The 56733-nt window shown below is 65.9% G+C and carries 48 protein-coding genes, 1 tRNA gene and 2 pseudogenes (2 of these 51 only partly in view); 22 read left to right on the top strand and 29 right to left on the bottom strand.

Going from position 1 to position 56733, the window contains the following annotated elements; all coding sequences use genetic code 11:
- From yccS to ACSFA7_RS26090, 7 genes are all read left to right on the top strand, one after another.
- Nucleotides 1–1435, top strand: partial view of a YccS family putative transporter gene (gene yccS, locus ACSFA7_RS26060; protein ID WP_435502031.1) — the 3' portion only. It extends 776 nt beyond the left edge of the window; 1435 of the gene's 2211 nt are visible here — the last part of the coding sequence; its start codon lies off the left edge, out of view; the stop codon is at nt 1433–1435.
- 76 nt (nt 1436–1511) lie between these two features.
- Entirely contained in the window at nt 1512–1877 is a 366-nt protein-coding gene (locus tag ACSFA7_RS26065) for a hypothetical protein (protein WP_435502032.1), read from the top strand.
- Nucleotides 1878–2031: 154 nt separating this feature from the next.
- Nucleotides 2032–2730 carry a Bax inhibitor-1/YccA family protein gene (locus ACSFA7_RS26070; RefSeq protein ID WP_206175240.1) on the top strand — a complete coding sequence of 233 codons (699 nt, stop codon included), beginning with the start codon at nt 2032–2034 and terminating at the stop codon, nt 2728–2730.
- Nucleotides 2731–2751: 21 nt separating this feature from the next.
- A complete protein-coding gene (locus ACSFA7_RS26075) occupies nt 2752–3297 on the top strand; it encodes an Rrf2 family transcriptional regulator (RefSeq protein ID WP_435502033.1) in 546 nt (181 codons plus the stop codon).
- A gap of 275 nt (nt 3298–3572) precedes the next feature.
- On the top strand, nt 3573–4715 hold the full coding sequence (locus ACSFA7_RS26080; protein WP_435502034.1) for an efflux RND transporter periplasmic adaptor subunit: 1143 nt from the start codon (nt 3573–3575) through the stop codon (nt 4713–4715).
- 21 nt (nt 4716–4736) lie between these two features.
- On the top strand, nt 4737–7862 hold the full coding sequence (locus ACSFA7_RS26085; protein WP_435502127.1) for an efflux RND transporter permease subunit: 3126 nt from the start codon (nt 4737–4739) through the stop codon (nt 7860–7862).
- 101 nt (nt 7863–7963) lie between these two features.
- Complete coding sequence (locus ACSFA7_RS26090) at nt 7964–8314, top strand: hypothetical protein (protein WP_435502035.1); 351 nt, start codon at nt 7964–7966, stop codon at nt 8312–8314.
- A gap of 4 nt (nt 8315–8318) precedes the next feature.
- Here the strand turns inward: ACSFA7_RS26090 and ACSFA7_RS26095 are convergent, their stop codons facing one another.
- Entirely contained in the window at nt 8319–9221 is a 903-nt protein-coding gene (locus ACSFA7_RS26095; protein WP_435502036.1) for a DMT family transporter, read from the bottom strand.
- A 111-nt stretch (nt 9222–9332) separates the two neighbouring features.
- Between ACSFA7_RS26095 and ACSFA7_RS26100 the strand changes: the two genes are divergently transcribed.
- Nucleotides 9333–9776 (top strand): Lrp/AsnC family transcriptional regulator, encoded by a 444-nt coding sequence (locus tag ACSFA7_RS26100; RefSeq protein ID WP_206175245.1) that lies wholly within the window; start codon nt 9333–9335, stop codon nt 9774–9776.
- 4 nt (nt 9777–9780) lie between these two features.
- Here ACSFA7_RS26100 and ACSFA7_RS26105 read toward each other — a convergent pair whose 3' ends face one another.
- Nucleotides 9781–10407 carry a TetR/AcrR family transcriptional regulator gene (locus ACSFA7_RS26105; protein ID WP_435502037.1) on the bottom strand — a complete coding sequence of 209 codons (627 nt, stop codon included), beginning with the start codon at nt 10405–10407 and terminating at the stop codon, nt 9781–9783.
- A 133-nt stretch (nt 10408–10540) separates the two neighbouring features.
- On the opposite strand from ACSFA7_RS26105, the gene ACSFA7_RS26110 reads away from it, so the two are divergent.
- Nucleotides 10541–11758 carry an ABA4-like family protein gene (locus tag ACSFA7_RS26110; RefSeq protein ID WP_435502038.1) on the top strand — a complete coding sequence of 406 codons (1218 nt, stop codon included), beginning with the start codon at nt 10541–10543 and terminating at the stop codon, nt 11756–11758.
- 1 nt (nt 11759) lies between these two features.
- On the opposite strand, the gene ACSFA7_RS26115 is transcribed toward ACSFA7_RS26110, so the two are convergent.
- Complete coding sequence (locus tag ACSFA7_RS26115) at nt 11760–12740, bottom strand: tripartite tricarboxylate transporter substrate-binding protein (RefSeq protein WP_435502039.1); 981 nt, start codon at nt 12738–12740, stop codon at nt 11760–11762.
- Nucleotides 12741–12861: 121 nt separating this feature from the next.
- On the opposite strand from ACSFA7_RS26115, the gene ACSFA7_RS26120 reads away from it, so the two are divergent.
- Nucleotides 12862–13407, top strand: coding sequence for a MarR family winged helix-turn-helix transcriptional regulator (locus ACSFA7_RS26120; RefSeq protein WP_435502040.1), 546 nt, complete (start codon nt 12862–12864; stop codon nt 13405–13407).
- 123 nt (nt 13408–13530) lie between these two features.
- Nucleotides 13531–13977: a universal stress protein gene (locus tag ACSFA7_RS26125; protein ID WP_435502041.1), complete on the top strand. Its 447-nt coding sequence runs from the start codon at nt 13531–13533 to the stop codon at nt 13975–13977.
- A 3-nt stretch (nt 13978–13980) separates the two neighbouring features.
- On the opposite strand, the gene ACSFA7_RS26130 is transcribed toward ACSFA7_RS26125, so the two are convergent.
- From ACSFA7_RS26130 to ACSFA7_RS26140, 3 genes are all read right to left on the bottom strand, one after another.
- Nucleotides 13981–14430: an SMI1/KNR4 family protein gene (locus ACSFA7_RS26130; protein ID WP_435502042.1), complete on the bottom strand. Its 450-nt coding sequence runs from the start codon at nt 14428–14430 to the stop codon at nt 13981–13983.
- 73 nt (nt 14431–14503) lie between these two features.
- Entirely contained in the window at nt 14504–15049 is a 546-nt protein-coding gene (locus ACSFA7_RS26135; protein ID WP_435502043.1) for a 4-hydroxylaminobenzoate lyase, read from the bottom strand.
- 42 nt (nt 15050–15091) lie between these two features.
- Entirely contained in the window at nt 15092–16036 is a 945-nt protein-coding gene (locus tag ACSFA7_RS26140) for a tripartite tricarboxylate transporter substrate-binding protein (RefSeq protein WP_435502044.1), read from the bottom strand.
- A gap of 175 nt (nt 16037–16211) precedes the next feature.
- Between ACSFA7_RS26140 and ACSFA7_RS26145 the strand changes: the two genes are divergently transcribed.
- The 3 genes from ACSFA7_RS26145 to ACSFA7_RS26155 all read left to right on the top strand — a co-directional run bounded on the left by ACSFA7_RS26145 (nt 16212) and on the right by ACSFA7_RS26155 (nt 19208).
- Nucleotides 16212–17207: a LysR family transcriptional regulator gene (locus ACSFA7_RS26145; RefSeq protein WP_435502045.1), complete on the top strand. Its 996-nt coding sequence runs from the start codon at nt 16212–16214 to the stop codon at nt 17205–17207.
- Between the two features lie 109 nt (nt 17208–17316).
- Nucleotides 17317–18030 carry a nitroreductase gene (locus ACSFA7_RS26150; protein WP_435502046.1) on the top strand — a complete coding sequence of 238 codons (714 nt, stop codon included), beginning with the start codon at nt 17317–17319 and terminating at the stop codon, nt 18028–18030.
- 53 nt (nt 18031–18083) lie between these two features.
- Nucleotides 18084–19208, top strand: coding sequence for a 3-deoxy-7-phosphoheptulonate synthase (locus tag ACSFA7_RS26155; protein WP_435502047.1), 1125 nt, complete (start codon nt 18084–18086; stop codon nt 19206–19208).
- Between the two features lie 25 nt (nt 19209–19233).
- Here the strand turns inward: ACSFA7_RS26155 and map are convergent, their stop codons facing one another.
- Nucleotides 19234–20025: a type I methionyl aminopeptidase gene (map, locus tag ACSFA7_RS26160; RefSeq protein ID WP_435502048.1), complete on the bottom strand. Its 792-nt coding sequence runs from the start codon at nt 20023–20025 to the stop codon at nt 19234–19236.
- Nucleotides 20025–20279, bottom strand: a complete 255-nt coding sequence (locus ACSFA7_RS26165) for a ParD-like family protein (protein ID WP_435502049.1) — start codon at nt 20277–20279, stop codon at nt 20025–20027. Before ACSFA7_RS26165 ends, map begins: the two co-directional genes overlap by 1 nt.
- Nucleotides 20280–20471: 192 nt before the next feature.
- Here ACSFA7_RS26165 and ACSFA7_RS26170 point away from each other — a divergent pair, with 192 nt between their 5' ends.
- Together ACSFA7_RS26170 and ACSFA7_RS26175 are read left to right on the top strand one after the other, a co-directional pair.
- A complete protein-coding gene (locus ACSFA7_RS26170; protein WP_435502050.1) occupies nt 20472–20885 on the top strand; it encodes a low affinity iron permease family protein in 414 nt (137 codons plus the stop codon).
- Between the two features lie 120 nt (nt 20886–21005).
- Nucleotides 21006–22463 (top strand): catalase, encoded by a 1458-nt coding sequence (locus tag ACSFA7_RS26175; RefSeq protein ID WP_435502051.1) that lies wholly within the window; start codon nt 21006–21008, stop codon nt 22461–22463.
- Between the two features lie 149 nt (nt 22464–22612).
- On the opposite strand, the gene ACSFA7_RS26180 is transcribed toward ACSFA7_RS26175, so the two are convergent.
- The 3 genes from ACSFA7_RS26180 to ACSFA7_RS26190 all read right to left on the bottom strand — a co-directional run bounded on the left by ACSFA7_RS26180 (nt 22613) and on the right by ACSFA7_RS26190 (nt 26593).
- A complete protein-coding gene (locus ACSFA7_RS26180; protein WP_435502052.1) occupies nt 22613–23479 on the bottom strand; it encodes a helix-turn-helix domain-containing protein in 867 nt (288 codons plus the stop codon).
- A 158-nt stretch (nt 23480–23637) separates the two neighbouring features.
- The gene (gene gntK / locus ACSFA7_RS26185) at nt 23638–25197 is read right to left on the bottom strand and encodes a gluconokinase (protein WP_435502053.1); all 1560 of its coding nucleotides are present in this window, start codon (nt 25195–25197) and stop codon (nt 23638–23640) included.
- 43 nt (nt 25198–25240) lie between these two features.
- Entirely contained in the window at nt 25241–26593 is a 1353-nt protein-coding gene (locus ACSFA7_RS26190; protein ID WP_435502054.1) for a GntP family permease, read from the bottom strand.
- A gap of 188 nt (nt 26594–26781) precedes the next feature.
- Here ACSFA7_RS26190 and gntR point away from each other — a divergent pair, with 188 nt between their 5' ends.
- Nucleotides 26782–27813 carry an HTH-type transcriptional regulator GntR gene (gene gntR / locus ACSFA7_RS26195; RefSeq protein WP_435502055.1) on the top strand — a complete coding sequence of 344 codons (1032 nt, stop codon included), beginning with the start codon at nt 26782–26784 and terminating at the stop codon, nt 27811–27813.
- Nucleotides 27814–27839: 26 nt separating this feature from the next.
- On the opposite strand, the gene ACSFA7_RS26200 is transcribed toward gntR, so the two are convergent.
- The 5 genes and pseudogenes from ACSFA7_RS26200 to ACSFA7_RS26220 form a co-directional block, all read right to left on the bottom strand.
- Nucleotides 27840–29060 carry a dienelactone hydrolase family protein gene (locus tag ACSFA7_RS26200; RefSeq protein WP_435502056.1) on the bottom strand — a complete coding sequence of 407 codons (1221 nt, stop codon included), beginning with the start codon at nt 29058–29060 and terminating at the stop codon, nt 27840–27842.
- A gap of 47 nt (nt 29061–29107) precedes the next feature.
- Entirely contained in the window at nt 29108–29632 is a 525-nt protein-coding gene (locus ACSFA7_RS26205; protein WP_435502128.1) for a flavin reductase family protein, read from the bottom strand.
- Nucleotides 29609–30841: pseudogene (locus ACSFA7_RS26210) on the bottom strand (styrene monooxygenase/indole monooxygenase family protein); the annotation flags it as partial. The gene ACSFA7_RS26205 and the pseudogene ACSFA7_RS26210, both read right to left, overlap by 24 nt.
- Nucleotides 30842–30855: 14 nt before the next feature.
- A complete protein-coding gene (locus ACSFA7_RS26215; RefSeq protein WP_435502057.1) occupies nt 30856–32094 on the bottom strand; it encodes a styrene monooxygenase/indole monooxygenase family protein in 1239 nt (412 codons plus the stop codon).
- Between the two features lie 35 nt (nt 32095–32129).
- Nucleotides 32130–32921: an SDR family oxidoreductase gene (locus ACSFA7_RS26220; RefSeq protein WP_435502058.1), complete on the bottom strand. Its 792-nt coding sequence runs from the start codon at nt 32919–32921 to the stop codon at nt 32130–32132.
- 182 nt (nt 32922–33103) lie between these two features.
- On the opposite strand from ACSFA7_RS26220, the gene ACSFA7_RS26225 reads away from it, so the two are divergent.
- Complete coding sequence (locus ACSFA7_RS26225; protein ID WP_435502059.1) at nt 33104–34114, top strand: AraC family transcriptional regulator; 1011 nt, start codon at nt 33104–33106, stop codon at nt 34112–34114.
- A 10-nt stretch (nt 34115–34124) separates the two neighbouring features.
- Here ACSFA7_RS26225 and ACSFA7_RS26230 read toward each other — a convergent pair whose 3' ends face one another.
- Nucleotides 34125–35438, bottom strand: a complete 1314-nt coding sequence (locus ACSFA7_RS26230; RefSeq protein WP_435502060.1) for an aspartate aminotransferase family protein — start codon at nt 35436–35438, stop codon at nt 34125–34127.
- Nucleotides 35439–35534: 96 nt separating this feature from the next.
- Between ACSFA7_RS26230 and ACSFA7_RS26235 the strand changes: the two genes are divergently transcribed.
- On the top strand, nt 35535–36392 hold the full coding sequence (locus tag ACSFA7_RS26235; protein WP_206175269.1) for a LysR family transcriptional regulator: 858 nt from the start codon (nt 35535–35537) through the stop codon (nt 36390–36392).
- 190 nt (nt 36393–36582) lie between these two features.
- Nucleotides 36583–39063, top strand: coding sequence for a DUF6351 family protein (locus ACSFA7_RS26240; RefSeq protein ID WP_435502061.1), 2481 nt, complete (start codon nt 36583–36585; stop codon nt 39061–39063).
- Between the two features lie 230 nt (nt 39064–39293).
- Here the strand turns inward: ACSFA7_RS26240 and ACSFA7_RS26245 are convergent.
- From ACSFA7_RS26245 to ACSFA7_RS26290, 10 genes are all read right to left on the bottom strand, one after another.
- Nucleotides 39294–39380, bottom strand: a tRNA-Ser gene (locus tag ACSFA7_RS26245).
- 482 nt (nt 39381–39862) lie between these two features.
- On the bottom strand, nt 39863–40612 hold the full coding sequence (locus tag ACSFA7_RS26250) for a winged helix-turn-helix domain-containing protein (protein ID WP_435502062.1): 750 nt from the start codon (nt 40610–40612) through the stop codon (nt 39863–39865).
- A 789-nt stretch (nt 40613–41401) separates the two neighbouring features.
- Nucleotides 41402–42481, bottom strand: a complete 1080-nt coding sequence (locus ACSFA7_RS26255; RefSeq protein ID WP_435502063.1) for a fimbrial protein — start codon at nt 42479–42481, stop codon at nt 41402–41404.
- Nucleotides 42478–45141: a fimbria/pilus outer membrane usher protein gene (locus ACSFA7_RS26260; protein ID WP_435502064.1), complete on the bottom strand. Its 2664-nt coding sequence runs from the start codon at nt 45139–45141 to the stop codon at nt 42478–42480. Before ACSFA7_RS26260 ends, ACSFA7_RS26255 begins: the two co-directional genes overlap by 4 nt.
- 23 nt (nt 45142–45164) lie before the next feature.
- Nucleotides 45165–45962: a fimbrial biogenesis chaperone gene (locus ACSFA7_RS26265; protein WP_435502065.1), complete on the bottom strand. Its 798-nt coding sequence runs from the start codon at nt 45960–45962 to the stop codon at nt 45165–45167.
- 216 nt (nt 45963–46178) lie between these two features.
- A complete protein-coding gene (locus ACSFA7_RS26270) occupies nt 46179–46739 on the bottom strand; it encodes a fimbrial protein (RefSeq protein ID WP_435502066.1) in 561 nt (186 codons plus the stop codon).
- A 253-nt stretch (nt 46740–46992) separates the two neighbouring features.
- A complete protein-coding gene (locus tag ACSFA7_RS26275; RefSeq protein ID WP_435502067.1) occupies nt 46993–47715 on the bottom strand; it encodes a Crp/Fnr family transcriptional regulator in 723 nt (240 codons plus the stop codon).
- Nucleotides 47712–48416: a Crp/Fnr family transcriptional regulator gene (locus tag ACSFA7_RS26280; protein ID WP_435502068.1), complete on the bottom strand. Its 705-nt coding sequence runs from the start codon at nt 48414–48416 to the stop codon at nt 47712–47714. The genes ACSFA7_RS26275 and ACSFA7_RS26280 overlap by 4 nt, the downstream gene beginning before the upstream one ends.
- A gap of 281 nt (nt 48417–48697) precedes the next feature.
- The gene (locus tag ACSFA7_RS26285) at nt 48698–49495 is read right to left on the bottom strand and encodes a hypothetical protein (RefSeq protein ID WP_435502069.1); all 798 of its coding nucleotides are present in this window, start codon (nt 49493–49495) and stop codon (nt 48698–48700) included.
- A gap of 201 nt (nt 49496–49696) precedes the next feature.
- On the bottom strand, nt 49697–50308 hold the full coding sequence (locus ACSFA7_RS26290) for a TetR/AcrR family transcriptional regulator (RefSeq protein ID WP_435502070.1): 612 nt from the start codon (nt 50306–50308) through the stop codon (nt 49697–49699).
- A 914-nt stretch (nt 50309–51222) separates the two neighbouring features.
- Between ACSFA7_RS26290 and ACSFA7_RS26295 the strand changes: the two are divergent.
- Nucleotides 51223–52470 (top strand): annotated as a pseudogene (locus ACSFA7_RS26295) (ESPR-type extended signal peptide-containing protein); the annotation flags it as partial.
- A 68-nt stretch (nt 52471–52538) separates the two neighbouring features.
- Here ACSFA7_RS26295 and ACSFA7_RS26300 read toward each other — a convergent pair.
- Nucleotides 52539–54440, bottom strand: coding sequence for a hypothetical protein (locus ACSFA7_RS26300; RefSeq protein ID WP_435502131.1), 1902 nt, complete (start codon nt 54438–54440; stop codon nt 52539–52541).
- On the opposite strand from ACSFA7_RS26300, the gene ACSFA7_RS26305 reads away from it, so the two are divergent.
- Nucleotides 54394–55395, top strand: a complete 1002-nt coding sequence (locus ACSFA7_RS26305; protein ID WP_435502129.1) for a YadA family autotransporter adhesin — start codon at nt 54394–54396, stop codon at nt 55393–55395. The genes ACSFA7_RS26300 and ACSFA7_RS26305 overlap by 47 nt on opposite strands.
- A 189-nt stretch (nt 55396–55584) precedes the next feature.
- Here ACSFA7_RS26305 and hemW read toward each other — a convergent pair whose 3' ends face one another.
- A protein-coding gene (hemW, locus tag ACSFA7_RS26310; RefSeq protein ID WP_435502071.1) for a radical SAM family heme chaperone HemW crosses the window boundary here: on the bottom strand, nt 55585–56733 show its 3' portion. The gene runs 114 nt beyond the window's last position; 1149 of the gene's 1263 nt are visible here — the last part of the coding sequence; the start codon falls outside the window, past its right edge — the gene reads right to left on this strand; its stop codon occupies nt 55585–55587.

Below are 56733 nucleotides of genomic sequence, written 5' to 3' on the forward strand. Positions count from 1 at the left end.
AAGCTCCTCGCACGACGACTACAACGCGCTGGCCGACGCCTTCTTCCACAGCGACCTTTTGTACCGCTGCCAGCGCGTGCTCGGCCTGCAGGGGCTGGCCTGCCGGCGGCTGGCCGTCTCGATCGCGCGACGCGAGCCTTTCGAGGTGGGCGAGGAAACCGTGCAGGCGCTGGCCGACCTGCGCGGCGCCATCGAACACGAGCGGGCGCGTGCGACCGCCCCCGAGCGGCTCGCACTGCTCGCCTCGGTGGAAGCGCTCGCGCGCAATCTCGCGCAGCTCGATGGGCAACTCGCCGGTGCGAGCCAGCCGTCGGCCCGCGCCGGTCGGACCGAGATGGGCCTGTTCAACCGCTCGCCGCGCTCCTGGCGCGATGCGGTGGAGCGCGTGCGGCGGCAGCTCACGCCGCGCTCGCCGCTGTTCCGCCATGCGCTGCGGCTGGCGATTGCGCTCGCCGTGGGCTACGGCGTGATGCAGGTCATCCATCCCGCGCAGGGCTACTGGATCCTGCTGACCACGCTGTTCGTCTGCCAGCAGACGTTTGGTGACACGGTCTCGCGCATGGGCCAGCGCATCGCCGGCACGGCCCTGGGCGTGGTGGCCGGCTGGGCGCTGCTGCAGCTCTTTCCTCAGCCGCTGGTGCAGTCGGTGATCGCGGTGGTGGCCGGGGTGCTGTTCTTCGCGACGCGCGCCACGCGCTACCTGCTCGCAACGGCCGCGATGACGCTGCTGGTGCTGATGTGCTTCAACCAGGTGGGCGACAGCGGCCTCCTGCTCGTGCCGCGGCTGGTCGACACCGCCATCGGCAGCGCGATCGCCGGCCTCGCGGTGCTGCTGGTGCTGCCGCACTGGCAGGCGCGGCGCATCAACGAGCTGGCGGCCACGGCCATGCGCAGCCATGCGGGGTATCTGCGCCGGATCGTCGAGCAGTACCGCACCGGTCCGCTCGACCATCTCGACTACCGGCTCGCGCGCCGCAACGACCACAACGCCGACGCGGCGCTCTCCACGGCGGTGTCCGACATGTTCCGCGAGCCGGGCTACGTGCGGCCGCGCGCGGGCATCGCGCTGCGCTTTCTCATCCGCTCGCACACGCTCCTGAGCTACCTGTCGGCGCTCGGCGCGCACCGCGCCGCGCTGCCCGATTCGCCGCACATGGCGGTGCTGCGCGACGCGGCCGAGGGCGCGGCAGCGGCGCTCGATGCGCTGGCCGGCGGGCTGCAGGGCGGCGCGATCGCGGACGATCCCGCCGCCGAACCCGCCCTGCGCGCCGCCCTCGCGGCCGCCGTGGCGCCGGCGGGCGATGCCGGCGCGGCGGAACGCACCATCCACACCGAACTGGCGCTGGTCTGGCTGCAGATCGACGCGCTGCGCACCCACGCGCGCGAGTGGCTGCAGCCCGGGGATGACGCGACGCCCGCCACCCTGGAACCCTGAAACGTCCAACCCCCGGGCTGGGCGAAACAACCCGCCAGAAGGCCAGTCAGGTTGCGCCGGGTAAAATCGCGGCTTCATGTCACGCTGGTTCGCCGCTACTGTCCTCACCCTCATGTTGTCCTGCTACGGCCTTGCCGTGTTCGCGCAGGGCCTGATGGGCGCCGGGCATCCCGCGCATGCGAGCGCCGACATGCAGACCTGCGCAACAGCCAGCATGTCGTTCTCCGATGCATTCGTGAGTGACGCCATGGACCTGGCGGACGAACTCCCCTCCCATGACGAGGCGGGCTCCGAGCATGTCGAGCTGGTCGATGCCCGCCATCCTGTGGCGATGCCGCTTTTTCTCTCTGAACAGCCGCGCGGCCTCGCTCTGACGCCCGCGCTCTCGCCTCTCCTCGATCGGCCCAAGCGGCCACCTCGCGGCACCGCCCTGGTCGCCTAAGGCTCCGCCTCGACCTGGAGCCTTTGCGGCTCCTGCCTTTCCGATCCGACCGCATCGCCGCACGCCGGCAAGGCGCTCGCATCGCGAACACACCGCTTCTCCCGTGCCACTACCGCGTTCCCGTTTCGTCGGGACGCCCGATCAAGGAATCAGAATGAACAACGGTCAACCCACCTACCACCCCGGCTTCGACGCACCGATCGCGTCGGCCCAGGAACGCAACCGCGTCCTTCGCAACACCTACTGGCTGCTCGCGCTGTCGATGGTGCCCACCGTGCTCGGCGCCTGGATCGGCGTCTCCACCGGCCTCGCGCGCGCCATGTCGCCGGGCATTGGCCTCATGGTGTTCCTCGGCGGCGCCTTCGGCTTCATGTACGCCATCGAGAAGACCAAGAACTCGGCCGCCGGCGTGCCGGTGCTGCTGGCCTTCACCTTCTTCATGGGGCTGATGCTGTCGCGCCTCGTGGGCTCGGTGCTGGGTCTCTCGAACGGTGCGAACCTGGTGATGACGGCCTTTGCCGGCACCGGCGCGATCTTCCTGGGCATGGCCACGCTGTCGTCGGTCATCAAGCGCGACCTGTCGGCCATGGGCAAGTGGCTCTTCATCGGCGCCATCCTGCTGCTGGTGGCCGGCATCGCCAACTTCTTCATCCAGTCGAGCGCACTGATGATGACGCTGGCAGTCGCCGCCATCGGCATCTTCTCGGCCTTCATCCTGCACGACCTGAAGCGCGTGAAGGACGGCCTGGAGACCAACTACATCTCCGCCACGCTGGGTGTCTATCTCAGCATCTACAACGTGTTCCAGGCACTGCTGGCCCTCTTGGGCATGGGCGGCGGCCGGGACGAGTAACGCTCAAGAAGGGAACCTTCCATGCGCCTCACCACCAAGGGCCGCTTTGCGGTCACCGCGATGATCGACATCGCACTGCACGGCCGCTCGGGCCCGGTCACGCTGGCCTCGATCAGCCTGCGCCAGCGGGTCTCGCTGTCGTACCTGGAACTGCTGTTTGCCAAGCTGCGCCGCAACGACCTGGTCGAATCGACGCGCGGCCCGGGCGGCGGCTATTCGCTCAGCCGCAAGGCCGCGCTCATCAGCGTGGCGGACATCGTGCTCTCCATCGAGGACCACGGCACCGAGACCACGCGCCGCCGCGCAGGCGCGGATGTGGACGACTCCGGCCGCTGCGAGGTCGAGGAGCTCTGGGCCTCGGTCAACCTGCGGGCGGTCGAGTTCCTGAAATCGATCTCGCTGCAGAGCCTGGTCGACGAGCAGAAGGCCAAGGGCGTGCAAGCCTCCACCAGTGTGGCCGGCAGCAGGCGGACCACCGTCGTCGGCACGCCGGTGCGCAAGCCGTTCGTCGTGGACGCGCCGAACTCGGTGTTCGCACTGGGCCGGCGCCAGCAGCGCGCCGGTTAGTTACAGTTCTGCCTCACCGCGCGAGCGGCGAATCGGAAGTCCCCCATAGCCAGACCGCCGGCCATCGCGCCGGCGCCCCGCCAACGATCCGGGCAGCCGCAAGGCTGTGCCACCGTTGGCTTTTTTCGTTTGCTTGCCCCTACAGAGGCCGTGCCCATGCGTCGTATGGCGCCACAGCGCCCCAGGCAGAATGCACCATTCAGGTGCGAAATTGATGCGCAACCGGGGTTTTCCCGGGCTGCGCCGGACAGCCTCGCACCGCGATTCCAGACGCCATGAACTCCAAGCTCCTGCTCTCCCTTTCCCTGCTCGCCTCGCTCGCGCTCGCGGCCTGCGGCGGCAAGCCAGCCCCCGCCGACGACGCACCGGGCGAAGTCGGGGTGGTGACGCTGCACGCCGGCGACGTGCCGGTGCTCACCGAACTCGCAGGGCGCACCGCCGCTTTCCGCGTGTCGGAGGTGCGGCCGCAGGTCAACGGCATCGTGCGCAAGCGCCTCTTCGAGGAAGGCGGCATGGTCCGTGCGGGACAGGTGCTCTACGAGATCGAGCCCGGCCCGTTCGAGGCCGCGCACGAACAGGCACAGGCCTCGCTGGCCACCGCCCAGGCCGGCATCGCGAGCCTGCGCAGCAAGGCCGAGCGCCATGGCGAACTCGTCAAGGCCAATGCGGTCAGCCGGCAGGAGCACGACGAGGCCCAGGCCGCGCTCGCGCAGGCCCAGGCGGGGGTGAAGGCCGCACAGGCAGCGGTGAAGGCGGCGCGCATCAATCTCGAATTCACGCGCATCACCGCGCCCATCGCGGGGCGCATCGGGCGCTCGTCCATCACCGAAGGCGCACTCGTCGCACCCGGGCAGGCGGCGGCGCTGGCGACGATCCAGCGGCTCGACCCGATCTACGTCGACGTCATCCAGTCGAGCCTGGAGCTCACGAAGCTCAAGCGCCGTTTCATCTCGGGCGACATGGCGCCGGCCAGCACGCGCGTGACGCTGCGCATGGAAGACGGCCTGCCGTATCCGCACGAAGGCACGCTGAAGTTCACCGAGGTCGGCGTCGATGCCGCGACCGGCTCGGTCACGCTGCGCGCGGAGTTTCCGAACCCGCAAGGCCTGCTGCTGCCGGGCATGTACGTGCGCGCGCAGGTCGAGGCCGGCGTGGAACGCCACGCCATCCTCGCGCCCCAGCGCGGCGTGAGCCGCAACGAGAAGGGCGAGCCCACTGCGCTGGTGGTCGGCACGGACGACAAGGTCGAACTGCGGCCGCTCGAAGTGCGCAGCGCGGCAGGCGACCAGTGGATCGTGACCCGGGGCCTGCGCGAAGGCGACCGCCTCGTGGTCGACGGACTGCAGCGCGCGCGCCCCGGCGAGAAGGTCAAGCCGGTGCCGGTGTCCCTCGAGGCGGCCACCGCCGCAGCCGAATAAGAAGACAAGCAGACAGTCGTGATCGCGAATTTCTTCATCCAGCGCCCGGTCTTCGCCTGGGTCATTGCCATCCTCATCATGCTGGCCGGCGGCGTGGCCATCCGCACGCTGCCGGTGTCGCAGTACCCGGACATCGCGCCGCCCACCGTCGTGGTCTCCGCCAACTACCCCGGCGCCTCGGCGCAGGCGCTGGAGAGCAGCGTCACGCAGGTCATCGAGCAGCAGCTCAAGGGCATCGACGGCCTGATGTACTTCAAGTCGACCAGCAGTTCTGCCGGCTGGGCAGAGATCAGCGTCACCTTCCGCCAGGGCATCGATCCCGACACCGCGCAGGTACAGGTGCAGAACAAGGTCAACCAGGCCACGAGTCGCCTGCCGCAGGCGGTGCAGCAACAGGGCCTGACGGTCGCGAAGTCGCAGAACAACTTCCTCCTGATCGTGGCGCTCTACGACGAGACCGACCGCCGCACCGACACCGACATCGCCGACTGGATGGCCAGCAACCTGCGCGATCCGATCAGCCGTGTCGACGGCGTGGGCTCGGTGCAGGCCTTCGGTGCGGCGTATGCGATGCGCATCTGGCTCGATCCGCACCGGCTCGCGAGCTACCAGCTGATGCCGTCCGACGTCACCGCCGCCATCACCGCGCAGAACACGCAGGTGTCGGTGGGCGAGATCGGCGCGCGGCCCTCGTCGGCAAAGCAGCAACTCAACGCCACGGTCACAGCACTCTCGCGGCTGCAGACGCCCGAACAGTTCCGCGACATCGTGCTCAAGACGCAGGCCGACGGCGCCGTGGTGAGGCTGGGCGACGTGGCACGCGTGGAAATCGGCAGCGAGTCGTACACCGAAACCACGCGCCTGAACGGCCATCCGGCCGCGGGCTCGGCCGTGATGCTGGCGCCGGGCGCCAACGCGCTCACCACCGCGAATGCGGTGAAGGCACGCATCGCCGAACTCGAGGCGTCGCTGCCTGCAGGGTTGCGCGTGGCGTATGCGGAAGACACGACGCGCTTCGTGAAGATCTCGATCAAGTCGGTCATCAAGACGCTGCTCGAAGCCATCGCGCTGGTGGTGGCCGTGATGTTCCTGTTTTTGCAGAACTGGCGCGCCACGGTGATCCCCGCGATCACCGTGCCGGTGGTGCTGCTCGGCACCTTCGGCGTGCTCGCGGCCTTCGGCTATTCGATCAACGTGCTGACGCTGTTCGGCATGGTGCTGGCCATCGGGCTCCTGGTGGACGACGCCATCGTCGTGGTGGAGAACGTCGAGCGCGTGATGCACGAAGAAGGGCTCGACGCGAAGGCGGCCACCATCAAGTCGATGGGCGAGATCACCGGCGCGCTGGTGGGCATCGCGGTGGTGGTGTCGGCGGTGTTCCTGCCGATGACGTTTTTCGGCGGCTCGGTGGGCGTGATCTACCGGCAGTTCTCGGTGACGATCATCGCGTCGATGGTGCTCTCGGTGGTAGTGGCCATCGTGCTGATTCCAGCGCTCTGCGCGCGCTTCCTGAAAGCGGGCACGGCGCCGCGCACAAGAGGCTTTCTGGGTGCGTTCAACCGCCGCTTCGATGCTGCGCAGGGGCGCTACGTCGGGCTGCTGGGCCGCATGCTGCGCAAGCCCCTGCGCTTCACCGCCGTCTACCTCGCCATCGTGGCCGGCATGGGTGCGCTCTATCTCGGCCTGCCTGGCGGCTTTCTGCCCGAAGAAGACCAGGGCAGCGTGATGGTGCAGCTCACGCTGCCGGCGGGCGCCACGCAGGGCCGCACCGATGCCGTGAACCGCGCCGTCGAGAAACACTTTCTCGAAACCGAGAAGGACACCACCGACACCATCTTCACGATCTCGGGCTGGAGTTACAGCGGCTCGGGGCAGAACCAGGGCATGGCCTTCGTCTCGCTCAAGGACTGGTCCGAGCGCAGCGGCGCGGACAAGCGCGCGCACGCCATCAGCGAGCGCGCCGGCACCGCGCTCTCGGCGCAGCAGCGCGACGCCGAGGTCCACGGCATGGTGCCGCCGCCGATCGAAGGACTGGGCGAATCCAACGGCTTCGAGTTCTGGCTGCAGGACACCTCCGGCATGGGATCGGCGCGCCTCGTGCAGGTGCGCGAACAGCTCGTGCGCGACGCGAAGAAGGACACGCGCCTGCAGTCCGTGCGCGCCAACAGCATCGCCAACACGCCGCAACTGCAGGTCGACATCGATCAGCTCAAGGCCTCGGCGCTGCGGCTCTCGCTGGACGATGTGAACACCACGCTGGGCGTGGCCTGGGGCGGCAGCTACGTCAACGACTTCATCGATCGCGGCCGCGTGAAGCGCGTGTACGTGCAGGCCGATGCGCCCTACCGCTCGGCACCGGAAGACATCCGCCAGTGGTCGGTGCGCGGCGCCACCGGCGCGATGACGCCCTTCTCGGCCTTCGCCACCACGCGCTGGAACCAGGGCGCCTCGCAGCTGGAGCGCTACAACGGCCTGCCGGCCGTGCAGATCCAGGGCGCCGCCGCGCAGGGCACGAGCTCGGGCACGGCCATGGCGGCCATCGAGACCGTCGCGAAGAAGCAGAGCGGCACGGGCTACGCATGGAGCGGCCTCTCCTACCAGGAGCGCCTGTCGGGCGGGCAGGCGCCGCTCCTGTTCGCGCTGTCGATCCTCGTGGTGTTCCTGTGCCTGGCGGCGCTCTACGAGAGCTGGTCGGTGCCGTTCTCGGTGATGCTGGTCATTCCGCTGGGCGTGCTCGGCGCGGTGATCGCGGCGGCGCTGCGCGGGCTGTCGAACGACATCTACTTCCAGGTCGGCCTGCTCGCGACCATCGGGCTGTCGGCCAAGAACGCGATCCTGATCATCGAGTTCGCGGAGGCGGCGCTGCGGCGCGGCGTGCCGCTGCTCGAAGCGGTGGCCGAAGGCGCGCGCCTGCGGCTGCGGCCCATCCTGATGACCTCGCTCGCATTCCTGGCCGGGGTGATTCCGCTGGCCCTCGCGACCGGTGCGGGCTCGGGCAGCCAGACGGCGATCGGCACCGGCGTGTTCGGTGGGGTGCTTGCTGCGACGGCGCTGGGGATCTTCTTCGTGCCGCTGTTCTATCTGCTGGTGAAACGGGTGGCCGCACGGTGGAGTGGACGCAAGGCGAGCCCGGCGCACGCCGCATGACGCGCGCTGTTTTTGCGCCTTTTTTACGCGCGACCCGATAGGCTGCCCGCTCCGGCTTCGCTTTCCGAAGCAATACACAGCGCAGCCGTCGGAGCGTTGAAATGCAAGCAAGACAAAGCCTCTGGTCCCGCTTTGCGGGATGGGCGAACGCGGCGCGGCAGCCGCAAGACATGACCCTGGAATGGACCTGCTGCGGCACGCCCGGGCGCGAGCCCACCGAGGCGTACCTCGGCCGCGTCGACGGGTACGAACTCACGATCCATTCGTGCGTTCACTGCGGCGCTCTCTGGTTGCAGGTGCAGTCCGTGGCGACCACGGTGACGCGGTCCGAGCCCCTGGCCGGGCCGGATGCGGAAGCCTTTCTCGCGGCAGCCCCTGGCACCGAACGGCGCGCGGTGATGCGTACCTGGCTTCAGCGGCATCTGCAACCGGCGGGGGCTCGCCTTCCGTGAGGCGTCAGCTCTTGCGGGCTGCGGGCGACCGTCTCGACGTGCCCGGCAGGGTCCACCCGAACGTCATGCCCGCCGCCGCGATCAGGATGGCCGCAGCGCCGACAAGTTGCGCCGGCATCAACCGCTGGCCGAAGGCCACGAAGTCGACCCCGATCGCCACCAGCGGATAGATGAACGACAGCGCACCGGCCACCGTCGTCGGCAGCTTCTGGATCGCGCCATACAGCAGGATGAACACCAGCCCGGTGTAGATCACGCCCATCGTGAGATGCACGCCCCAGGTGCCCGCATCGGTGGGCAACGCCCTGAGGTTCGCGAACGGCGCGAGCATCGCGATGCCCACGCAGACCTGGATCAGCGCGATGAGGTGTGGCGCCATGTCGCCGAGCTTCTTCGCGACGATCGCGGCCACGGCGTAGCAGAAGGCGGCGCCCAGCGCCATCAGCACGCCTGTGAGATAGGTCGAGCCATCGGCGCCGCCGCCACCCTTGGCCTGCGCCACCAGCACAACGCCGGCGAAGGCGATGCAGAGCCAGGCCACCTTCATCGCCGTCAACCGTTCGGAGAACAGCAGCGCACCGAGCGCGACCAGCATGAAGGGCTGCGTGTTGTAGACCGCGGTGGCGATGGAGATCGACGCGCGCGAGAACGACGCGAAGATCAGCAACCAGTTGACCACCAGCGCCACGCCACCGAACGCGGCCAGCGCGAAAGTGCGCGGCGTGAGGCCGCGGCGCAGCACACCCAGCGCGGCGCACGCGACGAACAGCGTGGCCGCGCCGAACACGCAGCGCCAGAACAGCACGTCGACCAGCGGCTGGTTGAAGCGCACGACGAACCAACCGATGGTTCCGGAAATCACCATGGCGGCGCTCATTTCGAGCGCGCCGCGAAGCTTGGTTTGCATGGTGTCGAGCGTGCCAGCTTTGGCAACGGATGAGAATGCTTTAAAAAAGGCGATGGCATTCGATTGCCATCGAAAATTAGGCCCACCTCTCAAACCACCGGAGATCGCGCCATGCTGGACGACATCGACCAGGACATCCTGACCGCCCTCGGCGCCAACGCGCGCATGTCGCTCAAGGACCTCGCCCAGCAGGTGGGCCTGTCTTCGCCCAGCGTGGCCGAGCGGCTGCGGCGGCTCGAAGAGCGCGACGTGATCCGCGCCTACACGCTGGCGTTGAACCCCAAGGCGCTCGGCTACCAGTTCCAGGCCATCGTGCGCATTCGCCCCCTGCCGGGACAGTTGCAGGCGGTGCAGAAGCTGATCGAGAACACGCCGGAATTCTGCGAGTGCGACAAGGTGACGGGCGAAGACTGCTTCATCGCGCGGCTCTTCCTTCAATCGCTTGAGCAGCTCGACGGCATCCTGGACCGCATCGCGGCGAAGGCGGAGACGAACACCTCGATCGTGAAAGCGCACACCATCCCGCGGCGGCTGCCGCCGTTGCGGCCCGCCTAGCTTTTCAAGGCCAGAGCTGGCGCAGGATCTCGGGCAGCATGCCGTCGACGAATTCCCGCGTGCCTTCGGCGCCAGCCGGTGCGCCGAACTTCTCGTCGAGCGCGAGGTGCGCGAAGCCATGCACCGTGGACCAGGCCGCCAGCACGGTCGCCTGCGTCGCGCGGTTCAGCGCTTTCTCCTGGCCCCAGCCGGTGTAGTCGCGCACCGCCATCTCCAGTTCGGCGTAGGCCGCGTCGCCGGCCTGCGCCAGCCGCGGGTCCTGCATCAGACGGTCCTTGCGGAACATGAGCTGGAAGCGCCCGGGGTAGGCCAACGCGAAATGGACGTAGCCCAGACCCTGGCCGCGCAGCCGGCGCGCGGGGTCCTTGCCGCCGCTGGCCGTGCCTGCGCGCAGCGAGCGCGTGAGCTCTTCGTACCCAAGGATGGACACCTCGGTCAGCAGACCGGCGGCGCTGCCGAAGTGATGCAGCGGCGCGGCGGGCGAGACGCCCGCACGGCGCGCCACTTCGCGCAGCGTGAAGCCCTCGATGCCGCGCTCGGCGAGCAGGCCTTCGGTGGCTTCGATCAATGCCGCGCGCAGGTCGCCGTGGTGATAGGGCGCCGGGGCTTCCGCTTTTTTTCTTTCCGCCATGACTGCTGGGTTTCCAGATGGTTTTGATGGTCGAACTTTACACCGTTTAAATTTCAATGGATTTTTTATCTGAACAGTGTCAAGATAAAGCCATTGCTTCCCCCTTTCACCTCTTCCACAAGCGAGGTCACTTATGTTCGATTCACTCTTCAGCGCAGGCGGCGCTGTCGCCTTTCCCGCCTGGGCCGCCCTCGGCGCAGCGCCGTGGCTCGGCCGCGCCAAACCTGCCATCTGGGCGCTCACAGGCATTGTCATTCCAGTCGGGCTCGGGCTGGTCTATTGGTGGCTGATGGCCACGTACTGGTCGTCAGCCGAGGGCGGCGGCTACAGCTCCATCTCTGCAGTGCATGCGTTGTTCCAGCATCCGGGTCTGCTCACTGCGGGGTGGTTCCACTACCTCGCCTTCGATCTTTTCGTGGGCACCTGGATCGCGCGCGAAGGCGAGCGCGCCGGCATCGCGCCGGTACTGCTGATTCCCTGCTTCGCGCTCACCTTCCTGTTCGGGCCTGTCGGGCTCCTGGCCTTTCTTGCGCTGCGGGTGGCACCAGCCTGTGCGCGTGCGGTGCGCGCGCTGTATGCGCGCCAGCCGCAGCTTGCGGTGTACGGCGGCCTGTTGCTGGCGGCCATGGTGGCCGCGCTGGTCGCGAACTGGCTGGACCCGCGCACGCTGAACGGTGTCGGTGTGTGGGTGAAGCCGCTGAAGTTCATGGCCTCGGTAAGCCTCTTTGCGCTGACCATGGGCTGGCTGATCGGCGACCTGCCGCGCGAACGCCGCGACTCACGCGTGGTGCGTGCGATCGTCGCCGTCGTCATTGCCACGGGCACCTTCGAGGTCGGCTACATCACGCTGCAGGGCGCGCTCGGGCAGGCCTCGCACTTCAACAACGACTCGACCTTCCACGCCGTCATGTACGCGCTGATGGGTGTGGGTGCGCTGACGCTCAACGCCACGACATTGCCGCTCGCATGGCAGTTCGCGCGCCACGGCGACGCGCTGCAGCCGACCTACCGGCTCGCCACGGTGATCGGCCTGGTGCTGACCTTCGTGGCCGGTGCGGGCGCGGGCATCGCGATCAGCCAGCACGAAGGCCCGACCTTCGGTGCGCTCGCGGGCGGCGCGGTGCTGCCCGTGGTCGGCTGGTCGGCCACCGGGGGCGACCTGCGGGTTCCGCATTTCCTCGGCGTGCACGCGCAGCAGGTGCTGCCGCTCGCCGGCGCGCTGATCGCGATGTGGCGCGTGCCGTTCGGGCGCGCGGCGGTCTGGCTGGTGACCGCGGGTTATGCGGTGGCGATCGTCTATGCGTTCAGGCTGGCGTACACGGGCGTGCCGCTGATCGCGCTCGGCGGCTGAATCAGGGCGCGAAGCCCGAGCGGCGCACCACCGGCTCCCATTGCTGGCGATAGGTCTTGAGCATCTGCGCGGTCTCTGCGGCGGTGCTCACGACCGGCGTGATGTAGAGCGCATCGGCCGCCTTCTGCAGCCCCGGATCCTGCATGACTTCGCGGATTTTCGCAGCCAGCAGTTGCACCTTCGGCTGCGGCATCGTGCTCGGCGCAAAGAAGGTGTTCCAGCCATCGGCGTCGATCTTCATGCCGGCCTCGCGAAAGGTCGGCACGTTGGGCGCGAAGCTCGCGCGCTTCTTGCCCGAGACGGCCAGGATGCGGATCTTGCCGGCCACGTGCTGTGCATAGAGCGAGTCGAGCGTGTCGATCGCGATCGGCAGCGAGCCGCCGCTCAGGTCCGCCGCGAGCGGCGCGGAGCCGCCGTAGCCCTTGATCTGCGGCTGCACGCTCAGCGCATCGCCCACCATGAGTCCGAAGAAGTGCGGCAGGCTGCCGGTCGCGGGCACGCCGAAGATCGCTTCTTCCGGATGCGCCCAGAGCCGGCCCACCAGGAACATCGCGCGATCGAGCTGCAGCTTGTTGCCCACGGCCAGCGCGAAGTCGTAGCTGCTGACCTGGGAGACCGGCACGAAGTCCTTGTCGGGGTCATAGCCCGCGTCCTTGATCACGAGCGGCGCGATCACCATCACCGCCGGGTTGCCGAGCATCAGGATGTTCTCGGCGGCGGTCGCGCGCTTGATCTGCTTGGCCGCGAGCCGGCCGCCCTCGCCGGGGCGGTTCTCGACCGTCACGGGCACGCCGATCTTCGGGCTCAGCCGCTCGGCAATGAGCCGCGCCATGCGGTCGGTGCTGCCACCGGGCGCATAGCCGACGACGAGCGTGAGGGGCCCCTCCAGGTTCTGCGCATGGGCGGGGACGACGGCGCCGCACACGGCAAGGGCGCAGGCGCACAAGGCGGCGAGTCGCCGCCGGGAAAAGAGAATGGGCATGGGATTTCCTGCTGCCGGCGATCGGCCGGTTTTGTTACTTCATTTATACGGAGGTAACAAATAGTTGATCTAATCCATCATCGGCCGCCGCAGCGGCGCAGCCACAACCCCTGTCATTTCCATGCCCGCCTTTCCCGATGCGGACGCCCTGCGCGCTCCCCGTTCCCTGGACGATCTGCTCCTGTACCGGCTCTCTCGCGCAGCGCGCGCCGGCAGCGGCATGGCGACCCGCATGGTCGAAGGCGGCTTCGGCATCACGCGCCGCGAGTGGGGAATGATCGGCACGCTCGCGGAAGTCGGCGAGATCACACCCTCGGCGCTCGCAGAGCGGCTCGACCTGGACCGTGTGCGCACCTCGCGGGGCCTGCGCAGTCTCACCGAGAAGAAACTGGTGGAGCGCCGCCAGGACGCAGAAGACCGCCGCGAAGTGCATGTGCGCCTGAGCCCTTCGGGGCGGCAACTCTTCGGCGAACTGTTTCCGCGCATCGCGAGCCTCAACACCGAACTGCTCGACGGCATCGACGCTGCGCACATCGAGATCTTTCTCCAATGCCTGCGCCACCTCGAATCGCGTGGCACCGAATTGAGCGCACAAGGCGTGGTGCCGGAAAAGGCCGACCGGCGCTCGGGCGGCACGCGCCACCGCTGGCCCAAGCGCGGCACCTGAGCACGCGCGTTCGCTCCTCGCGTTTTAGAGGCGGCAACCCACGCGCCCGACTTGAAGGACCCGGCCTGCGAACTAGACTGAAATGCGAGGGCACCCGCAGTGCCGGGGGCCAAGGAGCCTGCCATGTACAAGCGTGTTCTTGTCGCCACCGACGGCTCTTCGCTGTCGGAACAGGCGGTCGCCGCCGCCATCGAACTGGCCGTGCTGAGCGGCGCGGAATTGGTGGCCGTCAACGTCGCGCACATCGAGCCCTTCGGCTACTTCGAAGGCTCGATGATGCTGAGCCAGCGCGACATCGAAGCCACGCAGGAAAAGACGAACCTGGCCGCGCAACGCATCGTCGACAGGGTGGCCGCCACCGCGCTGGACAAGGGCGTTCGCAATGCGCAGGCCATCGTCATGAAGTCGAACCAGGTCGCCGAGGCCATCGTCGCGACCGCGAAGAACCAGGAGTGCGACCTCATCGTGATGGCCTCGCACGGGCGCCGCAGCCTCGCGCGCCTGCTCATGGGCAGCGAGACGCTGCATGTGCTGACGCACTCGCACATTCCGGTGCTGGTGCTGCGCTGAAGATCAGCGCTCACGCGTGCCGAAGGCGCGCTGCAGCCGCTGCACGTTGTCGCGCGACTTCGCGGCGCGGCCGGCGATGCTGTCGAAGCCGGGCTTCCAGGCCTTGAGCTTCTGCGTGTCGTGCTGCCAGAAGAAGATCTCGGCCCCGGCCTGTCCTTCCTCGACCTTCAGCACCAGCTGGTTGCCGGTGCCGTTGCTCGCGATGGAGATCAATCCGAGCGCCATCACATGACGGCCCCACGCGCCTCGCAGGTTTTCATAAGTGATGCTGCCTGCCGTCTTGCGCGGGTTGGCCGGATCGAAAACGGGGTAGACGCGCCAGCCACCCGGAAGCTCGTTGCAGTTGTAGGTCTTCCACACTTCCCGAAGCCTGTCGGGAAACCGGATGCCCAGTTCGGCTTCGACGGCTGCGATCTGTTCCTCGGTGACACCGAGCGGCGTGGCGTTGGACATGGGCGGCACAAGCCGGCAACCCGTGCCGGCGCTGGTGGAAAACGCCGAATGGTAGCCGCCATGCACCGATGGATCAGCGCGCCGCCTGCATGCCCGGCGCCTCAATGTCATAGGAGATCCGCCCCGCCGGCAGATAGAACAGCGCGATGACCGCGCCGTTCTTCGCCTCCGGATAGTGATGGCTCCCCGGCGCGGGCGCGGTCCATCCGCCATAGCACCATCCGTTGGGCCCGGCCAGCGCGGCGCCATCGTTCAGCGGCACCACCATGTTGAATTCGCCGTAGGGGTGCGCGTGATAGTCGCCGCGAAAACTCTCTTCGGGATTGCCCTGGGTGTTGTCCGTGCTGTCCATGTAGACCGCGGTGATGCTGAAGTTGAACGTGCGCGCCGACGGGTCGCACAACCGAGCACGCCGGTACTTGCGCCCCTGGATCTCGACGTTGGCGGCCCAGCCGTCGCGCACGCCGGCCTTCACCAGCGTGGCCAACGCGTCGTAGAGCGGCGAGCCGGGTGGATACGTGGCGTTGAGCCATTGCTCCACCTCGGTCCCCGTGGTCATGTTCTGGATTTCCGCGAGGAACGGGAGGCTGGTCTCGATCAGTTTGTCCTGGTCGGTCATGGGTGGTTTTTCCTTTGGCTTTGAGAGTTCTTCTTGCTTGCTTTACTCGTCGGCCCTGAAGCCAGAGGCCGCGACCACAGGTTTCCATCGCTCCCTTTCGGTAGAGATGAGGCGTGCGCAGTCGGCCGGCCCGAGATAGGCGGCCTCCAAGCCGATCTGCGACAGGCCGGCAATCAGCGTGCTGTCGCGCGATGCGGTTTGCGTGGCTTCGGCGAGCGCCGCCACGGTTTTCTCGGGCGTGGCGGCGGGCGCGTAGACGCCGTAGCTCTCAAGCCCGGTCACGCTGTCGAAGCCCTGCTCCGCGAAGGTCGGCACGTTCTTCAAGAAGCGCGAGCGGCGTTCGCTGCTCGCGGCCAGCAGGCGCAGCTTGCCGCTCTCGAGGTGCTGGAGAAAGTCGCCCACGAAGCCGATGTAGGCGGGAATCTGTCCGCCCAGCAGGTCCTGCACCGCGGGCGCGGAGCCGCGATAGGCCACGTGCGTGAGCGGCACGCCGGCCGCCTGCGAGAAGCGGTAACCCAGGAACTGCGCGAGCGAGCCCGCCGCGGGCGATGCGTAGGTGCGGCCGGTCTCCGTTTTCTTGAGCCAGCGCACGTAGTCGGCCAGCGTCTTCACGTCGGGCGGCACGGCCGTGCTCACGGCCAGCACGCAGGTCGCGGAGGCGAGCAAGGCGACGGGCTTGAAATCCTTCGCCGGGTCGTACGCGAGGTTGGCATAGACGTGCGGGTAGATCGTCATCGCGGAGGTGTGCGTGCACAGCAGCACGCTGCCGTCCGGCTTCTCGCGCTTGAGCTGCGCGTTGGCGATGCGCCCGGCGGCGCCGGGCCGGTTGTCCACGAGGTATGGCCGGCCCTGTGTGCGCCACGACTCGGTGAGACGACGCGCGGTCTGGTCGAGCGTGCCGCCGGGCGGATAGCCCACGACGAGCCGTCCTACCGCTGCATCGGTCTGCGCAAAAGACAGCGCCGGCCACAGCACCGCGCCGGGCACGAAACACGCAGCGCGCGTTACGAAAGACCGCCTTGAAATGTGATGCACCATTGAAAGCTCCAGTTGAATGTCCCGTCAGGAACGCATGGGGCGAACGGTGCCACCGTGCATCCACCACTGGAAGCGATCAATCTGCAACACGACAATGCAGCGCGTGCAACATGAGGAGAAAGAGATGGCAGCAGTGAATCCGAACCGCATGGACCTCAACCTGCTGCGCGTCTTCGATGCGGTCTTCGAGGACCAGAACCTCCTGCGTGCAGGCAAGCGCCTGCACCTGAGCCAGTCCGCGATCAGCCATGCGCTGGCGCGCCTGCGCGAAGTCCTGCAGGACGAACTGTTCATCCGCACGGCCCGCGGCATGGAGCCCACTGCGCGCGCGCTGGCAATGGCGGCGCCGCTGCGCGAGGCCCTGCGCAGCATCCACGACACGCTGGGCGTGCGCCCCTTCGATCCCGCGACGGCCTCGCGCACCTTCGTGCTGGCTGCGAACGACTACGTGACCTCGGTGCTGCTGGTCGGCCTCAGCCGTCGCGTGAGCGCCATTGCGCCGGCGGTGGACCTTGTCGTGCGGCCGTCCACGCGGCTGGACCTGGCCGAGCAGATCGACGTGGGCCGCATCGACCTGGCGATCGGCATCTTCGCGGAGGTGCCGCCGCGCTTCCAGAGCGGCCCGGTGTGGACGCAGGAGGACGTGCTCGTCATGCGCAAGGGCCATCCGCTGCGCCGGCGCCGGCTGCGCGTCGACGACCTGGCGGAATTTCCGCTGGTGACCGTTTCGCTCGGCGGACAGGAGGAAGGCGCGGTCAGCGGCTACATCGTCGAGCGCGGACTGGCTCGCCAGTCGGAGATGTTCGACCGGCAGGCGCTGGAAGATGCGCTCGCGGCCATCGGCCGGCGGCCACGCTACCGCGTCACCGTGCCGCACTCGCTCGCCGTGCCCGAGCTCCTGCTGGACAGCGACATGCTCTCCATCGTGCCGGCGCCGCTCGCACAGGCCTTCGCAAGCCGTGGCGACCTGCACGCCAAGCCCTTGCCCTACGAAGTGGCGAATGTGAGCCTGCGCGCGATATGGCACCGGCGGCACGAGCACGATCCGGCCCATGTCTGGCTGAGGGAACAGCTCACGGAACTCGCGGAATCCACGCGCGGCGAGCCGGGCGCCCCTTAGAGCCTGTTCATGGTCTCAGGCCAACCCACCCAAATCCGATGCCGTGCATACCCATGCTGTGCAAGTTTCAATGGGCAGCCGCGCACCTGCGTGCGAGCATCGCGCCATGATGAAAACTCCCCCTACGGACGGCGCAGCGCGAGACGTCGTCGACGAGGTCATCCGCTCGCGTGCGGCGGTTCGCGCCTTCCAGCCCACGCCGGTTCCCAAGGCGCTCGTCGTGGAAATCCTCGAGGTCGCGCGCTGTGCGCCGAGCAACTCGAACACGCAGCCTTGGTCGGTGCATGTGCTCGAAGGCGACGCCAAGCGCCGCTTCAGCGAGGCGCTACTGCGCTCGCACGAGCGCGACGATCTGCCGGCCTCCCGGCATTTCCCGGATGAGCTGCCCGCGCCGTGCAAGTCGCGGCAATCGGATTTCGGCACGCGCTACTACACCACGCTGGGCATCGATCGCGCGGATGCCGTCGCGCGCTACACGCAGACGGGGAGGAACTACCTGTTCTTCGATGCGCCGATTGGCCTCATCTTCACGATCGACGAGCGGCTGATGCCGCACAGCTGGGCCGACTACGGCATGTTCCTGCAGACTTTCATGCTCGCGGCAAAAGCGCGCGGACTCGACACCTGCCCGCAGGTGTCTTTCGTGCGGCACGAACCGGTCATCCGCGAATGCCTGCAATTGCCGGCGGGGCAGACGGTGGTGTGCGGCATGTCGCTGGGCTACGCGCAGACGGATGCGGCACTGCACCGTCTTGCAATGCCGAGGGAGCCGGTGGAAGCATTCACGGTCTTCCACGGCTTCGAGGGCGAGACAGCCGGGTGATCGCCTTCGGACGGACAATCGAGGAAGCTCCATTCGAAATCGACACCACGACCATGCCCCGCCTCGACGACCCCCTCCACGACGCAGAAATCGGCTCCCGCGACAGCACGCTCGACACCACCCGGATCGACGACGTGCGCATCGGCGCCGTTCGCCCGCTCATCACCCCCGCGCTGCTGCAGGAGCGCGTGCCCGTGCGCGACAACACGCTGGCGCTGGTCGAGAGCAGCCGCGCGGCGATCGCCGACGTGCTGCATGGCCGCGACGACCGGTTGATCGTCGTGGTCGGCCCCTGCTCCATCCATGACCACGACCAGGCCATCGAATACGCGCAGCGCCTGAAAAAGGTTGCCGATTCGCTGCAGGACGATCTGCTGATCGTGATGCGCGCCTATTTCGAGAAGCCGCGCACCACCGTCGGCTGGAAGGGCTACATCAACGACCCGCACCTGGACGGCAGCTTTGCGATCAACGAAGGACTGGAGCGCGCGCGGCGCCTGCTGCTCGAGCTGACCACCCTGGGCTTGCCGACCGGCACCGAGTTCCTCGACCTGTTGAGCCCGCAGTTCATTGCCGACCTGATCGCCTGGGGCGCCATCGGCGCACGCACCACCGAGAGCCAGAGCCATCGGCAGCTCGCATCGGGCCTGAGCTGCCCGGTCGGCTTCAAGAACGGCACGGACGGCAGCGTCAAGGTCGCGGCCGACGCCATCCTCGCAGCCCGAGCGCCGCATGCCTTCATGGGCATGACCAAGATGGGCATGGCCGCGATCTTCGAGACGCGCGGCAACGACGACTGCCATGTGATCCTGCGCGGCGGCAAGGCCCCCAACTATTCGGCCGCGGATGTCGAGTCGAGCTGCCAGGCGCTGCTGGCGAACGGCCTGCGGCCGCAGGTGATGATCGATGTCTCGCACGGCAACAGCAGCAAGCAGCACCAGCGGCAGATCGTGGTCGCCGAAGACGTGGCGGCGCAGATCGCGGGCGGCGAACGGCGCATCACGGGCCTCATGATCGAGAGCCATCTCGAGGAAGGGCGGCAAGACCTGAAGCCGGGTGTCGCGTTGAAGCACGGTGTCTCGATCACCGATGCGTGCATCGGGTTTGCGCAGACGGTGCCGGTGCTCGAGGGACTGGCTTCGGCGGTGAAGGCGCGGCGGCGGTTGTCGAAAGCTTGAGGCTGGAGGGGGCGCGAGCCGGGCGTCAAACCGGCGCGTAGGTACCCGTGCCTCCCGGCCACGTCGTCAGCACGTCATATCCCTCGGGCGTCACGGCCACCATGTGTTCCCACTGGGCGGACAGGGACCTGTCCTTCGTGACGACGGTCCACCCGTCGGGCAATTGCCTGGTTTCGCGCTGGCCTGCGTTGAGCATCGGTTCGATGGTGAAGACCATCCCCGGCTCCAGCCTGAGTCCCTCCCCGCGCCGCCCGTAGTGCAGCACCTGCAGGTCCTCGTGGTAGACCCGGCCGATGCCGTGTCCGCAGTATTCGCGCACCACGCTGAAATGTTCCCGCTGCGCCACCGACTGGATGGCATGGCCCACATCGCCCAGCGTCGCCCCGGGCTTGACCTGGCGGATGCCGGCCAGCATGGCTTCGTAGGTCGTCTCCACCAGCCGCCGCGCAAGCACGCTCGGGGCGCCCACGAAGTACATGCGGCTGGTGTCGCCGAACCAGCCATCCTTGATGACGGCGACATCGATGTTGACGATGTCGCCCTTCTTCAGAATCTTGTCGGGCGAAGGGATCCCGTGACAGACCACCTGGTTGACGGAAGTAAGGATGGTCTTCGGATACCCCTGGTACCCCACGTTGGCCGGAATGGCGCCCTGGACATTCACGATGTGGTCGTGGCAGATCCGGTCGAGCGCTTCCGTGCTCACGCCCGGCACGACGTGCGGCTCGATGATGGCGAGCACCTCCGCGGCAAGCTGGCCGGCCCGCCGCGCCATCTCGATGTCCTCGGCGGATTTGATGACGATGTCGCGCGCCATCAGCGTTTTCCAGCCGAGGGTGAGCGGGGCTTGCCGGGCTGGGCCGTGACGGCCGCGGCGATGTCCAGCCCTCCTGCGAGTTCGGCCTGTATCAGCAGTTGGCAGATTTCCCGGTAGTCCAGTTCCGGGTGCATCTCGGTCAGCATGCCGACCCGCATCCAGTGCTCGGCCTGCGAGTTGATGGACCGGCTGAGGGCGTTGCCCGCCACCCGCAGGTTCTCGTGCATCAGGTCTGAAATCTTTACGATGCCCATCGGCAGCCTCAATATGGAATATGCACAAAGTATATACGCTTCATATATTCCCCAGGTACAAACGCAGACCCTGACACTGGGCTCTCGCCGACGCATTCACAGCATCTTCATGAAGACCCGCTCGCGGCGCCGGACGACACACGCCAGGCACGGCCGCGGGCACCTTCGGCGCAAGAAGGAGCACTGTCATTCATGGATCACCTGTTCGCCTTGTTCGCCAGCAAGACCGCGCGTATCGCGGGCAGCCCGTTCACCTTCCTGGTGTGCGTGGCTGTGGTCGTTGCATGGGCGGTGGCCGGACCGTTCTTCGGCTTCTCGGAAACCTGGCAGCTGGTCATCAACACCGGCACCACCATCGTGACCTTCCTCATGGTGTTCCTGATCCAGAACACCCAGAACCGCGACGGCGTGGCGCTGCAGACGAAGCTCGACGAACTGATCCGGTCGTCCAACGCCCAGGACGAATTCATGGGCATCGAGAAGCTCACCGACCGCGAGCTGATCGCGCTTCACGAGAAATGCGAAGCGGCTGCCGGAAGGAGCCAGGCCACGCTGGAGCGCACCCGTGCCGAACGCCGTCGGCGCGGCCACGACGCGAAAGTCTGACTGCTGGCATGCGCCGCGCCATTGCCCGAAAGATGGCGGGAAATGGCATCATGCGCTTCGTTGCGCCGGCGACCAGACAACAAGACCGCGCGTCCCTCTCCCCACCCACGAGAACGCTCCATGACCAACCCATCCGATACCCCGAAGAAGACCCCGCTGACCACTGCCTTCGGCGCGCCCGTGGTCGACAACCAGAACAGCCTCACCGCCGGCCCCCGTGGCCCCGTGCTGATGCAGGACGTATGGCTGCTAGAGAAGCTGGCCAACCTGAACCGCGAGATCATTCCCGAGCGGCGCATGCATGCCAAGGGCTCGGGCGCCTTCGGCACCTTCACCGTCACGCACGACATCACGAAGTACACGCGCGCCAAGCTCTTTGCCGCCGTGGGCAAGAAGACCGAAATGTTCGCGCGCTTCACCACGGTGGCCGGCGAACGCGGCGCGGCCGATGCCGAGCGCGACATCCGCGGCTTCGCGCTCAAGTTCTACACCGAGGAAGGCAACTGGGACCTGGTGGGCAACAACACGCCGGTGTTCTTCCTGCGCGACCCGCGCAAGTTTCCGGACCTGAACAAGGCGGTGAAGCGCGACCCCAAGACCAACATGCGCAGCGCCACCAACAACTGGGACTTCTGGACGCTGCTGCCCGAGGCGCTGCACCAGGTGACCATCGTGATGAGCGACCGCGGCATTCCGGCGAGCTACCGCCACATGCACGGCTTCGGCTCGCACACCTACAGCTTCGTCAACGCGCAGAACGAGCGCTTCTGGGTCAAGTTCCATTTCAAGACGCAGCAGGGCATCAAGAACCTCACCGATGCCGAAGCCTCGGCGCTCGTGGGCGGTGATCGCGAGAGCCACCAGCGCGACCTGTTCGATTCGATCGGCCGCGGCGACTTTCCCAAGTGGACGCTCTACGTGCAGGTGATGGCCGAAGCCGATGCAGAGAAAGTGCCCTACCACCCCTTCGACCTGACCAAGGTCTGGCCCAAGAAGGACTACCCGCTCATCGAAGTGGGCGTGATGGAACTCAACCGCAACCCCGAGAACTTCTTCGCCGACGTCGAGCAGAGCGCCTTCGCGCCCAACAACCTGGTGCCGGGCATCAGCGTCTCGCCCGACAAGATGCTGCAGGCGCGCCTCTTTGCGTACTCGGATGCGCAGCGCTACCGGCTGGGCGTGAACCACCACCAGATTCCGGTGAACGCCGCACGCTGCCCGGTGCACAGCAACCACCGCGACGGCACGATGCGCGTGGACGGCAACTACGGCGGCACGCTGCACTACGAGCCCAACAGCTTCGGCCAGTGGCAGGAGCAGCCCGACTACCGCGAGCCGCCGCTCAAGCTGCGCGGCGATGCCGACTTCTGGAACTTCCGCGAAGACGATGCCGACTACTACAAGCAGCCCGGCGACCTGTTCCGGCTGATGAAGCCCGAGCAGCAGCAGGTGCTGTTCGAGAACACGGCGCGCGCGATGGGCGATGCGCCGGAGTTCATCAAGCGCCGCCACATCGACAACTGCACCAAGGCCGATCCAGCCTACGGCGCGGGGGTGGCGAAGGCGCTGGGACTCTGAGAAGGTGTGAACGAATCCGCCATGCCCGCTCATCCCACCCAGACGCGCCCGCTCGGCGTTGCAAATGCTCGCCATAGCCCGAGCTATGGCTGTGCTTTGCGCCTTGATCGGGCGCGCCTGAGCGGGCTGCTCGGGCACGCCGAATTCATTCACACCTTCTGAGTTCCCGCTCGAAATTCACCCGGCGTCATGCCCTTGATGCGACGGAAGTGCCGGTTGAAGTTCGAGATGTTGTTGAAGCCCACCTCATAGCAGATGCTGCTCACCTGCTGGCGCGTGGAGGCCAGCAGGCGGCAGGCGCGCGCGACGCGCAGTCCGATCACGAAGTCGGTGAAGGTCTGGCCGGTCGCGCGGCGGAAACTGCGCGAGAAGGCGTTCTCGCGCATGCCGACGACCGCGCCGACCTCGGCGAGCGAGAGCTCCTCCACGTAGTTGTCGCGGATGTGGTCGAGCGCCTTGTGGATGCGCGTCGCAGCCCCGGGCTCGCCCAACGAATCGTCGGTGAACGCGGCATCGGCCAGCAGCCGGTATTCGGACCATTGCGAGAGCTCGTTGAGCAGCACGGTGAATTCCGCGAAGCGCGCGAGGCCCTGCAGCATCTCGATGCGCCGCAGCCGCGAGACGATGCCTTCGTTCAGTCCGACGAACTGCACGCCCTGCCGCGCGCGCGCCAGGAGCGGCGCCGCATCGCGCAGTTCGGGAAACAGTTCCATGCCGCGGCGCAGCGGCTCGTCGCCGAAGCGCAGCACCAGGCTGCCGGCGTTGCCCGCACCATGCAGCGGACGGTGCTCGAACGCAAGGCTGTGCGGCAGCCGCGGGCCCAGCAACACCACGGTGCCGGGCGCGAAGCGATGGGTTTCCTCGTCGATGCCGCTGCCCACGCGCAGGCGCGCCGGCGCAGCGCCGATCAGGTGCAGCTCGTGCTCGTGCAGGCAATTCGCATCGTTGCCGCGCACCGAGGCCGCGGATGAGGTTTCGCAGTGAATGGTGACCCGGGGCTCCGCCAGCGCAGGCACGGCGGGCTCGGATGTTGCGCCGCCCCGCGCGTCGTGCGGACGGGCACGCGCGGTGGTGTAGGGGCGCGCTGGGGACGCATGCGCTCGGAAGGCGGAGGCCGGCGGCATCGTTTTCAGCAAGACCAGATCTCCAACGGGCAACAACGGGTCGAATGGCGTCAGCTCTTGCGAGCCGGCGGCGGCATCGCCGTCTGCTGCTGGAACGCCGCGAGCAGCCGGTACTCCTCGCCGAGCTTGCGCGGCAGCGAGAGGTACACCGGCAGCAGCTGCCGGTAGAGCGCGGCGTTCTTGGCATTGGGCGTGTGGCGGTGCGTGGCGCCGACCATACCCGCGACCACGTCGAGCGAATCGACATGGCCCAGCGCATAGAGCCCGAGCACCGCGGCGCCCAGGCAGGAGCTCTCGAAGCTCTCGGGCACCACCACCTCGCGGTCGAACACGTCGGCCATCATCTGGCGCCACATGCCCGAACGCGCGAAGCCGCCGGTGGCCTTGATGTGCGCGCTGCGCCCCGCGATCGACTCGACCGCCGGCAGGATGCTGTAGAGATTGAAGATCACGCCCTCCAGCACCGCGCGGATCATGTGCTCCTTGCGGTGATGGATGCCCAGCCCGAAGAAGGAGCCGCGCAGGTCGGCGTTCCAGTAAGGCGCGCGTTCACCGGTGAGGAAGGGATGGAACACCAGCCCTTCGGAGCCGGCCGACACGCGCTCGGCGATGCGCGTGAGCACCTCGTAGGTGTCGATGCCCAGGCGCTTGGCGGTCTCGGCTTCGGCCGAAGCGAACTCGTCGCGCACCCAGCGCAGGATGATGCCGCCGTTGTTCACCGGTCCGCCCACCACCCAGCGCCGCTCGGCGAGCGCGTAGCAGAAGGTGCGGCCCTCGGGATCGGTCATGGGGTGGTCGACCACGGTGCGCATCGCGCCGCTGGTGCCGATGGTCACGGCCACCTCGCCGGGCGCCACCGCGTTCACGCCGAGGTTGGAGAGCACACCGTCGTTGGCGCCGATGACGAAGGGCGTGTCGGTCGCGAGTCCCAGTTGCGCCGCGACATCGGCCGCGAGGCCTTCGATGTGCCAGGTGGTCGGCACCGGGCGCGGCAACTGGTCGGCGCGCACGCCGGCGAGCGCGAGCGCACCTTCGTCCCAGTCGAGCCGCTCGATGTTGAAGAGCCCCGTGGCCGAGGCGATCGAATGGTCGATCTGCCACTGCCCGAAGAGCCGGAAGAACACGTATTCCTTGATGCCGACGAAGCGCGCCGCACTCACGAAGAGCTCGGCGCGCTCGTGGCGCAGCCACACCAGCTTGGCCAGCGGCGACATCGGATGGATCGGCGTGCCGGTGCGGCGGTAGATCGCCAGCCCGTCCCATTCGTCGCGGATGCGCTCGGCCCAGCGCGCGGCGCGTTGGTCGGCCCAGGTGATGCTGGCGGTCAGCGGCACGCCCGCGCCGTCGACCAGGATCAGGCTGTGCATGGCCGCGCTGAAGGACACGGCGAGCACGTCGGCGGGCGTGGCCTTGCTCTCCTGCACGCAGCCCGCGATGGCCGCGAGCACCGCCTGGAAGATCTGCTCGGGCTCCTGCTCGGCGGCGCCGGCCTCGGGCTGCAGCAGCGGGTAATCGACCGCGTGGTGGGCCAGTACACGCCCCGCGGGCGTGAACGCCACCGCCTTGGTGCTGGTGGTTCCGATGTCGACCCCGATGACGATGCGGCCCATGGCTTGTCTCCTTGCCTAAGTGATCAGGTTCAGGTGATCGCGTTCAGACCACCAGGCTCAGCAGCATGATGAACGCGAGGGCCACGACCGAGATCAGCGTTTCCATCACCGTCCAGGTCTTGAAGGTCTCGGCCACCGTCATGTTGAAGTACTGCTTGACCAGCCAGAAGCCCGCGTCGTTGACGTGCGACAGGATCAGCGACCCCGCGCCCGTGGCCAGCACCAGCAGTTCGAGGTTCACGCCCGGCACCAGGGTGGCGAGCGGCGCGACGATGCCCGCACCGGTGATGGTGGCCACCGTGGCCGAGCCCGTGGCGATGCGGATCAGCCCCGCCACCAGCCACGCCAGCAGGATCGGCGAGACCTGTGCATGCAGCGCCATCTGCCCGATCGCGTTGCCCACGCCGCTGGTCACCAGCATCTGCTTGAAGCCGCCGCCCGCACCGATGATCAGCACGATGGCCGCGGTGGGCGCCAAGCTGTCGTCCACGAACTTCATGATCTGCTTGCTGGTGAAGCCGCGCGCATAGCCGAAGGTGTAGAGCGACAGCAAGAGCGCCGCCAGCAGCGCGGTGATCGGATGGCCGATGAAGTCCAGCCACTGGCGCACGATGTTCTTGTCGTCGAGCGCCACGTCGGCGAAGGTCTTGAGCAGCATCAGCGCCACCGGCAGCAGGATCGTGACCAGCGTGATGCCGAAGCCCGGCAGCTCGCGCGCCTCGGGCTCGCGCGCCAACTGCGCCAGCAGCTCGGGCGAGGCTTCGCCCGGCACGTACTTCGAGATGTACTTGCCGAAGATCGGGCCCGCGATCATCGCGGTGGGCAGGCCGACGAGAAGGCCGTAGAAGATGGTCTTGCCGATGTCGGCGCCGAACACGCCGATGGCCAGCAGCGGGCCCGGGTGCGGCGGCACGAGGCCGTGCACCACGGAAAGGCCCGCCAGCAGCGGAATGCCGATGCGGATCAGCGACACGCCGGTGCGCCGCGCCACGATGAACACCAGCGGAATGAGCAGCACGAAGCCGATCTCGAAGAAGAGCGGAATGCCCACCAGGAAGGCCGCGAACATCATGGCCCAGTGCACGCGTTCCTTGCCGAACGCGTCGATCAGCGTGCGCGCGATGCGGTCGGCGCCGCCCGACTCCGCCATCATCTTGCCGAGCATGGTGCCCAGGCCGAGCACGATGCCCACGAAGCCGAGCACGCCACCGAAGCCGTCCTGGAAGGACTTCATCACCAGGTCCACCGGCATGCCCGAGGTCAGGCCCAGGAAGCCCGCGGCCAGGGTCAGCGCGATGAAGGGGTGCACGCGCCAGCGCGTGATCAGAAGGATCAGCCCGAGGATCGCCACCAGGGCATCGACGAGCAGGAAAACCTCTTTGCTCATTCCGAACATGTGTTGTCTCCTGAATATCCGGCCGTTGCAAAGGTGGCCGATGGATGGGATAGCGCTATCCCGCACAATCCAAAAAAACAGCGCTCTGGCACGCTCGGGTTTTTCCCGAACCGGCACGAGGCTGGACAGCGCTATCCTAGGACAGCGCTGTCCAATCCAATCTTGGTAATAACCCTTAGACATCCACCATGGCCGACGCCCCCGAGCGCCCACGCTCCCGTTCTTCCAGCCACGTGACGCTCGACGACGTGGCCCGCGTGTCAGGCGTGAGCCCGATCACGGTGTCGCGCGCCCTGCGCGGCGCGCGCAATGTGTCGCCCGACCTGCAGGCCCGCGTGCAGGCGGCGGTCGACCAGCTCGGCTACGTGCCCAACGTGGCGGCGCGCGCGCTGGCTTCGGCGCGCAGTTCGCATGTGGCGGTGCTGATTCCGTCGCTGACCAACCAGCTTTTCGTGGAACTGCTCGAGGCGGTGCAGGACGCGCTTTCGCCGCACGGCTTCCAGTCGCTCATCGGCGTGACCCACTACGACCCCGCGCAGGAAGAGGCGCTGCTGCGCAGCTACCTCTCGCAGCGGCCGGCGGGCCTGCTGCTCACCGGCTTCGACCGCAGCGCCGCGGCCTTGCGGATGCTCGAGCGCAGCGACGCGCCCTGCGTGTACCTGATGGAAACCTCGGCCGCGCCCGGCGTCCACAGCGTCGGGTTTTCGCAGCAGGATGCGGGCCGCGCCATCGTGCAGCACCTGCTTGCGCGCGGCCGCCGCCGCATCGCCTATGCCGCCGGCCAGCTCGACCCGCGCGTGATGATGCGGCTGGAGGGCTATCGCGAGGCGTTGCGCGCCGCCGGCTGCCACGACCCGGCGCTCGAACTGCTGGCGCCCGGCCCCACGTCCATGGCGCTCGGCGGCCGGCAATTCGAGGACCTGCTCGCGCGCCACCCCGACGTGGACGCCATCTTCTATTGCAACGACGACCTCGCCCAAGGCGCGCTGCTTGCCGCGCTGCGCACCGGCGTGCCGGTGCCCGAGCGCGTGGCGATCGCCGGCTTCAACGACCTGGGCGGCAGCGACCAGATGCTGCCGCCGCTGACCACGGTGCACACCCCGCGCCGCGAGATCGGCGAGCGCGCGGCCACCATGCTGCTGTCGCTGATGCGCGCGGAGACGGTGGCCGAGCGCACGGTGGACCTGGGCTTCGAGCTGATGCTGCGGCAGAGCAGCTGAGACAAAGGGCGCGCGCCGCCCTGACCTCAGCTTCTCGGCTGCATCAAGGTGTTCGACGGCAAGGTTTCATCGAGCAGCTTGCGCCCCGTCTCCACGCCTGCCACCGGCAGCAGCTTGGGGTCGAGCAGCCCGACCTGCACCAGCACACTCGCCTGGTCCCAGTAGATGTGCTCGTGGTAGAGCTTGTCGCCGCGGAACTTGATGACCGCGAGCAGCGGGATCTCCACGCGCTTTCCGGTCGGCGGCACGCCGGGCAGCATCCACGGGATCTCGGTGGTGTGCGTGAAGCAGAACAGCATTTCGTCGACCACCTGCGATGCGCCCACGGTGCGCGAGATCGGCACCAGCGAGGTGTCCGGCGGATTGCTGTTGACGAAGTGGTTCGTATAGAACGCGTGCAGTGCCTTGTAGCCCACGCCGCCCGTCATGGTCGGGATGTGATTCACATACGGCTCGGCCACCATGGTGCCCATCGTGTCGTCGACATTGCGCGTGCCGAATTCGTACTCGCAGTGCTTGTCCCAGAGCGCGGAGAGGTCGTAGTTCGGACCGATCGCGCCCTTGAGCGCCGCGATGCTGCGCTCGTGCGCCATCAATGCCGAGGGCTTGTGGAAGTGCTCGCCGCCGTTGCGCGCGAAGGCGTGGTCCATGCCGGAGTACACGTAGAGCGAAACGCCGGGCCGGCCCGACAGCGCCTGCACGATGCGGTCGCGCGCCTCGGGCGGGCAGAACTTGTCGAGCTCGGCGATATGCAGCGTGAGCGGGCGCTTGATCTGCTCGGCCTCGTCGAGCGCGGCATCGATGCCCACGCCGTAGTAGCCGACGGCCACATCCGCATCGGTGCGGCACGCAGCCAGGTAGGCCAGCTTGCCGCCGAGGCAGAAGCCGAGCACGCCGACCTTCTTCTCTTGCACCTCGGGCCGCTGGCGCAATGCGGTGATCGCGGCCTGCATGTCTTCCATGCCCTTGGCCTCGTCGAAGCCGCCGTAGAGCGCGAAGGCGCGCTGCCAGTCGGCCTCGCTGTAGCCGAGCTCCACATCGGGCTCCTGGCGCCAGAAGAGGTCGGGCACCAGCACGACGTAGCCTTCTTCCGCGTAGTAGTCGGCCACCTCGCGCATCGTGTGGTTGATGCCGAAGATTTCCTGCGCGATCACGAGGCCCGGGCCGCTGCCGGCCTTGGGCAATGCGAGATAGCCGTTGAAACTGCCGCTGCCGTCGGTGGCCTGGATGCGGATTTTTTGCTGCATGTGAACTGCTCCGTGGGTGAGGTGGGGTGGCGATGCGGGCCGCGTGCTCACTGCATGCATTCCGGGTGTCGTGTCGTCACCTGGTAGTAGCCTGAATGAAAGACCAGCGGCTCGCCGTCGAAGCGATCGTAGCGCTCGACCTCGCCGATGAAGATGAGATGGTCTCCGCCGTCGTACTGCTTCACGTTGCGGCAGGTGAAGCGCGCGATGACGCCGTTGAGCAGCGGCACGCCGGCCGTGCCCTCGCAGCAGTCCACGCCACCGAACTTGTCCGCCTGCGGCGTCGAAAACTGCCGCGACAGGTGATGCTGGTTCGCCGCGAGCACATTGATCGCGAAGTGGCTGGCACCGGTGAAGTCGGCCACGCTCGGCGCCTGCCGCGCCAGGCTCCACAGCACCAGCGGCGGATCGAGCGAGACCGACGAGAACGAATTGGCGGTCATGCCCACGCGCCGGCCATCGATGGCCCGGGTCGTGATGACGGTCACGCCGGTGCTGAACTGACCGAGCGCCTTGCGGAAGTCGCGCCGGTCGAAGCGGTCGACCACGGCCTCGCGCGCGCGGGCTTCCAGGAAGCGGTCCGCCTCGGCGGCGTCGAACCACCAGGGCGCGAACACGCGCGGATCGTCGAAGCCGTTCACGATGGTGCTCGCCACCGCGGGCATGTGGGTCGCGCTCTGCAGCAGCTTGTGCAGGTGCGGCGCCGGCGGGGTGAGCAGGCTGTGGGTCCAGTCGGTGGCCCAGCGGGCGTAGCCCTCCCAGTAGCGGTCGAAGGTTTCCTGCATCCATGCGGCATCGAACGGCGCATCGCTGTGTTCGAGGATGCGCTTGAGGTAGATGTCGGCGCACTTGGCCGCGTTGTTGGCGCCCTGCCCCGTGATCGGATCGTTGAGCACCACCGCATCGGCCAGGCCCAGCACCTGGCGCCCCGAAGGCAGCGTGGCCACGGGCTTGCGCACCGTGGGCGCGAAGCGGCCCGCGAGGATGCCGTTGTCGTCGGTCAACTCGATGTCGGTGCAGCGCTCGGCTTCCCAGGGCAGGAAGGTCTCGAGGATCCATTTGCTGCGCGCCAGATGTTCCTGCGGCGTCTTCACATCGGCCCAGCAGTCCATCGGGCCGCCCGGCACGCCCTCGAACACCATGATCTCGCACGGCCCCGTCGTGGTCAGCGCCGGGAACACGAAGTACTCGCCCACGCCGGGAATCAGGTTGAAGCACACCCGCGCATACGGCTGGGCGGGCTTCATGCCCTTCACATAGGTGAGCGCCAGCGCGCGCTGCGGCTGGTCGAGGGGCGAACGCGCCTCGTCGCGCTCGAAGCGCTGCGAGATCTCGCCCTTGCCGCTCGCGACGACGACCAGGTCGTGCAGTTGCGCGCAGGTCTCCAGGTCGTCGAGCCCCACGTCCTTCAGCACCAGCCGGCCGCCGCGCTTTTCGAACTCGGCCATCCATGCGGGAATCTTGAGCCGCTGGTCCACCGACTGCGCGGGCCCGTCGAGCCGTGCGCGCCATTCGATGGCCTTGCCGCCTTCCGGGTTGCGCACCGCGATGCCGATGCCCTCCACCGAGGGGCATTCGTCCGCCCACCAGTCCAGTTCCAATTCGCGCTCGGCCTGCAGCGCGGTCTCGAACATGCACTGGCTGGACATCACCGGCCCCTCGGCGATTTCCCGCGCGCTGCGGTTCGAGAAAACCGTCACCTCATGCCCCGCGCGCTGCAGGCCGAGCGCGAGCTGCATGCCGGACTGCCCGGCGCCGACGATGGCCACGCGTCGTTTCATGGGTTCGCTCCGGGCTACGCGACGGCCGCGCAGCTTGCGATGTAGCGCTCCGATTCAGCCGGATCGGAGAACCACGGGAAGAAGGTGCGCGGATCGTCGAAGCCGTTGGCAAAGGCGCTGGCCAGCGGCGGCACCGCGCCGGCACTGCCGAGCAGGTTGAGCACATGGGGCGGCGGCGGCGCTAGCAGCATGTTGGTCCACTGCGTGACCCATTGCGCATAGCCGAACCAGTAGCGGTCGAAGGTCTGCTGCATCCAGGCCGCGTCGGCTGCGCCATCGCCGCGCGCGAGGATGCTTTTCAAATAGGTGTCGGCGCACTTGGCCGCGTTGTTGGAGCCTTGGCCCGTGATCGGGTCGTTGAGCACCACCACGTCGGCCAGGCCCAGCACCTTGCAGCCCGAAGGCAGCGTTGCCACGGGTTTGCGCACCGTCGGCGCGAAGCGGCCGGCGAGGATGCCGTTGTCGTCAGTGAGCTCGATGTCGCGGCAGCGCTCGGCCTCCCAGGGTGTGAAGGTGTCGAGGATCCACTTGCTGCGCGCGAGGTGCTCCTCGGGCGTCTTCACGTCGGCCCAGCAGTCCATCGGCCCGCCGGGCACGCCTTCGAACACCATGATCTCGCACGGCCCTGTCGTGGTCAGTGCCGGGAACACGAAGTACTCGCCCACGCCGGGAATCAGGTTGAAGCACACCGCCGAGAACGGCTCGCGCGGCGCCATGCCCTTCACATAGGTCAGCGCCAGCGCACGCTGCGGCTTGTCGTACGGCGACTTGTGCGCATCGCGTTCGAAGAGCTTGGAGATCTCGCCCTTGCCGCTCGCCACCAGCGTCAGATCGTGGCTCTGCGTGCAGGCCTCGAGCTCGTCGATGCCCGCGTCCTTGAAGACGAGTTCGCCGCCCTTCTTCTGGAATTCGTCCATCCACGCCGGGATCTTCACGCGCTGATCGACCGACTGCGCGCTCGAATGCAGCCGCGCAGCCCAGTCGATGGCCTTGGCGCCCTTCTGCTCGGGGTGCGGCACGGCCAGGCCAATGCCATCCACCGTGGGGCAAATGCTCGCCCAATGATCCAGCCCCAGTTCGCGCTCGATCTGCAGCGAGGTGTCGAACATGCACTGGCTCGACATCACCTTGCCGTGGCGGATGTCCTCGCCCGTGCGGTTGCTGAACATCGTGACCTCGTAGCCTGCCGCGAGCAGGCCGAGCCCCAGTTGCAGGCCCGACTGGCCCGCGCCGACGATGGCGATTCGCTTCATTTCATTTGCTCCTTGATGCTCCGCTGGGGAGCGGGTCAGTCCATCAACAGGGGAATGGCAGGCACGGCCTGCTCGGGACCCATGGCGGAATAGCCGCCGTCCACCGCGTAGTCGGCGCCGGTCACGAAGCTCGCGTGGTCGGAGCACAGGAACAGCACCACCTGCGCCACCTCGTCCGGATCGCCGACGCGCCCGAGCAGGTGGAAGGGCGCGGCCACGCGATCGGTCTTGGCGCGGTCGCCGCCGCTCAGGCGCTCCATCACGGCCGACCAGGTCCAGCCCGGCGACACGCTGTTCACCCGGATGTTGTCCTGCGCCAGGTCCATCGCCATGTTGCGGGTGAGCTGCGCCATCGCGGCCTTGCTCACCGGATAGAGCCAGCGCCCCGTCTGCGCCACGCGCGACGAGATGCTCGTGAAATTGACCACCGCCCCGCCGCCGGCCGCCACCATGTGCGGGTGCGCGGCCTGCAGCATCGCCACCGCGCTCGCCACGTTCACATTGAACGAGGTGAGCCAGTCGGCGCGCGGCGACTTGAAGCCGTCGTCTACATAAGAGCACGCCAGGTTGACGAGAAAGTGCACCCCGCCGTGCCGTGCGGCCGCCTCGGCCACGCAGGCCTGCACCTGTGCGTCGTCGGTGATGTCGGTGCGCACGAAGCGCACGCCAGCGCCCAGCGAATCGGCCAGCGCCTGGCCGTTGTCGGCATCGATGTCGGCGACGACCACCTTCACGCCGGCCGCGTGCAGCGCGCGCACCAGCCCCACGCCTATCAATGTGGCGCCGCCGGTGACGATGGCGCTCTTGCCTGCGAGTCCCTTGAACATGACGCTTGCTCTCCTCGGTTGGTCGATCGGCAGGCCCGGCTGGCCTGTGGAGCGAACGTTACGAGGGGGCGGGCCTCAGGAGAGTCCCGAAAACGCAGGCGATGTCCCTGGCGCGCAGGTTTTCGCCAAGGGGTGGCCCGAATTGTGGGCGGGGATGGTTTTTGCTACGGTGCCTTCACCCCATGGAAACCCTCACGACCCCATCGTTGTCTCTGCCGCTGCAGCGCTATCGGCTGTTCGAGAGCCACGACATGGACGAGGCCCGCGAAAGCGTCGCCCGCGTGTTCTGCCCGCACGGGCTGGTGATGCTGAAGCCGCGCACCGAGTTGGACGCCTGCCACCACAGCGCGCGGCTGCACCGGGACGTGAGCCTCAACTACGTGCAGTACGGGCCCGGCGTGCAGATCGACCCCGGGTATCTGAAGGAATTTTTCCTGCTGCAGATTCCGCTGCGCGGCGGCGCAGAGATCCGCTGCGGCGCACAACATGTGGACGCGACGCCGCGGCTTGCGTCACTGCCCTCGCCGACCGAGCCGCTTTCGATGCGCTGGGCGGACGGGAGTCCGCACCTGATCGTGCAGCTGGCGCGATCGGCATTGCTCTCGCGGCTCGAGTCCCTGCTTCAGGCGCCCGTGGGGCAGCCGCTGGTGTTCGACCTCGGCGTGCCGCTGGACAACCCCGTGCTGGCGCCGCTGGTGCATTTCATCGACTACCTGCGGCTCACCCTCGACGCCGGCAATGCGCTGCAGGCTGGCAGCCCGTTGGCCGAGCATGCCGAGGCGTACCTGATGTCCAGCTTGCTGATGTCGGCAGGGCACAACCACTCGCGCGCCCTCGCCGGAGACGCCCGGCGGCGCCTGCTGCCGCGTGTGGTCCGCAGGGCGCAGGAATACATGGCGGCCAATGCCGAGCTTCCCTTGTCGTTGGCCGACATCTGCCGCGAAGTCGGCTGCAGTGCGCGCGCATTGCAGCTGGCGTTTCGCGAGCATGCAGGGCGGGGACCAATGGAGTTTCTGCGCGAGACCCGGCTCGACAAGGTGCGGGCCGAACTGCAGTCATCAGCCGGCGTCGTTGGAACCGGCGTGCGCGAGGTAGCGCAGAAGTACGGGTTTCTTCACCTGGGGCACTTTGCGGCGCAGTACCGTGCGCGCTTCGGGGAGCGGCCGTCGGAGACGCGGGGTTTGGACAGCTAGGGTCTGTTCGCTACGCCCCTCGCACGGCCGTCCCGATCGCCTTGTCGAGCAGCTCCAGGCCGAGGTCGATCTCACTGTCGCTGATCGTCAGCGGTGGCGCGATCCGAAAGACGCCGCCCATCGACGGCAGCTTCACGATGTTCATGCTCAGACCGAGCTTCATGCATTCACGCGTGACGGCCTCGCCGAGCTCGAAGGCGGGCTCGCGGGTCTCGCGGCTGGCAACGACTTCCAGCCCGAGCAGCAGGCCGCGGCCGCGCACGTCGCCGATGCATTCGTGGCGCGACTGCAGCGCCAGCAGTCCCTTTTGCATGCGCTCGCCGGCGACGCGTGCGCGTTCGACGAGCCCGTCGCGCTCCACGACCTCCAGCACCTTCAACCCGACAGCGGCCGGCAGCGGGTCGGAGACATGCGTCGTGTAGAACAGGAAGCCGCGCGCATGGGCCTCTTCCTCGATCGCTGCGGTCGTCACCATCGCCGCCAGCGGCAGGCCCGCGCCCAGCGTCTTGGAGAGCGTCAGGATGTCGGGGGCGACGCCGTCGCGCTCGCACGCGAACATCAGCCCGGTGCGGCCGACGCCAGTCTGCGCCTCGTCCAGGATCAAGAGCATGCCGCGCTCCTCGCACTTCTTCTTGAGCGCCGCCATGTAGCCCGGCGGCAGTTCGAGGATGCCGCCGCTGCTGAGGATGGGCTCCGCGATGAACGCGGCGAGCGCGCCGGTGGACTGCCGGTCGACCTGCTCGAAGCCGTCGTCGAGTTCGCGGCGCCAGTCGAGCGCGCCCTCCGCCGTGGTGAAGCGCGGCCGGTAGGCGTTCGGCGCCGGAATGGCCAGCGAGCCGGCCGCGGCCGGCCCGTAGCCCTTGCGGCCGGCGCTATAGGTGGCCGCGGCTGCGCTGCCGGTCATGCCATGCCATGACTGCGTGAAGGCCACCACCTCGTGCCGGCCCGTGACGAGCTTGGCCATGCGAAGCGCCGCTTCGTTCGACTCCGCGCCGGTGCTCAGCAGCAGGCAGCGCTCCAGCCCGGGCGGTGCGTGCCGCGCAATTTCCGCGGCGAGCGCCACCACCGGCCGCGACAACATGCCGCTGAAGAGGTGGTCCAGCGACCGGATCTGCTCCGTGACCACCGCCACGATGTCCGGATGCGAGTGGCCCAGCAACGCACTCATCTGGCCCGAGGTGAAATCGAGGATGCCGCGGCCATCGGCGTCGTAGACGAAGCAGCCCTGTGCGCGCTCGATGATCAAAGGCTCGAAGCTACCGCCGTAGCGCACCAGATGCTGCCGGGCCTGCTGCCAGAACCTGGGGTCGTCGTTCCTGCTCATTTGGATGCCTGCCGATCAAAATGACGCACATTACGCAGGGCCGCCGCCGCGGGGAAGCGAATTGTTTTGACATCAGCTATCAGGAGAATTCATGCCGTGAGCCAATCGCTGGACATCGATCTCTTGCGCAGCTTCGTCGCCATTGCCGAGACGGGCGTGCTGGGCCAGGCGGCCCTTCGCGTAGGCCGCACGCAATCGGCGCTCAGCATGCAGATGCAGCGACTCGAAGGCATCGTCGAGCAGCCGCTGCTGCACCGGACCGGTCGAGGCGTCACGCTCACCGCGACCGGCGAGCGGCTCCTCGTGCGCGCGGGCGAACTCCTGCGCAAGCACGACGAAGCGCTGGCCGAGCTGCGCGGCGAGCAACTGTCCGGCGTGCTGCGCTTCAGCTGCCCCGACGACTATGCGGTCGTCTTCCTGCCGTACCTGCTGCAGAGCTTTGCGAGCCTGCACCCGCGGGTGCAACTCGAAGTGATGTGCGCGCCGACGCCGCGGCTGCACGAGCTCCTGGCGCGACACGCGGTCGACCTCGCGCTGGTGTCGGTGGCGGGCGATGCCGCTGGCGACGACGTGATCCGCCGCGAACCACTGGTGTGGGTGGCGCACCGTGACGGCGCCGCCGCGTCGCTGGACCCGCTGCCGTTGGCGCTGGGCGCACCCGATGCGCTGGACCACCGGCTGCCGAGGCAGGCGCTGGAGGCCGCGGGCCGCGCCTACCGGCTCGCCTATGCCAGCAGCAGCCTCTCGGGCCTGGTCGGCATGGCGCGCTCGGGCCAGGCCGTCATCGTGCTGACGCGCACGGCCGTTCCCGACGATCTGCAGATCCTCACGCCGGCGCAAGGGTTTCCCGACCTCCCGAGCGTCGGCGTCACGCTGGCGTTCGACCGCGAAGCGCCAACGGCGTTGACGGCGGCATTCGCGGCGCATGTCAGGAAATTTCTTCCGGCCGCCTGACCGTCCCCCGCCCTGTGTTCGCCCCGAGGGCAAACCCTCGAGCGTCCCGAAAGTCATGCCGATGGCATCGTCCGGATAGGGCGGGCGGCCCCGAGTCACCCAAAAATGGCCACGTCCAAGGTGCGCGCCGCCTCGTTCGGGCCGTTCGGCCCCAAGGGCATGCGCTACAGCGCAGGACAGGAGACAACCCATGACCCAACCGACGCGCGCGCCGATGCGCCTTCCTCGACAGATGCTCCAGGCCGGTTCGGCGGCGGGCCTGTCCCTGTTGCTTGTCGCTTGCGGTGGCGGCGGTGGTGGTGGTGGCGGGTTTCCCTGGAGCTTCGGAGACGGCGGCGGCAGTGGCGCCACAGGCCATATGGAGGTGCGCACGCTGTCGACCCGCGCCGACCTGGTCAGCGGTGGCGATGTGCTGGTCGAGCTGGTTCCCGAAGGCGGCAACATCGGCGGCCTCAAAGTCACGCTGAACGGCAACGACATCACCGGCGCATTCGCCAAGCGCGCCGACGGCCGCATCACCGGGGTCGCCACCGGCTTGGCTGTCGGGTCGAACACGATCAAGGCGAGCACCAAGCTCGACCGCGAAGCCACGTTGACGGTCGTCAACGCACCGCGCAGCGGGCCGGTGCTGTCGAGCACGCAGTTCACGCCGTACGTCTGCGCCACGCCAGCGCCCACGACCGGCGCGGGGGCAACGCCTGCGTCGAACGCCAGCGGCCTCTCGACCCACGCCACCGATGCGCAGTGCAGCATCGCCACCGAGTTCAAGCTCTTCTATCGCACCCTCACCCCGGTGACGGCGGCGCCGGGCGACGGTGGCTGCTCGTTCGTGCTGCCCGATCCCAGCCCTGCCGCTGCGGGCGGCCCGGTTCCGCCGACGCCGGCCAACTCGTGCCTGCAGCCTTATGTGTCGGGCACGACGCCCGCATCGGCGGTCGCGAGCACCACCACCACGACCGGCGCGAAGGTGCCGTACATCGTTCGCGTGGAGCGCGGCACGATCAATCGCGGCATCTACGACATCGCAGTGCTGTTCGACCCGTCGGCCCCGGCATGGACCGCGACCTCGCCGCAGCCCCAATGGAACAGGAAGCTGCTCTATTCGTTCGGCGCCGGCACGGGCTTTCCGCGGCGCCAGTTCCGCTCGTCGCAGAACTGGGCCGACGATGCGGCGCTGTCGCGCGGCTTCATGGTCGTGGACAACAGCATGACCGACTCCCAGCTCAACGGAAACCGCTACCTGGTCGCAGAGACGACGCTGATGATGAAGGAGCACGTCATCGACAGTTATGGCGAGGTGCTCTACATGATGGGCAACGGCGGCTCCGGTGGCGCGATCAACCAGAACAGCGTGGCCTCGCTGCTGCCCGGCGTGATCGACGGCACGCAGCTGGGCGTGGACTTCGCCGACTCCGAGACGACGGCGATGGAGGTGATGGACTGCGTGCAGCTCGTCAACTTCTACCAGTCGCCGGCGTGGACGGCGTTGCAGGCGGGCGCGACCCCGGTGCAGGTCAACGCAAAGAAGAAAGCGATCAGCGGGCACCTCGACCACACCGCCTGCCATGGGTGGCTGACCTTCTTCGGCGGCCTCCTGAAAGCCGGCAACTACACGCCGCTGGGCGTGGCCGACAACGCCACCGGCGCGATCGTGCCGACCGGAGCGCCGACCAACAACTGCCAGCTCCCGACCTCCCTGGTCTACGACCCCGCGGCCAACCCCACCGGGCCGCGCTGCGGCATCACGGACGGCGCGTCCAGCGTCTATGGCACGACGGCAAACGCCCTGGCCCCCAGCGGCATGCGCGGATTGAGCAACCTGGACAACGTCGGCATCCAGTACGGCCTCAAGGCGCTGAAGTCGGGTGCGATCTCCTCCGAAGAGTTCGTCACGCTCAACGAGAAGGTCGGTGGCCCGGACACGGATGGCAACCTCTCCACCGCACGCGCCGTGGCGGACGCCGACTCGCTGTCGATCGCCTACCGCGCCGGGCTCGTCTCGCCCGGCGGCAATCTCGCCAAGGTGGCGACGATCGACCTTCGCGCCTACGACGAGACCTACAACCTCCCGATCGGCCAGGCCGGCATCCACCAGTACTGGCGCAGCTACTCGCACCGGGCCCGCATCGATGCGGCGGCGGGCGGGCATGCGAACCATGCGCTGTGGCGGTTCGGTCCGGCAGGCACGCCGCCTTCGATCCCCGTCGAATCGTTTCTCACGATGGATGCCTGGCTCACGGGCCTGGTGACTTCGAGCCCGAAGGAATGGACCAACGCCGAGCGCACCCAGCAGCAGGTGGCCGCCGCGAAGCCGGCTGCCGCATCGGACCTGTGCTATCTGTCGGCCGACACGACGTTCTCGACCAAGGTGCGGGACACGGCAACCTGCGACGCCGATCCGGTGCTGTTGCCGCAAGGTTCGCCGCGCCAGGTCGCCGGTGGGCCGCTGACGGAAGACATCCTGAAGTGCCAACTGAAGCCGCTGGCCGCGTCCGACTACGCGCCCGTCGCCTTCTCGCCCGGCCAGTGGTCGCGCCTGCAGGTCGCCTTTGCACAAGGCGTGTGCGACTGGAGCAAGCCGGGCGTGGGGCAGGTGCAGACAGCTGCACCGATGACCTTCAGGGGTGGCGCCGGTGGCAAGCCGCTGGGGCCGCGGCCGGCGAGTTCGTGACCGAGGCGATCGGCCGTGCGGACTGCTGTGTCCGCCGGTCGATTCCCGTGGTCTTTGGGTGCTTCACCTTGTCGTCGCAAGCGGCTTCGTGCTCCAGAACGCATCGACGACGCGCATCGCAGTCGTCCTGGCGCGCAATCCTTGGCGCGTGACTGGATTTCGCTGAGTCCTTTGAGGATGCGTACCGGTTTTGGTGAGCCGGCCAACCTGCAGGACGCCGAGCTCAGGTATGGAAGGCGTGGGATTCGAACCCACGGAGGGCTTGCACCCTCGCCAGTTTTCAAGACTGGTGCCTTAAACCGCTCGGCCAGCCTTCCCCAAGGCGCCTAGTGTAGTTGACCAACGAACGGCCGAATTGAAGCGGCGGACCTCCCAACCCTCCCTTCCCACCTCGTCCTAGGCGTTCGGACTTTCTCGCAGATCAGCGAGGGAGTGCACAGCGCAACAAGTTCTCCGATGCACGAGGCGAGCGGTCGATGAACCACGGGTCGCGCGCGACGATGCCTATTGGCAGCTCGAATATCGCCGCCTGAGCTTCAGCCCTCTACAGGCCAACACCCAACAGTTGCCGATCTCCTGGTGAACCGTAGCGTGTCTCTGCGAGCCACGGTCTTTTGCAGAGACGTTGAGGCGGGCTTGTTGTCGTCGTGACGATGTATCGAAACAGCACCGGCCGGATCTCTGCAGGCTCGTGCGGCGGAAGCACCTTGGGCGGAACCTGTCTGGTCTGAGAGTGTGTTGACGATCTTCCGGGCAAAAGAGCCACGGATACGGGGCAGATGAATTGCGGACGAATTTTTCACGAATTCATTGAATTCAATTCATAGCCTCGCCCATAGATCGATCTCAACGAAAGTCCCTCGTCTTCATTGATGCGCATTTTCTTTTTCACATTCGAAACGCAGACATCAAGCTTTCTGGATTTTATGGAACAGACCGACTCGCCCCAGAGCTTGGTGTAGAGGGTTTCCCTGGTCAACAGGGAGTTGATATTCCGGAAAAGCTCGAGAGAAAGCTCGAACTCCAACGGCCGCAGGGAGATTTTTTCCTCACCCACCCAGACCTGCCGTCGCTTTATATCGAAGCTATAGATGCCAAAATTAAAAAAGTCGGCACTGACAGCCGCATTGGCTGCCTGACGCTTCAAAAAATTCAACCGCCAATTCAACTCATGTCTGCTGCAAGACTCATGGATCACATCGACACTATTGGAGTTTAAAAAAGACTTTTCCAACAGTGATATCGCTGGAAAATTATCCTGGGCGGCCACAAGCAGCATTGGCGAGTTGTACCTTTCCATTGCGGCTTGCATTTGCGAATGGATATAGTCATCCTGCGGGGTGACGATCATGCATCCAAATTCGCAGGAGTCAAATTGGTCGGCCATCAACTCGTTCGGTGAATCAAATGCCAGCGATGCGCAACCCAAAACGTCCAGCTGTTGGCGGAAATAATTTCTTCTGGACAAATCGCTATCTACCAGTGCTACGAGAAGGATTTTTTCCTTGCCAGTGGGGATCGTTGATTTTTGTAAATCTTTTGCTGCCATGAGCTTCAATTCTCGTTAAGTTCTCAAAAAATCTTTTCCCGCTCATATTTTTGAAAGCGCATCGGAAAGCATTGATCCGAAATTCAAACGGCAACAGTTCCACAAGGAATTTTTGTCCAGGTAATTCGAACCCAGGTTTCTTGAGCACTCGGTACATGCGGCACGCCGGCTTGGGTCGCATCTCCCACAGCATGCGAGAAGCTCCATGAAGGGCTCCGGTAGCGCGCCAATTCGTCAGCCCTCACCCTCCACCTGCAGCATTGACGGGCGGAATGGAATCTAATTTCCTACATGGAAGCTCGCCCATCTGCATGTCAAAAATGCGACTTTTCTGCGTTGCCTCTTTCATTTTTTGTTAAAAATTGCAGATATTTGCACACGCTTGCTGTCGCCTCAGGACAAGTGTTGGAGCGTGCCGGCGATCCGTGCGGCTTACGCCCCAGCAGGCAGCCTTGCGGGCTGATGCGATCGTCTACGCCGTCGCTCACGACGAATTCATGAATGAAGATTGGAGCCTCGCGGAGCGGAGCGTTGGTCGCGTCTGGAGCAACCGGTCGTGCTGCCGCAGCTGAAGGTTGTTCTCGATCACTTGGGGAAATTGGCGCTGGTGAATCGCCGGCGGCCGTCGTCAGCGTGGAGGCGATGCCTCGATGTCGACGATGACGGCGTTCTCTTTCATTCCACAATCGAAGTCATGGCGCGCTCCCTGTTGCAAGAGTAAAAACAAACACAGATTCGCTCGCACACCCGTCTTCTCTCGGCATCAGTTAGTCCCGCTGGACTGGCGTACTACTTGTATTGGATCGTGAAGGTCGCCGTCCCGTCGGCGCGCCCGGGCGTCACCTTGTTGCCGGTCTGGAAGTAACGCGCCGTGTAGGACAGCACATAGGGGCCATCCTTCGAGGGACCGACCGGCGCCGCGGCGCCGTAGGTCACTGGCACCTTCTTTTCATCGACGATCTGGATGCCCACGCCGCTCGCGGTGGTCGCGCCGCCTTGGGTGAGGCGGATCACGCCCGCATCGCCGGCCGGATCCGCGATGGCATCCATGCGCAACAGCACCTGAAGCTTCTTTTCGCCAGTACCGGCGCCGCATTGGAGCTTGATGTTGAAATTCCGCTCGGCCGTGGTGGTGCCGCGCCCCTTGAAACCGCTCAGCGGCACCTTGCCGAAGGACACGGGAATGTTGCGCGACCCCGCGTCGACGCTGCAGGTGGGTGTGATGATGGTGATGGCGTTACCCGAGATCACGGAGGTCAGGACCGAGTAGCCGTCGTCTCCCTCGTACGTGCTGTAGGTGCCGCTGTCCAGCGGACCGCTGCCGGTTTTGTCCGCGATCTTGTACAACTGCACCGCGAACGCGGCGTTCGGAGCGAATTCCTCGAAACGACCAAAAATCGGCTCATGGGGGTAGTACCTGTTCGTGCTGGCGTCGCCGACAGCCTTGCGCAAAAGCTGGATTCCGATGCCATCCACGTTGGTGGTATAGACCTTCTCCAGCCCCAGGCCCGAAACCAAGTTGCCTTGCCGCACTTTGCTGGTCACGGTGCCGCCATCTGATGAACATTTCCACGGTGTGTTCGAGCCAGGGCCCCCTGCTACATAGATTGGAAACTCCTTGGGAGCGGGAAGAAGGGCCTGGCCCACTCTTGCGTCATTGGGGACAACGACATCCCCGACCAGCATGTTGATTGTCTTGGTCGTGTAGCCTCCAAGGCCGGTCTCCTTATCGTAGGGTCCCGAATTGATATCGCATCTGGCCCATGCCTGCTGCGCGCCGAACAGCAATGCCGCCGCAGGCAGCACCCACCGCAGCAGCGAGTGGCGCACGATGTCGCAGCCGGATCGATGGTGGTCGCAATTTTTCATTCCGCTTCCTTGGATTTCGCGAGGCCCTGCACGGGAAAGGTTTGCGCGCTGCACCGGCCCTGCAGTTCGCGGATCGGCGGCGGGTTGGCTTCTTCGGGGAGGCTGTAGGGCACCACGCATTGGTCGCGCTCGCCCTGGCCCCAGCGCACCATGAGGTGGCCGCTCTGTCCTGCCCCCGTCACGAAGGCCTGGCTGTCGGGGCCGACGATCCCGACCTCCTGCCCTGCCTCGTTTTCGATCTTCGAACCCAGCGGCAACATGCGGCCCTGCGGATCGGTCAGCGTCATCAGCAGGCGGAAACCGATCGAGGTCTCGAACTTCGCGATCACCACGGCGCCGCGCGTGGGCACCACTTCCGTGGCCGCGTTCTTCACCTCGACCGTGTCGCCGAGATCGGCGGTCTTCAGCGCCAGCCGATTGAGCCGGTACGGACTCAGGTTGGGAATGACTGCGTTGCCCGCACCGTCGGTCGCCACGCCCGGCTGCGATTCGACGCCCACGCCGCCCGCCTTGGGGGCCTGAACCAGCCCGATGGTCTCGCCCAGCGGCTGCGACAGGGTGACGCCGCCGCCGTGGATCAGCACGCCGCCCGACATGCCGAAGGTGCTCTGCCCATAGCCGCTGCCCTTGGAGTAGCCGGCGTCGAAACGCCCGATCGGAGACAGGTAGCTCGCGCTCGCGCTGGCGCTGCTGCCACCGCCCTGGTTCGCGCCGCCGGCCGTCATGTTGTACGTCAGGCGGCTGTCGTCGAAGGCCGAGCCGTAGACGCTGGCCTGCTGGTTGACCCGCCCGCTGCTGTCGCGGTTGGCCGTGTACATCGCATTGGCGCGCGTGTCGCCCAGCGGAATGCTCAGCGTGAACATGATCTGGCGAGTCGCCGGGCGGTTCAGCGCGGTGCTGTGGTTGTAGAAGACGCTATAGCCGAACTGCTTGTAGTTGCCCGAGTAGCCCACCTGCACCAACCGGTCCTTGGCGCCGGTACCCCAGTAGCTCTGCTGGCGCGCCGAGGCGAAGACCGAGCCCAGATTGCCTATCTGCTGCGAGACATCGAAGCGCACCTCGTTGCGGCGGCTGTTGAACGACTCCAAGGGCCGCAGATCCTGCATCTGCACCGCCTCCTGGAAGGTGCGGTAGCCGCTGGTCGAGTAGCGGTAGCCCGCCACGCGGAAGTTGGTACCAGAAGTGAGAAATGCCTTCGAGTAGAGGAAGCGCACCGACTGGCCGTCGTAGGTCTTCTGGCCGTTGATCGGCGTGCGGTCGGTGGTGCGCGCGCCCGACAGGTCGACCGAGACGGCGCCGAAGTCGCGCAGGTTCTTGCCCATGCCCACGAGCACCGACTGGTACATGTTCGCCATCAGGAGGCCGCCGTAGAGCGAGAACTCGTTGCCCAACCCGCGCGCGAGCGTCGCCTGCATGAACATCGGCTGCGAGAGCGACGACCGAATACCCAGCACGCTGTCGCTGTTGGAGTCGTTCCGGTACTTGCCGACCGTGGCCGAATAGCGCCAGGTGCTTTCGCGCAGCAGCGTAGGCACGGCCGAGAAGGCCTGCGTGTACTTGGTCTGGCGACCGTCGGCCTCGGCAATGGTCACCTCCAGGTCGCCGCTCGATGAGGTGGGATACAGGTCGTCGATGACGAAGGCGCCCGGTGCCACGAAGGTGCTGTAGATGACGTAGCCGCTCTGACGGACCGTCACGCGCGCATTGGTCTGCGCCACGCCGCGGATGGTGGGTGCGTAGCCCTGCTGGCTGTCGGGCAGCATCGCATCGTCGGACGAGAGCTGCACGCCGCGAAACGGCAGGCTGTCGAAGAAATTGCCGGGGGTGCTGCCATCGCCGATCAACAGTTGGCCATTGATCGGAGCGATGTCGCGCTGCGCGTAGGTGTTGATGCCCTGCCAGCGGCTGTTGCCGTCGATACCGCGGTTGTAGGTCGAGAAGTGGCGAAAACGCCAATCGCCGTAATTGAAGCCCGCGCGCAGGCCCGCGAACAGAGTATTGCGCTGCAGGGTCTTGTTGCGCTCAGCGAAAGGATTGCCGTCGAACACGTTCTGTGGGGTCGCAAAGGGGTTCGGATTGTTGCGGTACTTGTCGCCGCCGTAGCGCGCGAAGTTGACCTGGTAGTCCAGCATGCCGGCGGTGATGCCCTTGTCCCATTTCTCGGGAGCGACCGCCCCGCGCGCCGAGCGCTTGAGCGCCGCCTGCGGAATGCTCACGAACAGGCGCTGCTTGCCGGCGTCGTAGGTGAAGGTCGCATCGGGAATCGTCTCGGCCAGATCGACGCAAGTGTCGCCCGCCGCATCGGCGAGCGCGGAGAAGGCCGCCGCGTTGACGCCCCAATCGTCCAGCATGCGGCGCGTGAAGCAGGGTGCCGCATCGTTCTTGCCTTCTTTCTCGATGAAGCGGATCTCGGTTTGCCCCGCGCCGCGCTCGTTGAGCGACACGTCGACCATGTACGTGCCCGCGAGCACGCGATTGCCGAAGGAGAAGAGCGAGAGATCCGCATGTGGCTGGTCGCCGCCGATGCCGAGAAATTCCGCATTGAAATTCGAAGCCGGCAGCCGTTGCTGCGCATGGCCGGGCAGCCCCATCGCGCCCAGCAATGCGGCGCACAACGTCAACCGGAACGGCGCGAGGAAAGCTGGTGTACGGCAGCGCATGGTGACTCGCCTCTTCGCGCGCTTCATTGCTTGCTGTCGCCTGCGGACGGCGGCGGCGGCGGCGGCGGCGCAGGCACGGGCTCGGGCTTCACGGGCACGGGCTCGGCGCCTGCGGGCACCTGCACGCGCTCTTCAGGCGTCTCGCCGCCGTAGTCGTTGATCGTGGTGAAGTTGACCTGGACAGCCTGCGGCGTCTTCACCGCACTCAGCGGGTACGTCGTCTCGCTGAATGGCAGCAGCATGTCGGCGTTGATCAGCTGCTGGCCGCTGTTGATGTTCAAGGCGGCGAAAGTCACGTGGTAGGCCGTCGGGTTGCCGACCTTGAGCACGGCACCCTGCCCCTGGGCACCGGCACTCACTGCCCACTTGAGTTGGCCGCGCGATTCATTGGACTTGCCCGCAAGCCTCGAGGGCCGGTAGAACAGCTTGATGCGGCTGCGCACCGCGATCTGGAGCACGTTCTCCTCCTTCGACTTCTCGGGAATCTCCTTGACGTTGAGCCAGAACACCGACTCGCGGTCGGCCGGCAGCTCGCCGGCCACGCGCATGATGCGCAGGATGTTTTCCATGCCCGGGTCGAGCCGCGACAGCGGCGGCGTGACGAGCAGCGGGGTCTTGTTCTTGCCTTCGCCGGCATCGATCCAGGTCTGGACCACGTAGGGCGAGGTGCCGGTGTTCTTCACCGGGATGGAGGCCTCGCGATCCCGCTCGCTGAGGATCACGCGGGTGCCGCCGAGCGACACGCCTGCACCGGCCGGCCACTGGAGGCCCAGCATCAGCAGGATGGCGAAAGCCCAGCGGAAGCGGTTGTTGCTGTACATAAGAGAAAGTCCTTGGGCGCGGGTGAGACGCATGAAACACGCGCGTCCTGGCACGGCGGTGCGCATCGATGCACCGTCGAAAAAAGGCGAAAAGAAAAAAGATGCCGACGCCGGCCGGAACACGAGGGTCCGGGCGCGGCGCCTGGCATAGGCGACATCGCCGGCCGGCTCGAAGCGACGTGCGCTGCGGCCGGCTGCGAATGCCGCAGGCGCTACTTACTTGTAGGCAATCGTGAACTGAGCAATCGCATTGGCCGGGCCCACGGTCACGGTGTCCTTGGTGGCGACGTACACCGCCTGGAACTTCAGCGAGTTGTCACCCTTGTTCAGCGCGTAGTCCCCCGACGACTGACCCAGGTTGATTTTCTTGCCGCTCGAATCACCAAGTTCAATCGCGACGCCAGTGGCAAAGCCACTACCGGTCGCTTCACCTGCGCCAACGCGCAGGACGGTGGCGTCACCGAGATCGGCGGCGCCATCGAACTTGACGGCGGCATTCTTGATGGTGGTGATATCGCAGCCCAGCAGGTCAATGGTGAACTTGGCGGGCGTGGCCTTCTTGCCGACTTGGGCTTTGCCGGCAACTGTGCCTTCGAACCACTTGTTCGCGACCTTGCCGAGCGGCACGACCAGGTTCTGGCTATTGGGCGAAACCGAGCAGGCGTCCGCGGTGATCTCACCGGTGAAATTGATGGTGCCGTCGGCGGCAAGAGCACCCTGCGACAACGCGCCGGCCACGGCCAGAGTGGCAATTTTGATGAAAGCTGTTTTACGCATCTACGTTCCCTGAGAAATTAAATTGACTAAATTGCGACTTGCACATGCAAGGCGGATCGCAGTCTAGACAACCCAAAACCAGGAAAAATCGATGGTTACAAACATCTAACCGTCAATGACGGTATTAAACATATCAGCTTGAATTTTGTGAATTAGACACGGAGGATTGACACAACAGCACATGAATTGATTCATACAAAACGTTGCTCTGACTCATTTCGTGTGAAAAAAGCCCACTCGATGGAACCCCACACTACGTTTTGATCGCGTAATTCTTCAGTGCATCGAGATCTCGTATCTCAATGGCTTTGTATTGCAGGCTGATCACGCCAGAGGCTGCGATGGCCTTGAGTTCTCTGTGCACCGCTTGGCGACTGGCCTGCAGCATCGTGGCCAGAATTGCTTGTGATATTTGCAAGCGAATTGAAAACCCGCCTCTGGCGCGGGTTCCGTAAAGTGCGGCAAGTCTCTCGATGGCAGCCACGACACGTTGCCGCAGAGGGCCTGCAATCTGGCTGCTCACCGTGTGCACTTGAGCTGCGCTCTGGCGCGTCATCATGAGCACCATGGCCTTCCAAAGCACAGGCTCGCGGTCAAGTATTTCCACAACCAAAGACGTTGGCATGTGAATCACCGTGACATCGGAATGCGCCCTGAAGGCAAGAACGATTTGACTCGTTCCCTTGAATATCTGGGCAATTCCCATAAGAACGCCGGGACCCATGATCATCACGTTGAATTGCGCTCCTTCCCGAGATATGAGCGTGACCATGACTTCTCCCGAAATGACGAAAAAGCTCTCCGCCACTTCGCGCAAATCGGTAGAAAAAACAAAACCAGCCGCATGACGGCCTATTTCCGAAGAAGAGAGCAATCGATTCATGGCCTCGCGAGACCATGGCGAGAAGGCAGAATTCATTCGCAGCGAATTCTCCATGATCACGATGTCGCCAGGGCAATTTTTAATTTGGGTCACACTGCGACTTCTTTATCGGATGGGGTGTATGAGCAAGCAATTTTTTTCAAGGCAAATTCATCGAGAATCACGATCGCATTGAATTTAAGCTTGATCACGCCGGCGCCCTCCCAGGAAACTAATTCTTTGTTTACGGACTGGCGGCTGACACGCAATAGACCAGCCAGATCCTTCTGCGTCACCCGCAAGTGGACGGCGCTTTCCTTGGTGGCCCGAATGCCATGCAGAGCGGCAAGTTGCTGGATGGTGCTGGCGAGCCGCCGTGAAAGCTCTCCAACGATCTGGCCAAACACCATGTCCATTTGCTCGCGCTCCTGCTGCATCAGCATGCGCCCGATGTCTCTCCATCGCCTGGGGTCGCTGTCGAGCAAATCGAAGAACGAATCGCCGGCAATATGAATGGCAACGACGTCGTCGTTTGCAACGTACTCGCGGCGACTCTCCTTGATGAAAAGCATGCTGGAAAAGCCGAGGATCTGACGTGGCCCACGAAGTGCCCAGTGCAATCGGGTTCCGTTGGGCGATGTTTCGAATTGAATGGCATGCCCCGTCACGATCACAAGGATTTCCGGCGCCTTTGCCAATGCCGACAACGAGTCCCCACGCTGATGCCAGCACAATCTGGAAGATGCCAAAAGCAGGCTCATGGCTGTGGATGACCACGTCGAAAACCCCTGCATTTTTCCCAGCGTGAGCGCCATCAGGTCTTTGTCGCTCGGGGTGGATCTGTTGGTAGCCACCTGACTCTTCTCTCCTCATTGCAATGCGCAGCCGCGCCGTTCTCGCGCCATTCGTGGTTTTTGATCGCAGCGTGGCGCGGCCAAGACCACAGGCGTGGGTTCTGAAATACAGGCGGGTCAAGCGTCCACGGAAATGCGGATCACGTCCGCATGGAAATTAACGGCTCACTTCATTGAGCTCGTAGCCATATCGGTAGATTGACCTCAAGTGATAGCCGCTGTCGGACTCCAGTCCCATCTTTCTACGGACATTGGAGACAGGCATCCAGTTTTCGGGAATTCAGAGAACTAGGGGAGGCTCCCCATAACACCGTGTAGAGCCTCTTGCGCGTCATCATGGTATTTACGTGCCGGAAGAATTCCAGGGCAAGCTCGAATTCCAACGGCTGCAGCGACACCTTTCGCTCGTTGACCCATGCAAGCCGCCTTCTCGTGTCAAAGCGATAGGCCCCCCGGACCAGGCTGTCGCCGTTGGCCTGATGTGCATTCGTTCGCAGCAGCAGCAGTTGAAGTCGCCACTCCAGCTCGCGATCGCTGCAGGACAACGGGACGACGTCGACACCGCCAGAGCCCAGCAACGACTCCCCGATGTCCGACAAGACGCTGAGGCTGTCATCGAGAGTGACAAGAAGCAAGGGGGCGCGAGACGCGCTCAAGACGGCTTCCAACTGGGCTTGGGAACCATCACCTTGCCGTGCGACCATCACGCATCCAAAGTGCCGCGCGGCACGCAGCGCAGAAAGCAGGTCCTCTAGCGTGTCGAACGCCAGGGAGGCATGCCCCAAAGCATCGAGCCGTTGGCGCAAGACGTTGCATCGCTCGGTATCGCCATCTACCAGTGCCACGAGGAATGATCTGCCCTTCTTCGCGTGGTACGTCTGTGCAGGCTGACGCAGGGTGCTCAGGGAAGTTGCTCCTCCGGCTATGGAAGGCGTTCTTTTCGACGAAAGTTCTTCAGCCATGATCATTTCCTGGCCCGCACCCGACGCCGGAGCAATCGAGATGAAGCTGTGAGCTTGGTCATTTCGGTGCTTGGCCATGCGGCACAGGCCGGCGGCGCGTGCAATTCGACCTTCACAGGATGATTCGGAATTCTCGGCGGCTGGCTCAGCTCCGGGCCGTCTCCAACCGCGCAGTCGCGAGGTTGTCGCATGCCCCCTGCAACGTCCCTCCTCGACATGCTCGGCGGGGATTCGCGCCATGTCGACTGCGCTTCCGCACAGGTTCTCTTGGGCATAGGGCTACTCATCCATGAGCGTACGAAGGACCCGCTGCACCACTGCGGTGGTTGAAACCTTGCTCATCGATGGATCACAGAGCGCTCGAATTCCCAGCCCTTCGAACATGGAAGTCATCACCGTGATGCGCGAATCCAGTTCGGATCTGGGCAGCCTCTTCAGAGCCGGCAATTGGAGCAAGAGATTGCGCATCTTGCTGCGCCAGATCTTGCCTCCCTGCTGGATCGCGATGGCGATCGCCGGATTGCGAGATGCCTCGGCCAGAATCTCCAGGTCGAGTCCGGCACGCCGCTCGTGAGCGGGCGCCTTGATAACCTCCGCCGCCGCGGCGACCACCGCCTCCACGACGCCGATCGACTTGCTGGCCTCTCCGATGCAGTGCATTTGCTCAAGCGCCTCGTGCAGCGCCTGCTCGACGATGCCGGTGACGATCGCCTCCTTATTGGCGAAGTAGTGGTAGATGTGGCCGGCGCTCATGCCTGCGGCCTGCGAGATGCGCTGGATGCTGGTGCCATGAAAGCCATGTTCGCGAAAGCATGCGCTGGCTGCGTCCAGGACTTGCTGGCGGCGTGCTTCGCCGCGCACGGGTGCCGGCGCATGGAGTGGAGCACTCATGGCATGGTCCTCTTGTTGCAAGGCATTTCTCGTTTGCAAGCGTTCATCGATACCGCGTCGGGAGCAGATTTCTTCAGCCGGATAGTCATAGAATGATTATTCTAGAATGAATGTTCTAATGAGGTCAACGCCTTCGCGTTACTCATTCCAGGGGCGTCAGGCCTTGGCAAGACATCGTTGTGGCCCATGACCTATTGCCCATCGAGGAGCAGTGGGCGTTTCATTCGTTTCTTTCTTCTGGCGACTGGTCGCAGGGCTAGCGGTCTCGAGATAGCAACCCGATTCAGACGTTCTGGCACAAGCACCTCGCGGGCAGTCGCAATGCGGCCAAAGCCAGCGCTTCGCCTGCCGTCGAGGCCGGGCTTGCGCACAACGCACCACCGGTTCATGCACTCCGGCAGCGGCTGAGGCAGTCCAGCCTCTCGGGGGGATTTCCACGCTCATTTGACCCACTGGGGGTCACACGTCCTCATGGAAATCAACACACCGGAGCTAGTCGCTGACAGGAGCAGCGACAAGCTATCTCCATACGTCTCGAATTGCCTTCGGGCGTACGGATCGAAGCTCGCGGCGGTGCGCTGAATGCAGGGTGCATCGGAGAAAGTGCCGCGGAAATTCTGCACGCTCGGAGGCGATCGATTCTTTTGAAAGTCGCTTTCTTGACATCTCAAAAGACGGCCTTGACGGCTCGAAATTAGATTCCGCCCGTTCTTTGATTGCCGCCGGGTCCCGTCGTCAGGGATGGGTTGGGAAGCTGGAGAAACGAGCACAGCTTCTTCGGTTGACGGGGCAATCACCTCCGAAAAAAAGACACGCGAACGCCGAATGTTTACGCGGGCAACCCCGAGGGCATGCGGCGTGTCTGAATTCATGTGGATCTGAGTGCCGCTCGCGTCGCACCGAAATAGCTTGCTATGAATAAGTCTTTCAAAAGCATCTGGAACGAGGCTCTTGGCACTTGGGTGGCTGCATCCGAAGTCACGTCGGCACGCGGCAAGCTGTCGAAGAGCAGGAGCACCGTGGCAGCGGCACAGGAAGCATCTGCCGGGCGCGCGGGCGATGACGGCGGGCGATCAATCGGAGCCTTGACGCATGCGACGGCGGCGCTGGCCCTGACAGTCGGAAGCCTGGTAGGGGCCAATGTGGTCCACGCTCAGTATCAAAGAGGGGGCGGTGCCGCATCGGGGCCGAATAGTATTGCAATCGGCTCGCTTGCTGGCGATGGAACCACAACAACACAGGCCGTTGCAGCCAATGGAGGTGTTGCGATTGGAGGCGCCGCAGGCACCAGCCGGACTTCGGCGCTGGGCGGCCATTCGGTGGCACTCGGCATCTCGGCCAATGCCTGGGGCCAAGGGGCCGTAGCCATCGGGCCGGCGGCAGTAGCCTCGGGGCAAAATGCGTTCGCCTTGGGCCTCAACGCCAATGCTTCAGAAGTCGCGACCCTAGCTATCGGACAGAGGTCGACCGCCAACAGTCTATTTGCGACGGCAATCGGCAGCGGCGCGCAGGCATTCGGGAACAATTCGACGGCGATCGGTTCGACGACGTCTCTCCGTCCCGGCGCCAACACGCTGGCGGCCGGTGCCGGCTCCGTTGCCATTGGCGCCAATGATGTTCGAGGCGCCCAGTCGCTGGGGGCCAATTCGGTTGCCATTGGTGCCGAATCCATCGTGACGGACACAGCGCCGTCGGGTGTTGCCCTTGGCCAGAATGCCAACGCCACCTCGGGCTCGGGAGCGATGGCTTTCGGGTTGAACAGTTTGGCCAGCGATACAAACGCCGCGGCCATCGGTGTGGGGGCCGGGGCAACTGGCCGCAGCGCTACGGCCATCGGTAATTTGGCGAATGCCTATGCCACGGAAGCGGTAGCGATCGGCACAGGTGCTCAGGCCAACACTTTTGGCACCGCCATCGGCACCAACTCCAATGCATTTGGCCTCAGCGCCACCGCTTTCGGACAAAACGCGAGCGCGGGGGGAATGAACTCGACGGCCGTGGGCGTCAAGAGCAATGCATCGGGGACATCGAGCACGGCTTTCGGTGAAAGAACAAATGCGAGCGGTGATGTCTCGCTCGCCACAGGTAATTCCGCAAATGCGTCCGGGTATGGCGCGACGGCGCTCGGTGCTGCCTCGTCGGCCAGTCAGACCTTCGGTACGGCGGTCGGTGTCCTTGCCAACGCAGCCGGCGACTCGGCGACGGCACTGGGTGCATCTGCCAAGGCTGCCTATGCCGACAGCGTGGCGATCGGTTCGGGCAGCGCGACCGGTGCTGCGGCCCCCACGGGCACGGCATTCCTTACCGGCAAGGCCCCACCTGCGTCGGAAGTTTCGGTCGGTTCGTCTTCGGCACAGCGACGCATCACCAACGTGGCCGACGGTGCCGCGCAGCAAGACGTGGCGACGGTGGCCCAGGTGAGCACGGGCATGAGCACCACTGCCAGCAGCATCGGCAGCCTGTCCACGTCTACCTCGAGTGGTATCAGCAGCTTGTCGACTTCGACCTCGTCTGGCCTCAGCACCGCGACCAGCAGCGTCGGTAGCTTGTCGACGTCTACTTCGAGTGGCATCAGCAGCCTGTCGACTTCGACGTCGTCCGGCTTGAGCACTGCGACCAGCAGCATCAGCAGCTTGTCGACGTCTACTTCGAGTGGTATCGGCAGCCTGTCGACCTCCACATCGTCCGGCTTGAGCACCGCGACCAGCAACATCAGCAGTTTGTCGACGTCTACTTCGAGTGGCATCAGCAGCTTGTCGACTTCGACCTCGTCTGGCCTGAGCACAGCGACGAGCAGTATCGGCAGCCTGTCAACATCTACCTCGAGTGGTATTAGCAGCCTGTCGACTTCGATCTCTTCAGGTCTGAGCACAGCGACCAGCAGCATCGGCAGCCTGTCAACATCTACCTCGAGCGGCATCAGCAGCCTGTCGGCTTCAACCTCGTCTGGTCTGAGCACGGCTACCAGCAGCATCAGCAGTCTATCGACGTCTACTTCGAGCGGTATCAGCAGCCTGTCGACTTCGACCTCCTCTGGCCTGAGCACTGCGACGAGCAGCATCGGTAGCCTTTCGACTTCGACGTCGTCAGGCCTGAGTACAGCAACCAGCAGCATCGGCAGCCTGTCAACATCTACCTCGAGCGGCATCAGCAGTCTGTCGACTTCGACGTCGTCCGGCTTGAGCACCGCAACGAGCAGCATCGATAGCCTGTCGACGTCCACGTCCAGTGGTCTGAGCACGGCGAGCAGCGGTATCTCGAGCCTGTCCACCGGCCTGAGCACAACCAATAGCAACGTCAGCAGTCTCTCGACCTCGACATCGTCTGGTCTGAGCACCGCCACGAGCAGCATTGACAGCCTGTCGACCTCCACGTCGAGCGGGTTGAGTACTGCGACCAGCGGTATCTCCAGCCTGTCTACCGGTTTAAGCACGACCAACAGCAGTGTGAGCAGCCTCTCGACTTCGACGTCGTCGGGTCTGAGCACCGCGACCAGAGGTATCTCCAGCCTGTCTACCGGCCTGAGCACGACGAACAGCACCGTCGGCAGCCTGTCGACGTCCATGTCGAGCGGCTTGAGTACCGCAACGAGCAGCATCAGCAGCTTGTCGACCTCCACGTCGAGCGGCCTGAGCACTGCGACCAGCGGCATTACCAGCCTGTCCACCGGCCTGAGCACGACCGACAGCACTGTGAGCAGCCTCTCGACGTCCACGTCGAGCGGCCTGAGCACGGCGACCAGCAGCATCGGCAGCCTGTCCACCGGTCTGAGCACTGCTTTCAGCGGCATCGGTAGCCTGTCCATCGGCCTGAGCACTGCGGTCAGCGGCATCACCAGCCTCTCCACGGGCCTGAGCACCGCCACCAGCGGCATCTCGAGCCTGTCGAGCGGGCTGAGCACGACGAACAGCAACATCAACAGTCTGTCGACTTCGACTTCGTCGGGCCTGAGCACTGCCGCCAGCGGTATCTCGAGCCTGTCGACGGGCCTGAGCACGACCAACAGCAGTCTCAACAGCCTGTCCACCAGCGTGAGCGGCTCGACCAGCGGCCTTGCCAGCCTGTCGACCTCGACCTCTACAGGCTTGGCCACCGCGACCAGCAGCATCAGCAGCCTGAGCACGACGGTCAACACGATCAACGGCAAGGGCACCAAGTACTTCCAGTCCAACTCAACGGCGGCGAAGGCGGACGCCTCCGGCCAAGAAGCCGTGGCGATCGGCCCGCAGGCTGTGGCCAGCGGCGCCAGTTCGTTCGCCGCCGGCAACGGTGCGAAGGCGACGGCCGATGGAACAGTGGCGGTGGGCTTTGGCGCACAGGCTACGGGGGCAAACGGCATCGCCATCGGCACCGGTTCGCAAGCCACTGCCACCGGTACAGCCATCGGCTTTGGTGCGGTGGTGCAGCAGAGCGGTGGCGTGGCGCTGGGCTCAGGCTCGGTGGCCTCCAGAGCCGCGGGCGTCGCGGGCTACATCCCCGGCAGCGCGAATGCGCAGCAGGAAGCAGCCATCCGGGCCACGACCAGCACGCAAGCCGCGGTGTCCGTGGGCGATGCCGCCAACGGACAGTTCCGCCAGATCACGGGTGTTGCCGCGGGCTCGGCCGACAGCGATGCGGCCAACGTCGCGCAACTGAAGGCCGCATCGACCGCAGCCAAGGCCAGCAGCGTTCAGTACGCGACCAACCCGGACGGGTCGGTCAACTACAACCAGATCACGCTGGGTGGCGGCCAGGCGCTGGGTGGCACGCGCATCAGCAATGTGGCGCCGGGCATTGCACCGACCGATGCGGTGAACATGGGCCAGTTGGGGGCCGTGCAGAGCCGGTTGCAAGGCCAGATTGCCAGCATGCAGCGCATCGCCTACTCGGGCGTGGCCATGGCCGCCGCGATGAGCACGTTGCCGCAGGCCATGACGCCGGGCAAGACCCTGCTGTCGGTTGGCGTGGGCAACTACGCGGGCTACAGCGCGATCGCCATCGGCTTCTCGTCACGCTCGAACGACGGAAAGTGGGTCTACAAGATCAACAGCGGCTACAGCGGGACCCGGTTCAACATCGGCGTGGGTGTCGGCTACGAATTCGAATAGGAGATGCGACCAAGGCCGAACCATGGACAAGCAGGAGTTGCCGCGCCAAATGCATTGTTTGGAACCGGCTTCGGCCCTCATCAGGAATGAGGGCGGAGAGCGAGATCCGGAGCGGCACCAGACAAAGAAGAGCAACCAGTGGACTTCGGGATGAGCGAACACCGTTGCGGACGCAGACTCGGGGCTGCCTCAATCCCCGTCGGGCAAGAACAGCGTCTGCAGATCGCTCAGAAAGTCCAGCCCGCGCTCGGTCGGCCACACGCGGAACAGATCGCGCGCCACAAGCCCCTTGCGTTCTGCCTCTTCGAGCCCGCGCTGGATCGACGTCATCGCGAGCCCCGTGCGTTCGCTGAACTGCGGCAGCGTGAACCCCGCCTTCAATCGCAGCGCATTGAGCATGAACTCGAACGGCAGATCGGCCAGCGACACCTCGTCGCTCTGCGACACGGCCGCGCCTGCGCGCGCGTTCTCCATGTACAGCCGCGGCTCGCGATAGCGCACTTGCCGCACGATGCGGTGTGCAAAGCTCAGCTTGCTGTGCGCGCCGGCGCCGATGCCCAGGTAGTCGCCGAACTGCCAGTAGTTGAGGTTGTGCGCGCACTGGTGCCCCTCGCGCGCATAGGCCGACACCTCGTAGCGCGACATGCCATGCTCGCCGGTCCGTTCGGTGATGCGGTCGAGCATCGCGTAGGCGATGTCGTCTTCGGGCAGCGTCGGCGGAAACTTGGCGAACCAGGTGTTGGGCTCGATCGTGAGGTGATAGACCGAGATGTGCGGCGGCGCGAGCGCGAGGGCCTGCGACAGGTCAGCCTCGAGGTGCTCGAGCGTCTGGCCGGGCAGCGCGTACATCAGGTCGAGGTTGAAGGTGTCGAAGGCGCTCGCGGCCTCCTCCACCGCGGCGATGGCCTGCGCGCGGTCGTGCACGCGGCCCAGGGCCGTCAGGTGCTCGTCGTTGAAGCTCTGCACGCCCACCGACAGGCGCGTGACGCCCGCCGAGCGATACGCGCGGAAGCGGTTGCGCTCGAAGGTGCCGGGGTTGGCCTCGAGCGTGATCTCGCAATCGGGCGCGAGCTTCAGGCGCGCACGCACGTCGCCGAGCAGGCGGTCGATGGCCTGCGGCGAGAACAGGCTGGGCGTGCCGCCGCCGATGAAGATGGTGTGGACGGTGCGGCCCCAGATGAGCGGCAGCGCGGCGTCCAGGTCGGCCACGAGCGCATCGATGTACTGGGTCTCGGGAATGCCTTCCACATCGGCCGCGCTCGTGGCGCGCCATTCGTGCGAGTTGAAGTCGCAGTACGGGCACTTGCGCAGGCACCACGGCAAGTGGATGTAGAGCGA

The sequence above is a fragment of the Variovorax trehalosi genome (genome assembly GCF_051216415.1).
In the GTDB taxonomy this organism is placed as follows: domain Bacteria; phylum Pseudomonadota; class Gammaproteobacteria; order Burkholderiales; family Burkholderiaceae_C; genus Variovorax.

What these genes read in the sequence shown, in the direction of transcription:
- gntR (WP_435502055.1), top strand. Translation starts at nt 26,782, where the DNA reads ATGGCCGACGCCCCCGAGCGCCCACGCTCCCGTTCTTCCAGCCACGTG.
- map (WP_435502048.1), bottom strand. Translation starts at nt 20,025, where the DNA reads ATGGCGCGCGACATCGTCATCAAATCCGCCGAGGACATCGAGATGGCG.
- ACSFA7_RS26095 (WP_435502036.1), bottom strand. Translation starts at nt 9,221, where the DNA reads ATGCAAACCAAGCTTCGCGGCGCGCTCGAAATGAGCGCCGCCATGGTG.
- ACSFA7_RS26165 (WP_435502049.1), bottom strand. Translation starts at nt 20,279, where the DNA reads ATGGGCATCGTAAAGATTTCAGACCTGATGCACGAGAACCTGCGGGTG.
- ACSFA7_RS26215 (WP_435502057.1), bottom strand. Translation starts at nt 32,094, where the DNA reads ATGAAGCGAATCGCCATCGTCGGCGCGGGCCAGTCGGGCCTGCAACTG.
- ACSFA7_RS26280 (WP_435502068.1), bottom strand. Translation starts at nt 48,416, where the DNA reads ATGGCGCTCACGCTGGGAAAAATGCAGGGGTTTTCGACGTGGTCATCC.
- ACSFA7_RS26070 (WP_206175240.1), top strand. Translation starts at nt 2,032, where the DNA reads ATGAACAACGGTCAACCCACCTACCACCCCGGCTTCGACGCACCGATC.
- ACSFA7_RS26155 (WP_435502047.1), top strand. Translation starts at nt 18,084, where the DNA reads ATGCCCCGCCTCGACGACCCCCTCCACGACGCAGAAATCGGCTCCCGC.
- ACSFA7_RS26175 (WP_435502051.1), top strand. Translation starts at nt 21,006, where the DNA reads ATGACCAACCCATCCGATACCCCGAAGAAGACCCCGCTGACCACTGCC.
- ACSFA7_RS26250 (WP_435502062.1), bottom strand. Translation starts at nt 40,612, where the DNA reads ATGGCAGCAAAAGATTTACAAAAATCAACGATCCCCACTGGCAAGGAA.
- ACSFA7_RS26285 (WP_435502069.1), bottom strand. Translation starts at nt 49,495, where the DNA reads ATGGCCAAGCACCGAAATGACCAAGCTCACAGCTTCATCTCGATTGCT.
- ACSFA7_RS26190 (WP_435502054.1), bottom strand. Translation starts at nt 26,593, where the DNA reads ATGTTCGGAATGAGCAAAGAGGTTTTCCTGCTCGTCGATGCCCTGGTG.
- ACSFA7_RS26100 (WP_206175245.1), top strand. Translation starts at nt 9,333, where the DNA reads ATGCTGGACGACATCGACCAGGACATCCTGACCGCCCTCGGCGCCAAC.
- ACSFA7_RS26240 (WP_435502061.1), top strand. Translation starts at nt 36,583, where the DNA reads ATGACCCAACCGACGCGCGCGCCGATGCGCCTTCCTCGACAGATGCTC.
- ACSFA7_RS26200 (WP_435502056.1), bottom strand. Translation starts at nt 29,060, where the DNA reads ATGCAGCAAAAAATCCGCATCCAGGCCACCGACGGCAGCGGCAGTTTC.
- ACSFA7_RS26170 (WP_435502050.1), top strand. Translation starts at nt 20,472, where the DNA reads ATGGATCACCTGTTCGCCTTGTTCGCCAGCAAGACCGCGCGTATCGCG.
- ACSFA7_RS26080 (WP_435502034.1), top strand. Translation starts at nt 3,573, where the DNA reads ATGAACTCCAAGCTCCTGCTCTCCCTTTCCCTGCTCGCCTCGCTCGCG.
- ACSFA7_RS26125 (WP_435502041.1), top strand. Translation starts at nt 13,531, where the DNA reads ATGTACAAGCGTGTTCTTGTCGCCACCGACGGCTCTTCGCTGTCGGAA.
- ACSFA7_RS26135 (WP_435502043.1), bottom strand. Translation starts at nt 15,049, where the DNA reads ATGACCGACCAGGACAAACTGATCGAGACCAGCCTCCCGTTCCTCGCG.
- ACSFA7_RS26090 (WP_435502035.1), top strand. Translation starts at nt 7,964, where the DNA reads ATGCAAGCAAGACAAAGCCTCTGGTCCCGCTTTGCGGGATGGGCGAAC.
- ACSFA7_RS26265 (WP_435502065.1), bottom strand. Translation starts at nt 45,962, where the DNA reads ATGTACAGCAACAACCGCTTCCGCTGGGCTTTCGCCATCCTGCTGATG.
- ACSFA7_RS26105 (WP_435502037.1), bottom strand. Translation starts at nt 10,407, where the DNA reads ATGGCGGAAAGAAAAAAAGCGGAAGCCCCGGCGCCCTATCACCACGGC.
- ACSFA7_RS26220 (WP_435502058.1), bottom strand. Translation starts at nt 32,921, where the DNA reads ATGTTCAAGGGACTCGCAGGCAAGAGCGCCATCGTCACCGGCGGCGCC.
- ACSFA7_RS26130 (WP_435502042.1), bottom strand. Translation starts at nt 14,430, where the DNA reads ATGTCCAACGCCACGCCGCTCGGTGTCACCGAGGAACAGATCGCAGCC.
- ACSFA7_RS26150 (WP_435502046.1), top strand. Translation starts at nt 17,317, where the DNA reads ATGAAAACTCCCCCTACGGACGGCGCAGCGCGAGACGTCGTCGACGAG.
- ACSFA7_RS26255 (WP_435502063.1), bottom strand. Translation starts at nt 42,481, where the DNA reads ATGAAAAATTGCGACCACCATCGATCCGGCTGCGACATCGTGCGCCAC.
- ACSFA7_RS26120 (WP_435502040.1), top strand. Translation starts at nt 12,862, where the DNA reads ATGCCCGCCTTTCCCGATGCGGACGCCCTGCGCGCTCCCCGTTCCCTG.
- ACSFA7_RS26225 (WP_435502059.1), top strand. Translation starts at nt 33,104, where the DNA reads ATGGAAACCCTCACGACCCCATCGTTGTCTCTGCCGCTGCAGCGCTAT.
- ACSFA7_RS26110 (WP_435502038.1), top strand. Translation starts at nt 10,541, where the DNA reads ATGTTCGATTCACTCTTCAGCGCAGGCGGCGCTGTCGCCTTTCCCGCC.
- ACSFA7_RS26075 (WP_435502033.1), top strand. Translation starts at nt 2,752, where the DNA reads ATGCGCCTCACCACCAAGGGCCGCTTTGCGGTCACCGCGATGATCGAC.
- ACSFA7_RS26260 (WP_435502064.1), bottom strand. Translation starts at nt 45,141, where the DNA reads ATGCGCTGCCGTACACCAGCTTTCCTCGCGCCGTTCCGGTTGACGTTG.
- ACSFA7_RS26270 (WP_435502066.1), bottom strand. Translation starts at nt 46,739, where the DNA reads ATGCGTAAAACAGCTTTCATCAAAATTGCCACTCTGGCCGTGGCCGGC.
- ACSFA7_RS26115 (WP_435502039.1), bottom strand. Translation starts at nt 12,740, where the DNA reads ATGCCCATTCTCTTTTCCCGGCGGCGACTCGCCGCCTTGTGCGCCTGC.
- ACSFA7_RS26145 (WP_435502045.1), top strand. Translation starts at nt 16,212, where the DNA reads ATGGCAGCAGTGAATCCGAACCGCATGGACCTCAACCTGCTGCGCGTC.
- ACSFA7_RS26065 (WP_435502032.1), top strand. Translation starts at nt 1,512, where the DNA reads ATGTCACGCTGGTTCGCCGCTACTGTCCTCACCCTCATGTTGTCCTGC.
- ACSFA7_RS26230 (WP_435502060.1), bottom strand. Translation starts at nt 35,438, where the DNA reads ATGAGCAGGAACGACGACCCCAGGTTCTGGCAGCAGGCCCGGCAGCAT.
- gntK (WP_435502053.1), bottom strand. Translation starts at nt 25,197, where the DNA reads ATGGGCCGCATCGTCATCGGGGTCGACATCGGAACCACCAGCACCAAG.
- ACSFA7_RS26290 (WP_435502070.1), bottom strand. Translation starts at nt 50,308, where the DNA reads ATGAGTGCTCCACTCCATGCGCCGGCACCCGTGCGCGGCGAAGCACGC.